Raw genomic sequence first — 56,498 nt, 5'->3', positions numbered from 1 at the left:
TGAAGGGTGATAGCGAAGCAATGAACCGTCGCTTCGCATATCTTGAACAGGCCGAACATGGGATGATTGGTGATCATACATATCGCCTTCAAGAGATTTTGGGCGACGTCATCATAGCAGGTGAAGGATGGAGCATTAGGGTGTCTGAGAACCCCGGTGCAATCCCAATTGTCGAGACGTACACTGACCCAGAGGCGGACTGCCCAGTCCTTGACCCAGAGTTCCGGCAGAAAGCACTCAAAGTCGCCAGAGATTGGGCCGTCCGGGTTCGTGCGGAGATCTCTACCGACTGGCCCCGCCGATCCACAAAACCTGATCTTAATGGTGTGGTGCGGCACCCGTTGGGCCGAGGCAAGTCGGCCGTGTGGTTCTGTCTACATTGCGACGGAAAGATCACAGGCGCCCAGATCGCCGAAAACCTTTGGCATTGCCCGGGGTGTGGGGCATCGCCTCTCGACATCTTTGACACGGCGTTCTGGTCCGATGATAGGGGCGAGTCTTTCCTCCCGGTAAAAGCGAACGAGGCAGTCGGTCAAGACCAGCCCGATTTCCAGATCGTCGATGGCAGACCCAAGCTCGACCTCACTGAAGAGAAGATCATTCTTCTCATCCGCACGGCTTTGCTTGATGACGCGTCCAACATTAGCGAGAAGCTAGGCGCTCTTCTGGCTGAGATCAGTACCGATGACGAAAATGGCGTCTGGATCGAACTTGAGGTGGATTTGTGGCCAGAAAAGAAGGATCCGGTTCAGGCTTTGGCTGTTTCGCAGCTATTGGGTCTCGAGGCTGAAATTATATCTAGCTCGTCCACGATACCTTTCGCTTGGCCAGGCCTGGGCGAGATAGCCACCAGCACGAGTGAGTATACGCAGATGATGCTGGACGCCTACGCTCAATATGGCGGTTTACCAAACAGGAAGGCGAAGGAATAGTAATCCGTCTGGGATCGACGCTTGCCCTGGTAGCGATGCTAGCGGGGCAGGCGCATTGGTCGATATGGCGAATATGCCGCCTTGCCTGAAGGCAGGTTACCCCCTCGGATATTCATCTTGAAGGCAACCATGACGCCCTACGCCGCCGCACCCTATCCCGCCCGCTCATCTTGTTGAAGTGTCGGGGACGTTCGCCCCCCACGGGGCGGACTGGCGGATATGACTGCCAATCCGGCACTCATCCACAGCCGCCCCGCTTCCACCGAACATTTACGACCATCACTTGTCTGTCGCGCTTATTTGCGTTAGCTTATGCAAGATTTAGTTGTATCCATTGGACTAGATCGAAAGGTTGATGGATGCTGAAGCGATACCTTCGGATGACGCCATGATCTGGAACCATCGCATCACGCGCATCACTGTCGGCCTGCTGCTGCTGGTGATCATCACGGTCGTCTCGTTGCCGACGATCACCGGCTATACGAGCCTTGACGGCACGGTCAATGCGCGTTTCGCCATCGTCAATGCACCGATCGACGGCACGATTGCCGAAGAGCCCCTCAAGGTGGGCAGCCCGGCCAAAGGCGGACAGCCTCTCGCAGAGATCAGAAATCCGCGTGTCAATCGCGCCATCCTCGCTTCGCTCGAAGCGGATCGCAACACGGCGCTCGATCGTGTCGCGGCGCTGAAAAAGGAACGGGACGAACTCTCTCAGCTTCGCGAGGAATTGTCCGCCCGATTGGAAGTCTACCGGCAGACCACCATTGCCAATCTCGAACGCGAAGTCGAAATCCTGCGGAAGAAAGTCGAGGTGTCGCAGGCGCAGGATCTGGTCGCCCAGGTCGACCTGAGCCGCCGGATGGCGCTCGAGTCGAAAGGCATTCTGACGCAGAAGCTGGTCGAGGCCGCGCGCGCCGCCGGGGCTGCGACCGGCGGCGAGGTCGAAATCAGCAATCTGACTGTCGATCAGTTGCAGCAAAGGCTCGATGCCGTCCGCAAAGGCATCTTTGTCTTCGGCGACGGACAGAACGATGTGCCCTATTCGCGACAGCGCGAGGACGAGGTCATCGTTCACATCAACGACCTGAACTCGCGCATCGCGGAAAACGAAACGCGCGCCAGCGAAGCGCAAAAGCAGCTCGCCGAAGAGAAAAACCGCGTCAGCAACCTTGAATCCGCGACCGCGATCGCACCGTTCGACGGCGTTGTCTGGAGCAGGAGCATCGTCAACGGTTCGAACGTCGTGCTCAACAACGAGCTGATGCGCCTGCTCGACTGCCGTGAGCTGTTTGTCGATATCCTTGTTCCCGAGGTCGATTATGACGAGATCTATCCGGGACTTGCCGCGCAGGTGCGCCTGTTCGGCCGCAACGATGTCTTCAAGGGCACGGTCGTTTCCGTAAAAGGCAGCTCGGCGGCTGTCGAGACCGATGCCTTTGCCGCCAGCCTGCCGCCATCGACACAGCGCAACGCCCGCATTCGGGTCCGCCTCGATCCTTCCTTCATGAACGACGACTTCGCCAACTTTTGCCAAGTGGGGCGCAGCGTGCAGGTACGGTTTTCCAAACACCGCATCGACATGTCAAACTGGGTCAAGAAACTGTGGTTCAGTATCTTCTAGCACTGGTCCCCACATTTTTCGTTCTGGCCTTCTTTTTCCTGGGGCCTTTCAACTGGTCGCGCCATCGCAGCTGGACGCGGACGGTGACCTGCGCCTTCGTGGCGGCAACCGTCTTGCGATACATGGTCTGGCGCCTGACGGAGACCGTGCTTCCCTATCCCAATGACGGGCTGAATTTCTATTGGGTCTGGATCCTCTTCGTGGTCGAGATTCTGGCCTGCGTCGAAGTGGTGCTTTTTCTGATTTTGATGAGCCGCTATGTCGATCGGAGTGCGGAAGCCGACAGGCTGGCCGGCGCTTTCTTCGGGCGCGACGAGCGCGAGCTGCCGACTGTCGATGTTTTCATTCCGACCTATAACGAGCCGCTCGATGTGCTCGAGCGAACCATCATCGGCGCGCGCGCGCTGGATTATCCTGCCGACAAACTGAACGTCTATGTGCTCGACGACCAGCGCCGGGACTGGCTCAAGGCCTATTGCGAGGAGAAGAACGCCATCCATGTCACGCGCGGCGACAACAGCCACGCCAAAGCCGGCAATATGAACAATGGGCTGAAGGTCAGTTCGGGCGAGTTTATCGCGGTCTTCGACGCGGACTTTGTTCCCTATCGACATTTCCTGCGCCGGACGCTGCCCTTCTTTTCCGACGAAAGCGTCGGCATCGTCCAGACACCGCAACATTTCTTCAATAGCGATCCGGTGCAATCGAACCTCGGCCTGGAGAATATCTGGCCGGACGAGCAGCGCCTGTTCTTCGACGAGATCGCGCCCAGCCGGGACAGCTGGGACGTCAGTTTCTGCTGTGGATCATGCTCGGTTGCGCGCCGCGAGGCGGTCGACGCCATCGGCGGGTTTCCGACGGAGTCGATCACCGAAGACCTGCTGACAACGCTTTCCATGCTCAACAAAGGCTACAAGACGCGCTATCTGAACGAGCGGCTGTCGATGGGATTGGCCGCCGAAAACCTGACCGGTTATTTTGTCCAGCGCGAACGGTGGTGCCAGGGCGGTATTCAAACCCTCTATCTGTACAATGGCCCGCTGCGCGGCCCCGGTTTGACGCTGTTTCAACGGATCATGTTTCTGCCGATCTCATGGCTGGTGCAATATCTGGTCCGCCTGACGATATTGCTCGTGCCGATCATCTATCTCTGGCTCGGCCTGCTGCCACTCCATTTCACCTCCATCGCCGATTACGTATCGCATCAGGTGCCGGTGCTGGCGGCGTATTTTCTGCTGATGCTGTGGATCACGCCGACGCGTTATCTGCCTGTCATCTCAAGCGCGGTCGGGACTTTTGCGGCCTTCCGCATGCTGCCGACCGTCATCTCCAGCCTGGTGAGACCCTTCGGCAAACCCTTCAGGGTGACGCCGAAGGGCAGCGGCAACGAGGCGAACCAGTTCGACCGCTACAGTTTTGCCTGGATCGCCGGCCTGATCACGGTCACCGTCCTTGGCCTTTTGGTCAATATCGTGCCGGAAACATCGCACACACAAGGTCAGTTTTCGCCGGTCGCCGCATTCTGGTCGGGGATCAATATCATCGTCCTGCTCATCGCGTCGCTGATCTGCTTTGAGAAACCCCGGCGCCTGTTTCATGCGTTCAAACTCGAAGAAGCCGCCACCGTCGACGATGTGCCCGGCAAGGTCGTCAGCCTGGCGCTCGACAAGGCGGTCGTCGCGGTCCCCAACATGGCCCGATTTCAATCCAAATCGGTCATGCTGAAACTCCCCGGCTTCGCCCCGTTCCAGGCAGAGCTCAGACACGTCACGCAGCGACGAAGGAGCATCAGTCGCGGCGGCGATAAACAAGCCTATTACCTGCACCTCTATTTCGAACTCAGCGGCGCTGCGCGCGACGGCATGATCGTCAAACTCTACACCGGTCAATATTCGCAGGATATTCGCGACATCGACAAAGTCGCCGTCTCTCTTAATCTTTTGCTGCGGTCGTTCGGGCGAACGCGCACCTTGTAGCCGGCATTTCGCGAAGCTCGGCCAGTGATGCCGCATATTCAGCGGCACGCTTGCGTCCGGACCTTTGTTCGTCGGTGAGGCAGGCGCAGCAATTCAGCCGCTTCTATCGCAGCCTGCCACAACAAAGCTTCAAATCGCGTTTCTCATCGACAGTGTCCGCCTACCGCAGGAATGAAACGACCGTGCGCATTCTCCTTGTCGAAGACGACAGCATTCTCGGCTCATCCCTGAAGAAGGCACTGGAAAAGCACGCCTATGGCGTCGACTGGATGCGTGACGGCCAGTCCGGGCTTGAAGCGACGGAGCATTCGGATTTCGCAGCCCTTGTCCTCGACATCAACCTGCCGCTTCTCAGCGGCATCGAGGTTCTGAAAGGGATAAGACGCAAGGGCAACACCGTCCCCATCCTGCTTTTGACGGCGCTCGACAATGTCCGGCGTAAGGTCGAGGGTCTCGACGAGGGAGCCGACGACTATCTGGTCAAACCCTTCGATCTCGACGAATTGCTGGCCCGCCTGCGGGCGCTGATCCGGCGACGCGACGGCCGGACGGAAAGCCTGCTTCGGTGCGGCGATGTCGAGGTGGATCCGTCGGCAATGGTCGCGCGTAAAGGCAATATACAGGTGCACACGACGGCAAAGGAATTCCATCTGCTCAAGCTCTTGATGGAGCGCAGCGGTCGCTACGTGACGAAGAACGATATCGAATACGCGCTTTACGATGCCTATAGCAGCGTCGAAAGCAATGCGATCGAGGTGACGATCTACAATCTGCGCAAGAAGCTCGGCACCGAATTCATCAAATCGATCCGCGGCATCGGCTACATGATCGAACGATGAGCCCATCAACCCTTACGCGCAAGCTCTACCTGCGGATCGCCCCTGTCGTGGTGGTGACGATCCTGGTGATCGGCGCCTTCGCCTTCAACAGCGCCACGCGCGAGATCAACAATATCTACGACGCGCAGCTCATCAACGATGCGAACGTCTTGTGGGGACTGCTGCACAACCGGTTGCGGCACGCGCCGGAGCACACGCCGCAACAGGTCGACGACATCGACTTCAACATGGACAATCAGCTCGCCTTCAACGAGGACGCAGACGACTATGCCGATGCGCATATGTTCCGCGCCTGGGTGGACGGCAAGATCATGTTCTACTCCAGCACCGCCTTTCTCTCCGACGTGCCCTACCAGAAGGCGGGCTTCACCGACCTCTCCTACCGCGGCGAGAACTGGCGGGTTTATTCGCTGCCGATCCCGGCTTCGGGAATTGTCATGGAAGTCGGCGAGAAGATCTCCCTGCGCCAGACGCTGGTTTCCAACATCCTTCTGAACCTGTTCTTTCCGCTGCTCGTGCTGGTGCCGATGATCGGCTTTCTGATCTGGCTCGGGATCCACAATGGCCTGCGGACCATCCACGGGCTCGTGCACCAGATCCGCACCCGTTCGCCGGACGATCTCTCGGCCATTGCGGTCGAGGATATCCCGAGGGACCTTCTGCCGCTCGGCCGGTCGATCAACCAGCTTCTCGATAAGCTCAGCCGGTCGCTGACCCTTGAACGGCGCTTTTCCGATCTGGCGGCCCACCAGCTGCGCACGCCGCAGGCAGGCGTCAAGCTGCTGCTGCAGATGCTGGCGAGCACCGATGACCAGCAGGAACAGAAGGCGATCATCTCGGATCTGGTGACCAGCAACAACAGAGCCACCCATCTCATCGAGCAGTTGCTGCGCCTTGCCAGGGTCAGCCACCATCCGCTCAATCCGATGCCGGTGGCCCTCTATCACATGATCGCCTCGACGCTCGCCGACTTCGGCAACATCATCAACAGCCGCAAGCTCGACGTCTCGCTGGAAGGGCCTGAAACGGCCGAGATCAGGACGGATGAATCGCTGCTGCAGATGATGATCAGCAACCTCCTGGACAATGCGATCAAATATACGCCGGTCGGCGGCATGATCGAGGTCATCCTCTCCCGCGGAGACGCGTTCTGGCTGATATCGATCAGCGATAGCGGACCGGGCATACCGCCCGAAGAGCGGGAGGCCGTGTTCAACCGCTTCTATCGCCTCGACACGCTGAATGCCGAAGGGGCGGGCCTCGGGCTTGCCATCGTTGCCGACACCGCGGAACGGCTTGCCGCTTCCGTGAAGCTTTCCACACCCTCCTGGGGCAGCGGCCTGCGGGTCGAGCTGCGACTGTCCGGGAACTGACGCGGCACCCGCGATCCCGATCCGCGACAACCGCTCCGTCGTTTTTCATCTTCGCATCATTTTCCTCTCAGGTCTGCCTCATCGGCTGTCGCTAAACACGACCGCAAGGCAGATCGAAGGGCTATTTGATGCAGGTATTTTCTGATTTCGACGGCACGATTTCCGTTCAGGACGTGACGGATGTCGTGCTGTCCTGTTTTGCCGAGCCCGAGTGGGAAGATATCGAGCAGCAATGGAAAGACGGCCTGATCGGATCGGCAGAGTGCATGCGCCGCCAGATCGCCCTCATCCGGGCAAGCCGCCGCGAACTCGATGCGATCCTCGGCACCGTGGCGATCGACCCCGGCTTCCGCGCCTTCCGCGATTACTGCCGCGCCAACGGTCTGCCCCTGACGATCGTCAGCGACGGCGTCGATTATTTCATCCGCCATGTGCTGAGGCAGAACGGCATCACCGATCTGCCCGTCGTCGCCAATCTGCTTCACTGCAGCGTCGTCAACGGCCTTGAGAGCTACACCCTGGCAGCCGCTCCAAACTCGGCCGGCTGTTCGTCCGGCTCGGGCGTGTGCAAATGCCGGGTCGTCTCCGGCATGGAGCCGCAGGTCTATATCGGCGACGGACGCAGCGATTTCTGCGTCGCCGGCAGAGCCGACCTCGTCTTCGCCAAGGACAAGCTCGCCGATTACTGCGGCGACAAGAACATCCCCTTCATCGCCTTCGATGATTTCGCCGACCTGCTTTCCAGAATGAAAGCCGTCATTCCGAGCATCCCGCGGCTGCACCGCGCGGAGCTGCAATCGAAAATCGCCTGAACCAGAACACCAAGAGGCCCTTATGAACATTGTGAACGCTGAAACCTTCAACGAAAAGACGCCGCTCTCCGACCTGTCGGAAGCCGAGTTGCGCTTGCTGGAGGAGACCTATTGCTCTCACGGCGATACGGTCCATTATTCGGCGGAGCCGAAATTCTTCGAGGAATGCGAAGGTTCCTACGTCTATGATGCCAAGGGAACGCCGTTTCTCGATCTGCAGATGTGGTATTCCGCCGTCAATTTCGGCTACCGCAACGAAAGGCTGAATGCCGCCGTCCATCGCCAGCTGGACCGGCTGCCGCAGGTCGCTTCGCAATATCTGCATCGCGAGAAGGTCGAACTGGCCGCCATGATCGCGCAGGACGCCGAACGCAAGTTCGGCCGCAAGGGACGCGTTCATTTCAATGTCGGCGGATCGCAGGCGATCGAGGATTCGCTGAAGCTGGTGCGCAACTATACCGGCGGCAAAAGCCTGATGTTCGCCTTCGAAGGCGGCTATCACGGCCGCACGCTCGGCGCCTCGGCGATCACCTCCAGCTATCGCTATCGCCGCCGCTTCGGCCATTTCGGCGAAAGGGCGCAATTCGTCGAATTTCCTTACCATTTCCGCGGCCCGAAGGGCATGACGAAGGAGGAATATGGCGAGCACTGCGTGCGCAAATTCGCCCGCCTCTTCGAAAGCGAATATAACGGCGTCTGGGATCCGAAGGTCGGCAGCGCGGAATATGCCGCCTTCTACATCGAACCGATCCAGGGCACCGGCGGCTACGTCATTCCGCCGATGAACTTCTTCACCGAACTGAAGAAGGTTCTCGACCAGCACGGCATCCTGCTCGTCGTCGACGAGATCCAGATGGGTGTCTACCGCACCGGCAAACTCTGGTCGATCGAACATTTCGGCGTCTCGCCTGATGTTCTCGTCTTCGGCAAGGCGATCACCAATGGGCTCAACCCGTTGTCGGGCGTCTGGGCCAGGGAAGAAATGATCAATCCGACCGTCTTCCCGCCCGGCTCCACCCATTCCACCTTCGCCAGCAACCCGATGGGCACGGCCGTCGCGCTGGAAACCATGAAGATGCTGGAAGAGGAGGATTTCGGCGCCGCGATCATGGCCAAGGGCGCGTATTTCCTCGATGGCCTGAAACAGCTCCAGAAACGCCATGCGATCGTCGGCGATGTCGACGGGCTCGGATTGGCGCTGAGATGCGAGATCTGCAAGGAAGACGGTTTCACGCCCGACAAGGCGACGATGGACTGGCTCTGCGACGAGGGCATGAAGGGCGATCTCACGGTCGGCAACAAGACCTATGGCCTCGTTCTCGACGTCGGCGGCTACCATAAAAACGTCATCACTCTGGCCCCGAACCTGCTGATTTCACGCGAGGAGATCGACCTGGCGCTGACGCTGCTCGACCACCTCTTCACGCGCGCGGTCCGGAGGTAGGATAGTGCAGCTTCTCCTCCTTCATCTCGACGATGCTTTGGAGTTGCAGCCGGACTTCGTGCGCGCCTGCACGCTTGCGGGCGCGTGCCACCATCACGACAAGGTGAGCGGCAAGGCGATCAGGCTGTGGGGCAGGCAGAAGATGCTTGCCGAACTCAGCCGCGACATCGCCAGATCGCTGCCGCCGCGCAGCCGAGGACCGCAGCTGGCCTTCATGGGCTCGGGCGATTTCCACCATGTGACCGCCCTGCTGCTCGACGCCGCGCTCGAACGCTGCCCGGTTTCGACCACGCTCGTTCATTTCGACAATCACCCCGACTGGGTGAATTTCGAAGGCGGCATGCATTGCGGCTCATGGGTCAACAGCGCACTTTCAAACCCCAATATCGAAAGGGTCGTCACCATCGGGGTCTGCAGCCACGACCTGCGCAATCCCGAGCGCAAGGGCGCCAATCTCAGCTGGCTGCAGCAAGGCAAGCTCGAACTTTATCCTTACGAGCATCCGCCGAGCCGCGTGAAGGCCGATTACGGCGACGGCCCGAGCTACCGCCAGGACAAGGGGGCCTTGCACTGGAATTCCATCTCCGAGATCGGCGAGGACAATTTCATCGACCGGATCCTCAGCCGCATAGGCACCAAAGCAGTCTATGTCACGGTCGACAAGGACGTGCTCGCCGCCGATGACGCCGTGACCAACTGGGATCAGGGGCGCATGCGGCTGCCCTATCTGATGGCGCTGATCAGCGAGATCGGCAGCCGCCATCGCATCATCGGCGCCGATGTTATCGGCGACTATTCGGTGCCGAGCTATGCCGGCGGCTTCACGACCCGCCTGCTGAAGCAGGCCGAAATCTTCATCGATCAACCGCGTCTGCGGCAGGCGGCCGATGCGGTGCGAAACATCAACAGCGCTGCAAATCACGCATTGCTGGAAGTCCTGGCGGAATCGATGGGATGACCGGCAGCCTCACATTGCCGATGCTCGGCCTGATCCTCTTCTGCGTGCTGGCGGAAACGGCGCGCGAAGTCTGCTTCAAGCAGGCTGCCAGCGACAGCCCCGTGCTGGCGACGCTCACCAAACTGCTGACCTGGCTCGGCATCGCCTTCTGGGCCATCGAACTGCTTGCCTGGACAGCCGTGCTTGCCAGTGTGCCGCTCACCATCGCCTTTCCGCTGATGGCGCTGAGCTATGTGGCGACCGTCGTCGCCGGCGCCGTCATCTTCAGGGAAAATATCAACCTTCGTCACGCGACGGGCGTGTTTCTCGTTACCGCCGGCGTGGCCTGTGTCGGAGCAACCGGACTATGAAAATCTTTGCCCATACCAGATGGGATGCCGCCCCCGTGCTTGCCGCCGTGGCGCATCTCGTTTTCGACGTCTACCTGATCGTCGGCTTCCAGAGCCGGCCGCTCTGGGCCTCGTTGATCCTCGGCTGCCTCTATGCCGTGTCGATATCCTGGAACATCAACAGCATCTCGCATAATTTCATCCACACTCCCTATTTCAAGCCGCATTGGATGAACTACGCCTTCAGCCTGCTGGAGTCGGTGGCGATCGGCTTTTCCCAGACCTACTACCATTGGGTGCATATGCGCCATCACTCCGGCAACAGTGACCGGCCGGACGACAAGGGCGAGACGATCGATCTTCTGTCGATCTATCGCCATGGCCGGAACGGCGAGCCGGAAAACGTCTGGTCCTATACGCTGAAGAGCTTCTTCCGCGACAGTCTCGGCGATATTCACCAGGCCATCGCCAAGCGGCGTCCCTTCGATGCCGCGTGGGGCCGTTTCGAGCTGCTGGCCTTTCTCGGCCTGGCGGCGATTGCGCTGATCTACGACTGGAAGGCCGTGCTGTTCTTCGTGCCCTTCTATTATGCCGGCAACTGCCTGTCGTCGCTCAACGGCTATTACGAGCATCTTCACGGCGATCCGGACGAACCGATTGCCTGGGGCGTGAGCAGCCACAAGCCTTTCTATAACTGGCTGTGGTTCGGCAATGGCTATCATGCCGAACATCATTACCGGCCGCGCACCCACTGGACGAAACTTGCGACGTTGCACGAGCAGATCAAGGACGAGCAGGAAAGAGCCGGCACGCATGTGATCAGCACCTGCCACGCGTTCGGCTTCATGGCCCCGGAAAACCGCGAGGCGGAGCTTCGGCATGAGGTCTGAGGAATTGAGTTTCTTCCTGGAAGGCACGAATGGCAAAGGCGTGCTGCTGATCCATGGCCTGACCGGGGCGCCGGCCGAGATGAAGCTTGTCGCCCGCCAGCTCAACCGTCGCGGCTACAGCGTCCATGCGCCGCTGCTGGCCGGCCATGGAGAGGATATCAGGACATTGCGCCGGACGCATTGGGAAGACTGGCTGAAAAGCGTGCTGCGGGCCTCGGAATTCCTGGCAGAGCGAACGCAGGAGATATTTGCGGCCGGCATCTGCGTCGGCGGCAAGCTGTCGCTGCTGGCAGCCGAGCAGCGGCCGGATCTGATCAAGGCGGTCGCCATCTATTCGCCCTGCTTCCACTATGACGGCTGGGATGTGCCCCGGCACTATACGCTGCTGTCGCCGCATATCGGATGGTTGTCGCGCATCCCTTTCCTCGATCGTCTCAATTTCAGGGAGAATGATTCCCTCGGCATCAAGGACGAGCGGATGCGACGCATGGTCGAAGGCATGGCAGGCGAAGGCATGCTCGAGAAATTCCCCGGCCGCGGCATCGTCGAAATGCACCGGCTGGGCAAGGCGCTTCGCGGAACCCTGCCGCAGATCCAGACACCGACGCTGATCCTGCATGCGGAAGAAGACGATCTGAGCAATCCAAGACATGCCCTCTACATATCGGAGCATATTGGCGGGCCGCATGAACTCAGATGGATCAAGGACAGCTACCACATGATCCATCTCGATCGCCAGCATCGGCAGGTCGCGGCTTTCACGGCGGATTTTTTCGAGGCAAGCCATGCTGCAATTCGCGCATAAACGTCCCTTTCCCCGCGCCGAGCCCGTCACCCAGGTCTACGACACGATCCGCGCCATCGGCCGCGAGGCGTGGAACGCCTGCTTCCGCGGTCATGTCGAAGATTACGATTGCCTGCTGGCGATAGAAGGCGCCGGCATCGGCGACTTCGAGTGGCGTTACCTGACCGTCGTGGAAGACGGCAAGATCAGCGCCGCCATGCCGGCCTTCCTGTGCCCCTATCCATTGGATACCACGCTGGAAGAGGGCATGCCGCGCCGGCTGATCCGTCGCGTGCGTCAGCATGCATCGGGTTTTCTCGTTCTGCGCCTTGCCTGCCTTGGCTCGCCCTGCACCGAAACCGGCGCGATAGGCTTTCATGCCGACGTGCCGCAGGAGCGCCGCGAGGCGCTGTTTGGACAATTGCTCACGGCCTTCGAGACGCTTGCGGCCGAAGAGTGCTGTGCGCTGACGGGGATCAAGGATATTCCGGCACCGGTTGCCGCCGAATTCGGCGCGCTGTTTTCAAAACGCTGTTATGCCGCCATCGGCGGCCTGCCGTCCGCCTGGCTCGATATCGATTTCGAAACCATCGACGACTATATGGCCCGGCTGTCGGCGGGCACTCGAAAGGACATGCGGCGCAAGCTGAAATCCTTTGAAACAGTCAGGGTCGAAATCAGAACCGATATCGGCGACCTGCTTCCCCGGGTGATGGCGCTCTATCACGACACGCGCAATCGCAGCGAATGGCAGTTCGAGGAACTGACGCCGGCCTATTTTGAAGGCATCCTCACCCACATGGCGGGCCGCTCGTTCTGCGCTCTCTATTTCGTCGGCGACGAGCTGCTCGCCGCCAACCTGATCGTTCACGACGAGCAGCTTGCGATCGACAAATTCTTCTGCATGGATGGCGAGCGAGGACGGCCCTACAACCTCTATTTCCTCAGCTGGTTCACCAATCTGCGCTATTGCCTCGATCATGGCCTTTCCCGCTACCAGAGCGGCCAGGCCTATTATGAAAACAAGGTGCGGCTCGGCAGCCAGCTTACGGCAAACACCATGTTCTTCCGCCACCGCAATCGGCTGCTGCAGGCGCTGTTGCGCCTGGTCTCCCCGCTCTTTTCGCAGGATGAGGCCAGGTGATGACGTCGATGCGCCTGACATGGCTTGCCGTGCCCGTCCTCAATACGCTGTTCCAGATCTTCACCAAGCTTGGCGCGACGCAGCTCGGCAATGCCGAGGGGACGGCCTGGCTTGAGGATGCGCTGACCTCGCACTGGATCCTGGCAGCCATCGTCGTCGAGATCGTCTGCTTCTTCATCTGGATGACGGTGCTTGCCGAACTCGACCTCAGCAAGGCCTTTCCGCTTTCCGGCATCAGCTACGTGCTGATCATTGCCACCGGCTGGTTTGCTTTCGGCGAACCGATCGTCAGCCTTCAGATCGTCGGCAGCGGTCTGATCCTCGCCGGCGTCTGGCTGATCGCCGGCGCATCGGAAAAAACGGGCTCCGTCAGCGACAATGATATCGGACCGATCCTGCCGCACGCCCATGTCAGCAAGGATCGATGATGCAGCCAACACAGAATTTCATCCTCCGTCATGCGAAGGGCGCTGCATCGGCGTTCAGCAATCGGGTTCTGGAGCGTGCGCTCGCGCGCATCGTCACCCGCGGCTGCCTCAACGTCACAACATCCAATGGGCAGCAGCTCTCCTTCGGCGACGGATCCGGAGAGCAGATACATGTGAGCTTTGCCGATCTTGCGGCGCAATGGGCATTCCTCGTCGATGCCGATCTGCGGCTCGGCGAACTCTATATGGATCGCCGCTTTCTCATCGAACAGGGCTCGCTCCACGACTTCCTGGCGATGATGCTGCGTGAGGCGCAGAACGCCAAGCATCCGCTCATCGCCAGGCTGATCGATCGTGCCCGCACCTGGCTGCGCATCTTCCGCCATCGCAATCTTCCGGCCCGCTCCAAAGCCAATGTCGCCCACCATTACGATCTCGACGGCCGGCTCTACGAACTCTTCCTCGACACGGACCGGCAATATTCCTGCGCCTATTTCGAGAGCCCCGACCAATCGCTCGATGCGGCGCAACACGCCAAGAAGCGGCATCTCGCCGCGAAATTGCAGCTTGGGCCCGGCAAGAGCGTGCTCGATATCGGTTGCGGCTGGGGTGGGCTCGCCCTGCACATGGCGAGGCATGTGCAGGGCGGGCATGTGCTCGGCATCACCTTGTCGCAGGAGCAGCATGACTACGCCCAGAAGCGGCTTGCCGAACACGAGCGGATGGAGGCGGGCATCCAGTTTGCCCTGCAGGATTATCGCAGCCTGAGCGGACGGTTCGACCGGATCGTGTCGGTCGGCATGTTCGAGCATGTCGGCCTCGCATCCTACCGCGCCTTCTTCGAGAAATGTGCGGACCTGCTGGAAGATGACGGCATCATGGTTCTGCACACGATCGGCTGTTCGGCGACACCCGGCTTCACCACGCCTTGGCTCGACAAATATATCTTTCCCGGCGGCTATATTCCCGCGCTGTCGGAAATCCTCCCTGAAATTGAAAAAGCCGGTCTTGCGGTTGCCGATATCGAGGTCCTGCGCCTGCACTATGCTTGGACGCTGGCACATTGGCGGAAGCGCTTCCTGGCGCGCTGGCAGGAGGCTGCCGCCCTTTACGACGAACGCTTCTGCCGCATGTGGGAATTCTACCTTGCCAGCGCCGAAGCCGCCTTCCGCTACGAGGATCTGGTGGTTTTCCAGATCCAGCTAAGCAAGCGCAACGACGCCATTCCCGTGACGCGGGACTATATCGCCCAGCATGAGAAAGCGGCGGCGCAAAGTTCAAAAGCCGATCTGGAAGGAGCGGCTGAGCACGATACCGATGACGTTCTGGTCGGCTGAGCCGAGTCTCGAGGTGATCGGGCTGTCGGCGGCATCGCCCACCACGTCCAAGTTCCACTGGACCGAATGCAAACCCTGCAGTTCGGAACCGTCGAATGTCGACCGCCCTGCTCTCAGGAGGCCTTCAGGCAGTTCGCACCATGACACTTGCGACAAGGCCCGGCCCGTCGTCGCGCATGGCGAGTGTGAGCCGCACACCTTGCCTTTCGGCTGCCGCCTTTGCGATCGCCAACCCCAAGCCGCTCCCCTCGCTATCCTCACGCCTTGCCCTGAAGAAGCGTTCAAAGACGCGTGGCATCTCTTCCTCCGCGATACCGGGGCCGGTGTCGCGGATTTCGATTCGTGTTTCTTGTCCAGCGACGACCACCGCAACGTCGACGGTTCCACCCGGTGGAGTGTACCGCACGGCGTTCTCGACGAGATTGTCAAGGATGATCTCCAAATCGGCCAGCGCACCGATCATGATAGCCTTGTCCCGGCGCGTGATGCCGAGGTCAATCTCCCGGCTCTCGGCGAGCGGGGTCAGCCGCGCAACGGTGTCGAGCGCAAGCTGGACGAGGTCGACCGGCTGCGGCGCGGGCGCGGTCTCGTGAGCCTCGTAGCGCGCAAGGCGCAAGAGCTTGCTCACGAGGCTGGTGGCTCTGCCGATTCCAGCTTCGAGCTCGGTCAAACGGTTGGAAAATCGGCCATCCCGGTCGTCGTGCCGAAGGTTGTCGATTTGAATTTGCAGCGCCGAGAGCGGTGTGCGCAATTCGTGGGCCGCGTCGGAAATAAACCGCCGCTGCCTCTCCAGCAATGCACGGAGACGGGCGAGCAACAGATTGATCGAATTTACGAAGGGAATGACTTCGGCGGGCACGTCGTCGGTCGGAACGGGGCTGTCCACCGTCGTGTCTCGCGAGGCGACCGCGACGGCCAGGCGATTGAGTCGAGCCATGATCCGATCGATGATCCAACTCAGTGTCAGCAATGACAACGGAATCAGAACGATGATTGGAAGTGCCGCCTGGAGCGCCGCATTGGCCGCCAGTTCCTGCCGGACGCTCATATCCTGGGAAACCTGAACAGTTCGATCCGGCGCGGCCAGCGTGTAGACGCGCCAATTGTCACTGCCGGTCGAAACGTCGGCAAAACCGGTCGCTGATTGGCGGGGGATACCGACGGCGGGATGCGATTGTCGCAACGTCCGACCGGCCGCATCCCAGACCTGGATGACGAAGTCGTCTTCGGGATCGTGCGGTGCGCCGTTATCTGCACCTGTTTCTGGCGATGAACGCGCATCCCCGATATAAACTGCGATCTGCCGCAGCTGATTGTCGAGGAAGTCCGATGCCTCGTTCTGAACGAGGAAGTATGATGTTGTCGCCGCAATGACGCCGATGGTTGCCATCAAGCCGGCGAGCCATAAGAAAGCCGTGCGTCGGATCGAAGTTGTACCTCTCACTTGGGGACCATCCAACCTGCCCCTCGGACGTTGCGTACAATATCCTTGTCGAACTTGCGTCGCACGTAGTGGATCAGCACGTCGATAGCGTTGCTTTCCACCTCCTCACCCCAGCCATAGAGCCTTTCCTCGAGTTGGGTGCGCGAAAGAATGGTTCCGGGGCGCTCCAGCAATGCCTGAAGCAGCGCAAATTCGCGCGCTGGCAATATTTCGCCACACCCCCGATATTTAACCTCATGGCTAGATAGATCGAGCTCGATTTCGCTCGTGTAGAGGATAGAAACCGCCTGACCTCCGTGCCGGCGCAAGACCGCACGCATGCGTGCGAGCAGTTCTTTGACCTCGAACGGCTTCACGAGATAGTCGTCTGCCCCGAGGTCGAGCCCCGTGACGCGATCGTCGAGTTCGTCGCGAGCGGTGATCACCAGGATTGGCCTCTTGTCGCCGGCTGCCCGCAGCGAGCTGAGAATCTCAAGGCCGGAACGGCCGGGCAAGCCGAGGTCGAGCAACACAAGACCATGCCCGCCAACCGCGATGGCTTCGTCCCCGAGGTGCCCGTCCCGCACCCAGTCTACCGACATGCCGGCATCGTCTAGGGCTTGTACGAGGGCCCGGCCAAGCATGACATCATCTTCGATCACAAGAACACGCATGCGTCAAAGTAGCCTAAACGCGTCCACCTGCACAGATTTTGGTGCAGGCCGACTGCACTACGGCTGATCATCTAAGACCCTCCTAATTCTGCTGGCGTCACATGCCTGCTCAAGTCCGCAGAGGAGCGTTAAATCATGACTATCCGCTATCGAATATCCGCCGCAATAGCCTTGCTGCTCATAGTGTCATCCGGCGCGTTTCCTCCCGCTGTGGCCCAGGAGAAACTCGTCGCGCCTGAGACGAACCCGCCGGGTGACATTCCGGATAATCAAGTCTTCGTCACCTACACCTCTCCAGACGGATTTGCTCTGAAGGTGCCAGAAGGATGGTCACGCACCGAGATCGACCATGGCGTTCGGTTCTCAGATAAATACGATGAACTAGTTGTTACCCTTGGCGCCGCGAGTGCTCCTCCAACAGCGTCCTCAGCCAAGGCCCACGAAATCCCGGACCTCAAAACGGCCGGACACGCCGTCAAAGTCACCGCAGTCAAGGATGTAAAGCTCGCAGCCGGGCCGGCCGTTCGCATCAGTTATGTGTCGAATTCCGCGCCAAATCCGGTGACGAACAAGCAGATCAGGCTCGAGCACGAGCGCTTCATTCTGTTCAAGGGTGGCAGGACGCTCACACTCGATCTTGCCGCACCGGCCGGTGCAGACAATGTCGACCAGTGGCAGTTGATCTCCAACTCTTTGCAGTGGAGATGACCACATGCGTGTTCTGGAGGCGACCGAGCTTTATCGCTTCTATCATGCAGGCGACGACGAAGTCGTGGCTTTACGCGGGGTTGCCATCGCGCTCGATGCTGGAGAATTCACCGCTTTGAGGGGCCCGTCGGGCAGCGGGAAATCGACGCTGGTTGCCTGCCTTGCCGGGCTCGATGAGCCGGACGGCGGCGTGGTGTCTGTCCTGGGCGAGCGGATGACCCGACGCCCCGAGCCGGAGCGGGCTCGGCTTAGGGCACGTCATTTTGGCATGCTCATGCAATCCGGCAATCTGTTCGAGCATCTGACGGTGCGAGCCAACATCCGTCTCCAGATGGAGATTTCCGGCCATGGGCGACCAGGCGAAATTGATGATCTTGTCGGCAGTCTGGGCCTTGATGGCCTCGCCGACGTATTACCTGCCCACCTTTCAGGGGGGGAGGCAGCACGCGCTGGCCTAGCCGTCGCGCTCGCCGCAAAACCACAGATCCTGCTCTGCGATGAACCCACTGCCGAAGTCGACGCAGCAACGGAACAGCTCGTCATCGATCGCCTCGTCGAAGTTTGTCGCAGCGGGACTGCCGTCCTGGTCGTCACGCACAGCCTTGCCCTCGCTGCACGAGCCGATCGCACGATTGACATCCGCGATGGAGGCATTGTGCATGGCTAGAACCTTAGCTGTGGCCGCCGATCTTTGGCGCAGCTTCCAGCGTGAGCGGGGCGTCGTGTCAGCCGTTCAAGGATGCTCCTTCAAGATTAACGCGGGGGAAACCATTGCAATCGTGGGACCGTCGGGTTGCGGAAAGACGACGCTCTTGAACCTGATCGCAGGGCTCGACATCCCAAGCTCAGGACGAATGGAATGGCCCGGACTTGGCTCCCCCGACACACTACGCCCCGAGCGGATCGGCGTCGTCTTTCAATCCGCGAACCTGATGCCTGCACTCACCACCCTTGAAAATGTCGAGCTACCGATCCTTCTCGGTAACGGCTCCGAAGCCGAGGCGCGCGCCCTGGCAGCGCTTGCCACTTTCGGCGTCGAAGCGCTGGCGGGAAAGCTGCCAGAGCAGCTCTCCGGCGGCCAGGCCGAGCGGATCGCCGTAGCCCGTGCCATTGTCACCAATCCGGAATTGATTGTCGCCGACGAGCCGACAGGCCAACTCGATCAGGCTGGCGCTGCGATACTGGTTGACCGGCTCCTTGCCTGGGGACAGCAGACTGGAGGCGCCATCATCATCGCCACGCATGATGAGCGCGTAGCGGCAAAGATGAACCGCGTCTGGCGGATGCGCCATGGCAAATTTGAAAGAATGGACGAGAGGCTCACATGTACAGGCACTGGCTGACAGGACTTGTGCGAACCCGTTCCGGCCGCCTCGTCGGCACCATCGGCGGTGTAGCGCTGACGGTCGCCTTCATCGCGTGCCTGGGCGCCTTTTTGCAATCCAGCGCGGCGGAGATGGCGGCACGGTCGGTCGCCCAAGTGCCCGTCGACTGGCAGGTCCAGGCTCTGCCGGGAGCGGATCATAGTGCAGTCGAGGCTGCGATCCGCTCAGCCGCGCCGGTTACCGGCTCGCAGCAGATCAACTATGCCGACGTACCTGGCTTTGAGGCGAGCACGGGAGGCACCGTGCAGACCACGGGTGGCGGAACGGCACTTGGCATCGGACCGGGCTATTTCGACCAATTCCCGGCAGAGGTTCGACGGCTGGTAGGATCGGCCGACGGCGTCCTGATTGCGCAGCAGACTGCCGCCAACCTGCATGTCACAGTGGGGGATCAGGTCATCATCCACCGCCGCCAAGCACCTGATGTCAGCGTGACGATCGCCGGCATCGTCGATTTGCCGAACGCCGATGCAATGTTTCAGGCGATCGGCGTCCCGGCTGGCGCCGCACCACAAGCCCCGCCCGACAACGTTCTGCTGTTGCCGATGTCGCAGTGGCAGCAGGTGTTCGAGCAGCAAGACGCCAGGCGGCCCGATACCATTCGGACCGAGTTTCACGTCAAGCTCGATCATCATGATCTTCCCTCCGACCCAGTCGCTGGGAGCACCTGGGCAGCTGAGCGCGGCCACAATTTCGAGGCTCGCGTCGCTGGAACCGCGCTGCTTGCAAACAACCTGGCGGCCCGATTGGAGGCGGTGCGCGAGGATGCCCTCTATGCGCGGCTGGTTTTCCTGTTCCTTGGCGCCCCCGGCGCTATCCTCGCCATACTGCTGACCCTTGCCGTAGCCGGAGCGGGACGGGACAAACGTCGCCGCGATCAGGCGTTGCTGCGCTTGCGGGGGGCAACGGTCGATACGGTTCTTCGCTTGGCTGCCGCTGAAGCGGCAGTTGCGGGTGTCGGCGGTGCGATCCTCGGTATTCTCCTTGCTGCTCCTGCTGCACATTTCATTCTCGGGGTGGCGCTCTTGCGGGGCGCAGCTGTTCCTTTGCTCAGCGCTGTGGCGGTGGCCGGGATCGCGCTTTCGCTCGCAGCAATCCTGATCCCCGCCTGGCGCGACGCCCGCGGCTCGACCGTTGCGGACGCGCGGCGGCCAATCGGCAATGACCGGGCACCGCTTTGGGCCCGCTTCTATCTTGACCTTGGGCTGCTGGCGCTCGCTGCGGCGCTCTACTGGCGTTCGGCAGCGAGCGGATACCAGGTCGTTCTTGCGCCGGAAGGCGTGGCAGCGGCGGCGGTCGACTACTCCGCCTTCCTCGCCCCTTTGTTGCTCTGGACTGGCATGGCGCTATCGGCGATGCGACTGGTCGGGGCCGGGTTGCGGCAAGGTCGGCCGGTGATCGCCAGAGGCTTGCGACCCGTCGCCGGTCGTCTCGCGAATGTGGTGGCCGCAACATTGGGACGGCAAAGTCCGCGACTGAGTGCGGGCATCGGCCTGGCTGCGCTGGCCTTCGCCTTCGCCGCATCCACCGCGATTTTCAACGCGACCTATCAGGCTCAGGCACGGGTCGACGCTGAACTCACCAACGGGGCCGACGTCACCGTCACGGGCACATCCGCCGTGCCTGCATCCCGGGCGCTCGAGCGCCTTTCCAAGCTGCCGGGTATAGCGGCTTCCGAGCCCATGCAACATCGATACGCTTACGTCGGAACCGACCTTCAGGATCTATACGGCATCGATCCGGTGCGCATCGGGATAGCCACGGCGATGTCCGATGCCTATTTCGCCAATGGCGACGCCAGGGCGACACTCACCGAGCTTACACAAACGCCCGACGGCGTGCTCGTATCGCAGGAAACCGTCAACGACTATCAGCTCAGTCGCGGCGACAGCATCAATCTTCGCCTGCAAAACGCGGCAGACCACCAATACCATGTCGTGCCCTTCCACATTGTGGGCGTGGTGCGCGAATTCCCGACTGCACCCAAGGATTCGTTTCTGGTTGCCAACGCCGCTTACGTTGCGCAGCAGACAGGTTCTGCCGAAAGCGAGATCGTACTCATCCGGTCGAACGGCGATCCGGCCCGCATCGCGCGGGCCGCCCAACGCGCGGCTGCAAGTCTTCCGGGGCTCAAAGTCAGTCAGATCGGTGATGCGGTCGCCTTGATCGGATCGAGCCTCACCGCAGTTGATCTCGCCGGTTTGACGCGGCTTGAGCTGATCTTCGCGCTGGTCATGCTGGCCGCCTCGGGCGGGCTGGTGCTTGGGCTGGGCTTTGCCGACCGCGAGCGCTCCTTCGCAGTTCTCGTCGCGCTCGGGGCCAGACCAAGACAACTCGGCGCGTTCGTTTGGAGCGAAGCCGCACTGGTCATCGGTAGCGGCATGGTCCTGGGTCTCCTGGCTGGCGCCTTGGTTGCCTATGTGCTCGTCAAGCTGCTGACTGGCGTGTTCGACCCGCCGCCCGATGTGCTTTCCGCGCCCTGGTTCTATATCGCTGCCCTCGTCATCACCGCCGCCGGCACCGCTTTGCTGGCCGCGACGGGTGAGACGATGCGTAGCCGTATACACGTCACAGAGAAGCTCAGAGGTGAATGAGAACGGGCGTTGTTTAGCAAGACCATGCTGCCGTTGTGAAAGTTTGCAGAGATGGGGCTGAAACCGTGAAAGGAGAACGAGAATGAAAACGCAAATGCTTATGGCCGCGATGCTGGTGCTGGCACCGATCAGTGCAGCATTCGCTGCCCAGACATCCGGCACGATCACCGCGATCAGCAAGAATGCCGATACGATCACGCTGTCGGACGGCAAGACTTACGTCCTGCCCGAAGGGATCGAAGACACCAAACTCCGCGTCGGTGAGAAGGTCCAGTTAACTTATGCGGACAAGGGCGGCAAGGCGGTTGTCTCCCATCTGGTTCCGCAGAAATAAAGGTTGCGGCGGCCGGTGCCACTACCGGCCGCCGCATTCGCGAGCCATTGGCACACGGTTGATTGCTATCGGTTGCTACGCCGACATCCGCTCTAATTCTCAGCTAATTAAACCCGCGTACTCAAAGCAGGCCAGCCGAACGCCGCTGGCAAAAGAGCGAACGTACCGCGCTGCCACAGCAGGCGCACCATTCAACCGGCGAGGGGCGACACTAACGTGACGCCTTCCTTGCAGTGCCAGTATTCAGGGAATCCACTGATGAGACAGATCTTTCTTGTCATCGCGCTCATTGCCGCTCCGGTGGCGGCCTTCACGAGTTTTGAACTCTACGCCAACAAAGCGCCCGCCAAAACGGTGGGCCTCGGCGATCTATCATCGTTCAAAACCATCGTCGCCGACGTTCAGAGCCTCGCCTCCAAGGGCGACCTCGGCGGCGCCGCAAAGCGTATCACCGACTATGAAACGGCCTGGGACCAGGCCGAGACCGCGATCCGTCCGCTAAACCCGAACGACTGGAACAACATTGATGCCGCCTCCGACGCGGCGCTGAAGGCGCTGCGTCAATCCGCTCCGTCCGCTGACAAAGTCAATAAAACGCTCGCCGCTCTCATGGCGGTTCTCAACAACCCGTCGCAGCTTGCTCAATAGGCGGGCGGCGAACCGCGTCACCCCATGCCAGAATTGCCCCGCGAGACTTTCAACGCTCGTTCAAGGAGACTCGTTATGTTTGCACCGACTGTCAAAGCTGTCGTTTATAATCGTGTTCCCCGCGTCACGACCGATTTCTGGCTCATCAAACTGATGGCCGTTACCATGGGTGAAACGGCCGCCGACTATCTCAACGTGCAAATGGGTTTGGGGCTGACGGCGACATCGCTGATTATGTCCGCTATTCTGGCCGTTGCATTGGTATGGCAGTTTGCGCAGAAGAAATATGATCCCGCCGCCTATTGGCTTTCCGTGGTGCTGATCAGCATCGTTGGCACGTTGATTACCGACAATCTGGTCGACAACTTCCGAGTGCCACTGATCGATACGACCATTGCATTTTCTATCGCCCTGGCGCTGACTTTCCTGCTGTGGTTCCAGACGGAGCGGACACTTTCAATCCACTCCATATTCACTGGGCGGCGCGAAGCTTTCTACTGGCTCGCTATCCTGTTCACCTTCGCGCTCGGCACAGCTGCAGGCGATCTGGTGGCTGAGAAATTCGCGCTGGGATATTTGGCCGCCGGTGTCCTGTTCGGCATGATTATCATCTCGCTCGCCATCGGCTACTTCTTCTTGGGTCTCGATCCGATAGTTGGTTTCTGGCTGGTCTACATTCTGACAAGGCCTCTGGGTGCTTCGTTCGGCGACCTGATGTCTCAGCCCGCACAATATGGCGGCCTCGGCCTCGGCACGATCGTAACGAGTGCGGTCTTCCTCGCCGCGATCGTTACGATCGTAGCGTTCATGAGCTTGCGACATGAAGGGGAGGAATTCATTGAGGTCGGGGAGGATGGCGAACTGGTTGCGGCCAACGAAAACTAAGGCTTGGCTGCCGCCAAAAGGGGCTGACGCGGCATTCACAAGATCGCCTCATTGCCAAGGTCGGCGGCACGCCCTCTGACCCAAACATCCAATGGCCCCTACGCTACGGCCTGAGCCGGCAAGTACGTCCATGGGAAGGGATGGTTTCTATAACGATCGCCGCTTTCTGGGTTGTCTTGTCTTTAGATTGAAAGCTCGCTGAAAGCTTGGGGCCGTTACGCTCGAATGTGGATCTCGTAGAGGACGCCGTGAGGAGCGCGGCGGGCGACATCCAGTTTCAGGAGGAGACTTCCATGCATCCATCACGCGTTTTCATCTATTCTGCGGGCCTGGCCCTAGCCATGACAGCCAGTTCGCTTGGTGCCACGGCAGCCCAAGCTGCCGAGAAGATCTCCATCATGGTGGGCGGCTACGAAAAACAGATTTACCTGCCGGCAAAACTTGCGGAAGCGCTCGGCTACTTCAAAGACGAAGATCTCGACGTTGAGCTTCTTAACGAGCCGGCCGGGGTGGACGCGGAAAACGAGATGCTCTCCGGCGCCGTTCAGGGCGTAGTCGGCTTCTACGATCATTGCATTGACCTGCAGGGTAAGGGCAAGTTCGTCGAATCCGTTGTGCAATTCAGCCAGGCGCCGGGCGAAGTCGAACTGGTGTCCAGCAAACATCAGGAAATCAAATCGCCCGCCGATTTCAAGGGTAAGAACCTTGGCGTCACCGGGCTTGGTTCGTCCACGAATTTCCTGACGCAGTATCTGGCGGTCAAGAATGGCTTGAAGCTCGGCGATTTCACCTCAGTTCCCGTCGGTGCCGGCCAAACTTTCATCGCCGCCATCCAGCAGGATGCCATTCAAGCCGGCATGACCACTGAGCCGACGATCTCCCGCATGCTCAAAACCGGCGAGGCAAAAGTTCTGATCGACATGCGGACGATGGCAGGAACCAAGGCCGTCCTTGGTGGCACCTATCCGGCCGCGTCTCTTTATATGGACGCCGCTTGGGTCGATGCACATAAGGAAGAAGTGCAGAAGCTTGCGAATGCTTTCGTTAAGACTCTGCATTTCATCAATACGCACTCCGCGTCCGAGATCGCGGACAAGATGCCGAGTGACTTTTACGTCGGCGACAAGGAGGGCTACGTGAAAGCCCTGGAAAATGGCAAAGCGATGTTTACGCCCGATGGTGTAATGCCGGAAGACGGACCGAAAACGGTTCTTGCCGTTCTCTCTGAATTTTCGAAAAACGTTCAGGGCAAGTCGATCGACTTGTCCAAGACCTACACGACTGAATTTGTCATGAATGCCAAGTAAGCCTGCATCGCGCCGCCTCCGGCACTCGGAGGCGGCCTGACGTTTTCTGGCAAGAGAGGCTGCCGTCCTTTACGACGAACGCTTCTGCCGCATGTGGGAATTCTACCTTGCCAGCGCCGAAGCCGCATTCCGCTACGAAGATCTGGTGGTTTTCCAGATCCAGCTCAGCAAGCGCAACGACGTCATTCCCGTGACGCGGGACTATATCGGCCAGCATGAGACAGCGGCGGCGCAAGGTTCAAAAGCCGACCTGGAAGGAGCGGTTGAGTGTGATACCGATGACATTCTGGTCGGCTGAGCCGAGCCTTGAGGTGATCGGGCTGTCGGCGGCATCGCCCACCAGGCGGTTATATCTGTCGTAGATCTGCACGCTCCAGGCCGGTGAGACCGTATAGGTGGCGGCCAGCGTGAAACCGATGGATTTGAGACCGCCATTCGCGTCGAACGCCTCGACGCGACCACTCTTGGCAGCATCCTCGGCGGAGACCGCGAAATTGTTGCGCATATAGTCGCCGTTTGCCAGAGATATACGCGGACCGGCAGACAGCAGCCAGCGATCGCCGACCGGCTGGAACCAATCGAGATAGAGATCGGCAAGCAGACCGTCGCCACCCCACAACGCCTGACGCGTTTCCGCCCGCACACGCAGGCGATCCTCTATCGGCCAATATTGCGCAAAGACACCGGCGTCCAGGTTCCACTGGACCGAATGCAGACCCTGCAGTTCGGAATCGTCGAATGCCGACCGCCCTCCTCTCAGGCCGACGACAGGGCCGATATCGACACCGCCGATATCGAACAGCCCGTAGTCGATATTATCGTCCGGCGCGCTGTATTCAGGCGCTTCGCCGAACCGACGAAAATCGAAGGACGGCATGCCACTGAAGGAAAGGTGCTTCGATCCTTCATAGGAAGGACCGTATTCGACGGATCCGCCAAGGGTTATGATCCACTGGTTATCGGAGGATTTCGCATCCTGGCTCAAGGCCGAATGGGACCCCAGGAATATCAGCGGCAACGATAGCGCCGCCGCCCGGAATAATGCCCTGTCCGATGAGACCATATGCGCCCTGCTCCGCGCCTCGAATGTCAGCAAATGATCCCCCTGTCCAAAGGCAATTTTCTCTTCTATGCCAATTGCCTTAGGGGCATGCGGGTTGATCCGGAGCGCCGCACTTCTTCTTTTTTGCGGCCGGCGGTCGCTTCGCCTGCTGCTCGACGATTGCCGGCTTGGGCTCGGGCTGAGTCTTGGGCTCAGCCTGAGGTTTGGGTTCGGCCTGTATCTTCGGTTCGACCTTTCGTTTGGGTTCGGCCGGTGGTTTCGGAACAGGTGCCTGCGCCGGCGCTGCAACATGCGGCTCCGTCGGCAAGGATGGCGGCGGGGCGGCCTCTCGAGACGGCGGCGGAACGACATGGCGCTGATTGCCGGGTTGCGGCTCGCCTTTATTGGGAACGCTGGGTTTTGCTGGCGTATTGTCCATAATTGCCGGCGCCGCAGGCTTTGTCGGCAAGCCGAGTGCGTCGGGTTTCGAGGCTGCGGCACCTCCTTTCGGCTTCGCATTCGGAGCTGCCGTTGGTGCTGGGGTCTTGGCGACCTGGCTTTGACCTTTGACGGCAGGCGCATTGGCCTCGGGCAACTGCGGCTGGCCCTTTGAACCGGGAAGCGCATGCGCGTCGGGAGCTGTGCCCTGAAGCGGCGGTTGCGCGACCGTCGTCGGCTTCTGCGCCGTGCTGGGCTCGGCTTTGAGCGGCTGCGTTTTTTCTGCCGGAGCCGCCGGCGGCTCATTTGCCAGCTTGCCGGCGGGCGGCAGCGGCTGGCCGTTGGCGCCGGGAAGCGCGTGAATAGCAGGCGGCTGTTGCGCCTGTAACTTTATCTGTGCCTGGGGCTGGATCGAAGGGACCGGCGCCGGCGCCAAACCGGGTGCAGGTGTCGGTTTCTCGGTTGCGGCCGGAACCTGCTTTTGCAAAACCACAGCCTTTTGCTGTACCGAGGGCGGCAAGGCGACATGGAGTGCTGCTGCGCCCGCCCCGGCGATAACGGCCGCGCCGGCGAGCTTTTCTCCCGTCGTCAATCCGGGCGCAGCCGGTGCGGCCTCGTTCTCGTTGACAACCGTATTGTTGACGACCGTATTGTGGATGTTGTTGAAAATGATGTTGTTTTCGGGCGGCGCGACATCACGCGGGGGTTCCACCCATTCGGGGACCGGAACGAAGACCGGCGCCGGCAGCACGTAGAGATCGACCGATCGTCTGGGCGGCGCAAGCGTTACGAAATCCGGCGGCGGCGGCGCCAGGAAGACGACCGGTGGCGGCGGCGCATAACCGAAGTCGGCATCATCGAAATACAGGACAGGCCGGTCGACATAGACGATTTCCGGTGGCGGCGGCGGCGGCACGTCATACTCGATCACCGAAAATGACGGGGGCGGCTCAAGCGCTGCCTCGAAATGTTCCAGACGACGGCGGGCATCCCAGACATGAGGACCACGCGGATAGCGTCTCAGATAGGACCAATAGGCCTCCGGCGTGTCCGCATTCCAGCTTTCGCGCCAGGTGATCGCTTCGCGGCGCGCTGCAATGATCGCACGCACCCGCCTTGCCATGGAATCGTTCGGATAGGCTGCCAGGAAATCCTCGTAACCGCGCATCGTGTCGCGATCGAGCGCCGCGAAATAGGCATCCCGCTCGTCGAAATCGCCGATCGGCTTCGTCCGGATCGCGGCATTGTCGTAGCTGGACACCTGGGCGGCAGGCGGATTGGGACCACGATCGAAAAACGTGAAGGCGTTCCTGAATTTGGAAGCATTCCAGGAAATCTGCGCACCCTTGCTCAGATCGCTGACCCGCAACCGCGTCCGGTCAAATACATCATCGAGCGGAAGCCCGCCGATGCGGATCATTTCCGCCAGGGCATGGGCATAGGAACCATAGGGGCCGGCCTCCTGCGGGGCGACAGTCCCCGGCGCCGCATTGAAAGCGATCAGCTGATTGGCGTCCGGGTCGACGAGCGCCAGACCGCCGGCCAGCGGCTGATTGGACTGCACGAATGGATTGGCTCTTGCCGCATCGAGCACGACGACGCTGCCGCGATTGTTGATGCCGGCCAGCGATCTCGTGAAATCGGTTATGCGCAGCGCTTCGACCGGCACATCCGTGGCATTGGCGATCTCGGCGTCGACCGGCACGAAATAGTTATCGCCCTGATATTGCACGCCATAGCCCGCCAGATAAACGAAGACGACGGTATTGGGTCCCGATGCATTCGCCTTCGTCAGAAAGTCCCGCATCGCATCGCGCAATCCGTTCTGGTCGAGGTCGCGCGCGCCGATCACATCGAAGCCGGCCGCCTGCAGCGTTTGCGCAATCAGCCCGGCATCGTTGGCCGGCGTCGGCAAGGCGCCAGCCTTATAGGCGGCATTGCCCACGACCAACGCTATTCTCTTTTCGGGGGAACCTTGCGCTTCGACCGGATTGACAGAAGCGATACCGGCCAGAACCAGCACAACGGCAAAGAATATCCAGATCGCCTTTCTGGACGACGGTCCTATTGTCCGCAGAGGAGAAGGCATACAGGTTTCTTCCAATCGACATGTGATGCAGTTCACTGTGAGCCCCGCAAAGTCGGAGCCAGCGGCATGAGCTTTCGCCAGAGATGGCTGGCGAGCTTTGCATTGCTTTTTAGCAATCGTTTATGAGCGCTGGATTAGGCGTAACTGAAGCGAAACTGAAGACGGCTCTTGCCCTCAGCAAAGTCGGCCGATTGTTATTGACCGGGCCGGCTCGGCCTTTTCATCGCGCCGATCGTATCCGCTTGATGATGCTGAAATGGAAGCAGATGCAAGCCGGAAGCACGGATAGAAAAAGCACGATCCCAAGCGGTGAGGAGGATAGCGGCAGGAACGACCAGTCGCCGCGCTGAAATTGAGGCAGCACAATGCCGGAAAAGCCGGCTTGCGCCACGGCTGCCCGCCCCATCGCCATGCCGGTTGCGATCAGCGCGATATGGGCATGGATGAACCCTGACCGGTGGTGTCTTTGCGGCTGTAAGGCCACGCGAACCCCGAAAACCGATGCAAGCATCAACAGCACCATGGCGCTCCAAATGCCAATGCCGGGGACCGCCAACAGCAGATAGATGGGCTCGCGCATGACCGGGAGTATCGTCATGTAAAGCCACCAGGCAAACGGACTCGCGGGGTGGCTTTCCAGGAGCGGCATGCTGAGGACGAAGATCGATGCGATCGCGTAGGCCAGTGATGGCCCAAGTCGCATCAGCATGAGAATCGCATTTCGCATCGAGCGTTCCATCCTTTGACCTGACGAGGAAGGTAGGCGACATCGATGAAATTTCCACTCGAGGAGTAACCCGGCACAGGATGCCTGCGATCACAACTTGGCGTTTATCACCCCGCAGATCCGGGCGAAGACCCCACCTGTCGCTTTTTTGCGACTATTGGTTCAAATTCTTGAGTTGTTAGCTTTTTTTTACGATGATCCCCGGTGAACGCATCCGAAATTCAGGTAAGAATGTCTGACGGGGAGATCAAATTGCCAATGCTACAGATCAAAGCTGGAACGACATGCATCGCGTTTTTGATAGCGACCGGGGCGATTTTGGCAGGTTGCCAGTCAGCCACTGATGGCCTGGCTGCCTATGGCGACAGTGCAAAAACCCTCGAGGATGACTCAGCCGTCGCCTTCTATAAGAACGACGAGTTGATAACCACGGGCAAACTGCAGTTCCAGGAAAAGAACTACGGAAAATCCTACGCCATATACAAGCGGGCGGTTGACGTTTTTCCGGAAGATCCGGCCGCCTGGCTGGGCTTTGCAGCCTCCGCCGACATGGTTGCCCGCTTCGACACATCCGACCGCGCCTACCAGCAGCTCTCGCGCATGATCGGCAACACCCCGGTTTACTATAACAATATTGGATATTCTCACCTTTTACGCGGTGATTTACGTAACGCCAGACGGTATTTCTTGAAAGCCTATGAGCTTGATCCAGGAAACGAAGTCACAGCCCGCAATCTCGAATTGATGAAGAATAGCGTAAATTACGCTCAGCGCTGATAAGCCTTTCAGCGATCTGCGTGAGGATGAGAGTGCCGTTGCCGGGTTACGAGCATCGGCGCGGCGCTCCCTTGGCAGCGTCCAGCGATTGCTTTCAAGCATGTGTCGCGCAAAATTGCGCAGCGGTTTTGCGGCAGGGATATCGTGTAAAAATAAAGACCCAAGGTCCGTCACATGAAGCACGTCTGATGCGACGTGCTTTGGGGGTGACGTCGTTGTTACCGTGCCTTCCGAAGGATGAGCTGGCCTTCCGGCGAGAGGGTTCGTTCGTAACGCGGCAGGTCGTTGACGGCAATGCCGCCGGCTGCGATCGACGCAAGACTGCTGTCCGGCATTTGAGTTTCCACCGACGCGGCACGGGGTGCGAAAAATTGTGCGGGTTCCTTGCCGGGCGCGCTCAGGACCAAAGCCGAACCCATCCGAAGATTGCTTGTGTCATCACGCCGTTCGTTCACCACAGCCTTTTGCAGCTCATCCATCTGCTGGCGAATCACTGCGACGTCGTCGGCCTTGGCATTGTCGTCGATCTTGCCCGACTGCTTTTCCATCTGTCCTCTCAGGCCGTCGATGGACCTTTTCAGTGCGGCGATGGTCTCGCGGCTCTCACGAACATCCGCCGAGTTTTTGGCGGTATAGATGAGAACGCCGGCATTCACAGGCAGGAGCATCAGGAGCAAACCGACGAGCAGCGGGCTTTTTGAGCCTTTCTGTTCTACGGTTCGCACATTGCCTGGTTTTGGGCGTTCTGCTTCGACCTCGATGCTCGGAATGCTGGTCATTCGTTTACTCCCCCGTAAGTCATTCAATCTGCCTTGGCCGTGATTGGCGCCAGGCCCGCAAATCATTCCGATGTAAACACACCTTCCCATGCCCGTTCGAGCATGTCGAGCGATGCGTTTTTAGCTATTCCGTTGAAATCGCAGTAAGAACCGACGAAATCCAAAAGATATTTCGGATGATAGCAAGAGGCCGGCATATCGCCGTTATACTTGCGATCGTAGAACAGGTTCAGGTCTGGATCGCAGACAACCAATCCGTTGCCGCTGGCATAGGATTTGAAGATCCTGATATATTCGTCGCGCGACGGCGTGTTCACGAAGATCTTGTATTTCAGACGCCGCAAGCCGGCCTCGTCGGAAAGGTCCTTCGGGGCGATATTCGTCGAAAATACCACCAACTCGTCAAAGGGAACCTTGAACTTCTTGCCGGTGTGCAGTGTCAGGAAGTCATATCCGCGCTCGAGCGGCACGATCCAGCGATTGATCAGCGCCTGCGGCGCCACTTGCTGGCGGCCGAAGTCGTCGATGATGAAAACGCCGCCGGATGCCTTCAAATGGATCGGCGCTTCATAGACATTCGGTCCGCCGTTGAAGGTGAGATCAAGCTGATCGAGGGTCAATTCCCCGCCCGTCTTGATCACCGGACGGCGGCATTCGATCCATCGCTGATCGGCCTTCGGATGGGATTCCGTACCAGCCTCCGATATGGGCTGATGCACAGCCTCGTCATAGAAACTGATGACATGGCCGCCGACCTCGATGGCGTAAGGCACCCAGATCGTTTGGCAAAACAGTTGCGACGTCCGCTCGGCGATGCTGGTCTTTCCGTTTCCGGGTGGGCCGTAAAGCAGGATGGAGCGGCCGGAATTGATGGCGGGGCCGAGCTTTTCGACCAGGGTATGCGAGAGCACCAGCCCGGCAAGGCTGTCGGTCAGCCGCTCCGGGGTCACGCGCTCGTCGTGGATGGACTGCAGACCGACTTGCCGGCAGAAAGCGTCCAGCGACACCGGCGCCGGCCCGACATATTGGCATTGACGCGACGCCGTATGGGCATATTCAAGCCCCTTCATGGAAAGCGCATATCGAATATCGGATCTCACATCCTCGCCAGCCAGGCCGCGCGCCTCGAGATATGCGAGCTTCACCAATTCCTTGATCAGGATATTGGCGATCACTTTCGGCAATTTCATGCGCTCAGCCAGATGAGAGGCCGTGGTCGTATCCTGCTCGGCCGCGCATTTGGCCGCCAGCCGAAGCAGGAAAGACGGATCCAGTCCGGCTTGTTCCATGCTTGCCGGCGCCATCGGCATGCGCGGATCGAGGGAAATGATGGCGTCGTTTCGGTTCTGTTCGAGCGGATACTGCATACGACCTCGCTTGGCTCAACCGCCGGGTTTCATGCTGATAAGAAGACTGACGACGCGCATAACGACGGGAACAAGAACGATGATAAGGCTGACCGGAAAAAGGAAAGCGCCGAGCGGCAGCAGCATTTTGACCGGCAGGGCGTTTGCCTTTTCCTCCGCGCGAACGATACGGATGTCGCGCATTTCCTTGCAGTAGACCCGCAGCGTCTGCGTTACGCTGGTCCCGAGCTCCTCCGATTGACGAAACAGAACGGAAAGGGCCCGGGCTTCGTCAATCCTCAGGCGGATAGCCAGGTTGGCGAGCGCCTCGCGCAATCGCCGGCCGCCGCGCACTTCCAGCATCATGATCGACAGATGCAGGCCGAAATCCTGCCGCTTGTCGACGAATTCCCGGGCAACACGGTTCGCCGCCGCCTCGATGCTCATGCCCGCATCGAGGCAGACGATCAGCATATCCATGAAATCGGGAAAGAGGCGGCGGTACTCCCTCTCCTTGGCAGCGCCGCGCCGGTCGATATAGATGTTGACCAGAATAAAGGTGGAGCCCGCGGCAAACATGGCAGCGATCAATGTCGCCACCCCTGACATATCAGGCACGACCCAATTGAGAGCCCAGACCACCGAGACCATCACGCCGATGCAGACCGCGGCGCGAACCACCTGGAAGGTGGTCACGGCGCCGGCGGCAAAATAGCCCGCCCGGATCAGCCGGTTCTGGGTGGAGTTCACATTGGTGTCACGTCGGGTAATCTCGAAATAGCGACGGATCAGGCGGTTTTCCGCCTCGCCGAGATCGGCGATCGTCGTATCGCCAAGGTGGAACTCCTCGCGGGCTGTCGCCGAGCTTTTCGACACCCGAACCGAGACCTCGCGCTGGCGAAAAAACAATTCCGAGGCGGCCGCAGTAAAGATCAGCACTGCGAAGAAGACGATGAGATAAATTCCATACTCACTCGACATGACCGCCTCAGTACTCGAAGTTGACCATCTTGTAGAGAATGACATTCCCGATCGCCATGACGGCCAGCAGGACGGTCACCACGGCGGCTCCGTGGCCGCTCTCCCAGACGGGATCGAAGTAGGTCGGCGACAACGCCTTGATCATCGCGTAGAGCAGAAACGGATACATCGACATGAAGATCGCCGTGATGCGTCCTTCCGAGGAAATCGCCTTGACCTTTGCCTTCAGCATCGACCGGTCTCGCAGCGTCTTCGAAAGGTTCTGCAGGATCTCCACGAGGTTTCCGCCGGTGCCCGCCTGGACGCTCAGCGATATCGCAAGCAGGTTCAGATCCTCGACGCCGACCCGGTCCGCCAGATTGACCAGCGCATCGTCCAGCGTCACGCCGTAGGTGAGTTCATCCGAGAGCAGACCGAACTCGGTGCCGATCGGATCGGGCATCTCGCGCGCCACCAGAGAAATCGCCGCCGGCAGCGGATGGCCGGCGGCCAGGCTGCGATTGGCGACATCGAGCGCTTCGGGAAGCTTCTGTTCGAATTTCCTCATGCGGCGTGCCCGGGCACGCCAGACGACGAGGGCAGGGACGAGGAGGCCGACGAGGAGAAAGACAGGGATCCTGAACAGCGTGCTCGGCACGAGGAACTGAACGACCAGCCACGTCAGAAGTGCGCCCGCGATCGCGAAGAGAGCAAATCGCCTGGCATCGAACTTGATCCCCGACTGGGCGTAGAACCGCAGCAGCCGCTGCATCACCGGGGTTTGCCGCCAACTGGTTGCAGCGCCGCGTTCCTTCAGCATATCGCTATAGGTCTTGCGATGATCATCGCTGACCTCGAGCAAGCTCAGCCGATGGTTCACGGCGCGATGGCGTTCGGATGTCTTGAAGTAGCCGCGCAGTATCGCTTCAACGGCAATCAGGGCGGCGGTGAAGACGGCCGCGTAAAGGAAAAGCAGGGTCATTGAACAGGTCCCGTCTGCAGCGGTTTGCCGGGATCGAAAATCGTCACGGGGATCTCGATCCCGAGTTCGGCAAATTCCTCGACGAAGCGCGGCCGGATGCCGGTGGCGCGGAATTCTCCATGGATCCGCCCGCCTTCATCGGTACCGATTTTCTTGAATTTCATAATCTCCTGCATCTGCACGACTTCACCTTCCATGCCGGTGATCTCGGAAATCGAGACAACTTTGCGGGTGCCGTCACTCAGGCGCTGGACCTGCACGATCATGGTGATGGCCGACGAGATCTGCGAGCGAATGCTGACCTGCGACATCGGCATCCCGGCCATGCCGACCATCTGCTCAAGCCGGCCGACGGCGTCGCGCGGCGTATTGGCGTGAATGGTCGTCATCGACCCCTCGTGACCGGTATTCATCGCCTGCAGCATGTCGAAGGCTTCGTCGCCGCGGACTTCGCCGACGATGATGCGGTCGGGACGCATGCGCAGGGCGTTTTTCAAAAGTTCGCGTTGCCGGATCTCGTTGCGTCCGTCGAGCGTCGGCGGCCGGGTCTCCAAACGCCCGACATGCGGCTGCTGCAGTTGAAGCTCGGCCGCATCCTCGATGGTGATCAGGCGCTCCTTCGGAGAAATCTGCGACGAAAGCGCGTTGAGAAGCGTGGTCTTGCCGGAACCGGTGCCGCCCGAAATGACCATCGACACCTTGCCCTTGACCGCGGCGCTGAGAAGGATGCGCATCGCATCGGCCATGGCGCCATATTGCACGAGGCGCTCCATCGTCAGCGGCTTGCGCGTGAATTTGCGGATGGAAACGAGTGGTCCATCGACCGAGATCGGCCGGATGGCGACGTTGACACGCGAGCCATCCTTGAGGCGGGCGTCGACCATCGGCGTCGACTCGTCGACCCGGCGGCCGACCGCCGAGACGATCTTGTTGATCACCCGAAGCAGATGGTCCTCGTCCTTGAAGCGCACGGCGGTGCTCTCGAGCTTGCCGCTCCGCTCGACATAGACGCTGTTGTAGCCGTTGATGAGAATATCCGCGATCGTATCGTCGGCCAGCAGCGGCTCGATCGGTCCGAGCCCCAGCATCTCGTCGGTGATATCGCGGATCAGATCATTGATTTCCTTGGCATTCAGCGGAAAATTGTTGGTCCGGATATAATCCTTGACCAATGGCCGGATCTCGGTGGCGATCTCCTCGTTGTCGAGTGTGTCGAGGATCCCGAGATTGATGCGATCGAGCAGGTAACGGTGCAGATTGACCCGCTCGGAAACCATGTCCGGCCCGAGCGAAACCTCTTCCTCACTCGCCGTGGCCCCCTCAGAGGCCGGCTGGGCGGGCATGGCCTGAGCCGCGCCGATCAAAGACAGTTCGGCCGCCTCCGGATGTTCCCGCTTTTCCGGCTCCTGCCTGTAGAAACGCCCCATGATACCGCTCGCCATGCGTCCCACCCCTGAACTATTTTACAATGACCGTGGAACCGACCTTCACCCTCTCATAGAGATCGATGACGTCGGCATTGCTCATGCGAAAACAGCCCGATGAGGCGAAACCGCCGACCGTCGACTGCTCGTTCGTTCCATGAATGCGGTAGAGCGTGTCGGCCCCGCCCTTGTAGAGATAGATCCCGCGAGCACCCAAAGGATTGAGCGGCCCGGCGGGCACCAGATCCGGAAGTCCGGCCGCGCGCGCCTTCATCTCGGCAGGCGGGCGCCAGTCGGGCCACTCTGCTTTGCGCCCGACCTTGACGGTGCCGCTCCAGCGAAACCCGTCTCGTCCGACGCCGATTTTGTACCGAATAGCGCGTCCTTCGGAGATGACGAGATCCAGCGTGCGGTTGCTACTGACGATGACGATTGTCCCGGCCGGGTAGCTTTTTTCGATCGTCACCACCGCACTTGTCGTCGGCCCGAGGCTGCGTGGCACAAGCCCGGCTGCCGCGGCATTTCCGGCAGCGGCCAGAATTGCCAGAACGGCAAGGCCGGCACCGGCGGCGCGGGATCTTATACGCCCACTGTCGATCGCCCTCATCGCACCAGCGCTCCGAGTTTGCCGACCGCGCCGCAGAAGCGCGCCCGGGAATTCACCTGAAATGGCAGCACGCCGCGATTGACCGCCTCGCTCAACGTCTCCCAGTCATCCCCAATGACATGCGTCGGGATCTCCTTGAATATCTTTTCCGTTTGTTGCCGGCGCAGGCCGAGGCCGAAAAGCTTGGAGCGGTATTTGTTGATGACGATGACTATCTGATCCGCACTGCCCCGCAGCCGCACCAGATTGGCAAACAGATCCTTGGCTTGAGAAAGCGCGGGCACCGTCATCTCGGTGACGATGCAGACGCTGTTGACCGACGTGAGCACCTCGTATTTCCACGGCGTGTCATAATAGGGAACGTCGATGATCGTGTGGTCGCTCTCGAAGGCGGCGACGTCGAGCATGCGCAGCACGAGTTCACGGCCCTTCGGCGCCAGAAGGACGGATGGCTGCTTGAAGGACAGCAGCGAAAAGCCGCCCGAATGCCGCTTTCTGACCAGATCGATGAATTCCAGATCGACCCGGGACGGATTGGCGATGACCGGTTTCAAGTCGTAGTCGTTGACGAGGTTGAGGTAATAGCCAAGCGTTCCGGAGCAGAAATCCGTGTCGAACAAGTCGATACGCGGCGTGTAATTCTTGGTCGGCTGGGCCAGCACATGCGCAAGCGATGAGGCGATCACGCTGGCGCCCGCACCGCCGACGGCCGAGACCACGGCATGCACCCGACTGTCGCTCGCCCCGGTGCCTGGTGCATGGGTCGAGATCATGTCGATCAGTGCGCGGCGCTCGAGCGGCTTCTTCAGCCAGTCTTTGCCGTTCAGGCGAAAGAGCAGCCGCATCATATCATCAGGCAGGTCTTCGGAAACGACGACCAGCGGAATGTCCCGATAGCTGGTGCGAAACGTGAAAAGCTCCGGCTGCTGCAGCAATTTCCCATTGTCGACGTCGAGCACGATCAGGTCGAACTGCGCCGGATCGAACCGGCCCTTTTCGGCGAGCGCCTTCAGCGCGAGATGGCGGACATCGTAACGCGACAGCGACCCGAACGTATCGAGCATGAAGCTCGCTGCAGCCGCGTCGTCGGAAAGGACCAGGATCTTGGTAGATGCGGCAATGTTCATGTGCGCTGTCATTTTCGCTTTCCTACGCGTAAATTAAGGAGTCAGCAGGTGGAGCACGTCTTCAGATCTTCCGTCGTAATCGTCACAGGATGAGCCGGGATGGTGACGTCGTTCAGTCCCAACAGACCGCCAAGGACCGGCAGATCGAAGGTGATGTTGCGCACCTCCAGCCGCATGGTCAGCACAGGCCCGTCCGGCCGCCCCCAATAGCCGAGCCCCGATCGCTGATAGGTGACCATCAGCTTATCCGGGGTGATGCGCCAGTTGAGGTCGCAAATGCCGGGGTGAGGATCGGTTCCCGCGTTGCAGACGCCGTCGCTTCCGAGCACAATCCGGTTCAATGCCGCCGTGCAGTTCGCGCGAGCCGGTCCGCAGGTCGAGGATATCGTGGCATCGTTCGGCGCCGCTTTGCCGTTGTTGAGCGGATCGGCAGCGTCGGTTGGGAAAACGGCATTGAAATTCGTCGTCAACGGATCGGATACCGCCGCCAGGCGAGCACCATATTGCAGCGCCTTGACCGTCTGGTTCCACTGCGACATGGCATAGCCGAACTCGATGAAGGCGGCGAACACCAGCATGACGATCGGAAAGGTCAGCAATGCTTCGACGAGGCTGACACCGCTGCTATCCTGCCAGAATGCCTTGATTGCCCTTGATATCACCATCCGATGTACCTCTCTTCATGGAAGGAACTGATGGTGATGGCGCTGATTCCGAGAAAGCCGAACACCGGCGAGCTCCGGTAGAGATGGGCGGTGGAAATGGTGATATTCCCATCCGCATCGGGTGCGGTGATGGTGATGTCGGCAGGGTTGGTCCAGCCGGGGACGCGGGGTGTGGCGCCTGCCGCAGGCGTTTGCGTGCCGTAAAAGGCGATCGTCTTCGCAGTCGCCTGATTACAGGTCGGCACATAGGTTCCCGACAGCGGCCGGCATCGCGAGAGGTAACGCCCCGCATCGCGCAAGCCTGCGTCGATCTGCATACGCTCCCAGAAGATACTGCCGAACTCCAGGATTCCAGCCGCAAAGAGCGTCACGAAGGGGATCGCGAGCAGCGCCTCGGCAAGCACCGCGCCTTCCTCCCGCTGCCGGAAGCCTGGGGAAAGCCGATGCCGGATAAAGTTGCGCAGCGCCATCATCTGACCAGCTCCGCCTCTTCCCGGAGGAATTCGTCCAGCGTCCCGCGACCGCCCTTGCCTGATATGTCGATCATCTCCAGGGAAAGGTATCGTTCGCCCGAATCCTTTATCGCCGGTTTGGTCAGGAACATGCGCGCGAAGGCTACGGCGCGCGTGGCCTTGTGACCGTTCAGATGGCCGACCGAGGCTTCGTAGCCGCAATTGACAATGGCTGAAAAGATCTCGCGGCGATCCCCATATTCGGCCGCCGTATAGTTCGAAAGATCCGGGCCGGTATAACATTGGCCGCCGGTTGCCGGTGTTCCGGTTTCACCATTGGCCGAGGCATGGCTGATGCGAGCCGCGCTTGCAAGCTCGTAACGATAAACATCGTAAGCGGAGGGCTGGTTCGGCGCTCCAGTCGCCTGCGCGGGATAGCTGGAATAGTTGCTGAGAACAGTGCTCGTCGAGGGTGCGGCCGTTCCCTGCGCGACATTCCAATAGGTCGTATACTGCCAATTGTTGCCGCTGCTGATCTTGCCGCCGGAAAGCGAGGTCATGGACGCTCCGTAGCCGAGCGGCAAGGCCTTGGTGGCATCGCCGACAACGGCCCCGACCATGACCGGATTGTAGGTATCGCAGCCCTTCTTTCCCTTGCCGGTGATTGTCTGGGCGGAGCGTATGTTTTGCGCCGGTCGGTAACGATAATTGCCGTTCACCTTGTTGAATGACGAGGAGTAAAAGCCGAAGCGCGTATTCACGCCGTCCTCGACCGGTCCCGCCTTTGCGCCGGTCTCCGTATCGAGGTTGTCCTGGGTGTAGCAGGTGCCGGGATTGCCGGTGGCAAGAGCCTCGGCCAGCACGGATGCACCGTTGCCAAGGGGGGTCCGGAGGAACCCGAAATTGCCGGGACCGGGATTGGACGCCGAGGTGCTGTGAAGCTCGATCTGTCGCCCATAGAGATTGCCGGCGGCAAAATTGGTGTGCAGGGCCGCAGCCGCGACGTCGCCGGCGCTTTCGCTGGTGTTCCCTGCCGGCTCGAACGGATTGCAGATAAAGATCGGCGTCACGTCGCAGGCGCTGGCGTGGTATACCGCCACGGCATCGGCAGCGATGTTGATCGTGCTGCGAGTGAAGCCGACCGGGACCGGAAAGATCGTCTGCATCGCCTGCGGCTTGGCGATGACCCAGGCGTAGGACGCTTCGCTGGCCACCGTCGTTTTCATCGAAGCCGGGATCGACGTATCGTCGTTGGCCGGGATGTTCTTCAGAAAAAATACGGTGACCGTGCTGGCGGCGTCGTTTCCGGCCTTATAGGTGACGCTGATGTGCGAGCCGAGCGACATGCCGGCCCCGCCCCCGGAAAAAGCCGCGCTGTTGGCGATTTTCTCGATCGCGGTCTGCGCCCTCGTAATGGCATCGTCGCGGCCATCGAGTTCGCGGGCTCCGGCCAGCGCCATCGCATCGACCGCGTTCTGGAGATCGGTATGCAGGTTGCTGCTGCGGCCGACATCGATGACCAGCAGCGAAAAGCCGAGAAGCATGGGCATGGCGATGAGCGTCAAGGCGATGACATAACCACGATGATCATTCCAGAATCGTCTGACAACCCTGCTCAGCATTAGCCTACCCCCATCACGGCTTTCGCCGTGACGACCCCGTTTCGTGCATTTTCCCTTCCGGCGCGCTGCCGCCGTTCATGCCTTGCAAATAGCTACTGGCTGACGGTCGCCCCGTTGGTCGCCCCATTAGCCCCCATGACCGGCGACGGCTCGATGACCCCCACCCCGCCGTTCTGGTACTCAGTCATCACCCTGCGGACCACCTTGCCGTCGCTTGCGATATGGGTTCGCTGGGCTTCCGGCGGGAACGGATCCTCGGTATGGATGGCCTTGTTTGCTTCCATGGCGTTCCCGGCCCCGAAGGTGATCGTGTCGCGATGGTTCATGTAGTCGGCGCAGCCGGAAACCAGGCCGGCGGCTGCAAGGACGAGAAGGACGCGCTTAGCGTTTTGTAGCAACAACCTGGCCTCCCTGGTTCAGGTCGAGACGATGGCCATAAGGCCCGGTCACACCTTCGCCGTTGCGAAAGCGCCGGAGCATGTCCTTGTCGACTTCCAGGACGCCGAGCGCAAAAAGCTCGACATCGTTGGACGACCGCGTCTGATCGAGCGGACTGTAGAGGTCCTCCCCCGGGCGGGCCGGACGCACGATGTGCGGGGTGACGACGATCACCAGGTCGGATTCCTTCTTCTGGAAACTCGTCGAACGGAACAGTGCGCCGAGGATCGGTATCTTCCCGAGACCCGGCAATTGCTGGATGTCCTTGGCATTGATCGACTGCAGCAGGCCGGCCAAGGCAAAGCTCTGGCCGTCGCGAAGTGCGACCGTGGTACTGGCCGCGCGCGAGATGAAACCCGGATTGCCGTTGACATTGATCGACGGATCAAGCTCGGAAACCTCAGGCTCGATCTCCAGATTGATGAGCCCATCATCGAGAACCACCGGCTTGAAGGTCAGCCGCACACCGAAGGGGCGATAGTCCGTCTCGGTGGCGACTGTCGTGCCGTTGTTCGTCGTCTTCAGGATCGGCACTTCGCCGCCGGCATGGAAGCTGGCGGTCGAGCCGCTCATGGCAATGAGGTTCGGCTGCGCCAGGCGACGCACCAATCCCTTCTGCTCGAGCGCGTTGATGACCACGTCGATGTGGCCGCCCGAGATTTCCAGAACCTTTGCGATCAACTGACCGAAGGGCAGCGCCCCCGTTGCCGCACCCTTGGGGTCGACGAGGGTACGGACCAGGTTGCCGCTATCGTCCACGGTGATACCCTGGCTGGTCGTTGCCTTGCCGATGCGGTTGTTATTGCCGTACCCGGACCAACCGATCCCCAGGTCACGACCCGTCTGGCGCGAGGCTTCGATGACACGGACCTCCAGCATCACCTGTTGACTGTCGCTGACGCGCAACTGATTCAGCACCGGCTGGTCGGAATAGGACTGGGCGATGTCCATCACCCGCTGCAATTCGACGCCGTCACGGACTATGCCTGTCAGGCGAATGCGGTCGCTGGAATTGGCCACGATAACCCGGGCCGAGGGCGCAGCAGAACGAATGGCGGCGGCGACTTCGCTGAAATCACTGGCAACGCGGACATCGATGACGCCGAGAAGCGACTTGTCGTCGCCATAGACCGAGATATTGGTGGCGCCGATCTTCTTGCCGCGGATGAACAGCGACTTGTCGGAAAGCGGCACCACGTCGATCATATCGGCGCTGCCGATGACGAGATCGCCGAAGGCCTGGCCGGTATTGAGCGTCAGCGTCGCATTCGGAGGCAAGGTCACGCGCTGGACCGATTTGCCTAAGGTGACCGATTTTTCCTGTGCGTTGGCGCAGCCTGCAAATCCAGGCCCTAAACACACACAGGCCGAAAATACTGCCGCCAGTGCCGCAAGGCTTTTCGTCCTTGCGATTCTTCTCTTGCCATTCGCCATGCCTGCTTTAGCCCCCTCGTTCGGCTGGCCGCATCTGCGGCATGCCGGCTAAACAACATCACTGGACCAGGCCGACTCGGTGCTCCTCGCGCTTCGTCGTGTTCCAGACCCCCACCGTCACCCATTTCGGCTCAACCGGCAACACCGGTTCGACCTTTTGTTCTACAATCTGCACTTGTTTTTCAGGTTCTGGCAACTTATTCTTTTCCAAATCGTTGCCGAGCTCCGTCGCCATCGCCCCGCCACCGAGGTCGGCGACGGTGATCGGCCGGGTCTGCTCGACGGAGGCCGAGGCAATATTGCGAAGCGCCAGCGAGAGCGTGCCGATGCTGGAGCCGAGGGTAAGGCGCTGGGCCTCATCGGTCGTGACCTCGAAGGTCACGGTTTTGACGACGGATGGTTCGTCCTTGCGCTCGTCTGCCGTCTGGTCCACCGCCAGCACCTTGACGCCTTGCAGCAGCACGTCGACGAAGGTCTGATCGTTGCCGGCCGGCCCGCGCACGACCCGCGTCAGAAGCACATCGACACGGTCGGAAGGCCTGACGAAGCCGGCAACGCCGAGCACGTCGTTGACACGGATGGAAACGGCCTTCATGCCCTGGTCGAGGGCCGCCGACAGCGTGGCACGTTCGCCGGCGCCGGTGATTTTCGAGGAGAGTACCGGCTCGCCCGGATCGATCGCCGCCATCGCATAACGCGGCTGGGCATCGCTGCCGACCACTGTCTCGATGCTGACGAATGAGCCTGCGGGTGTTTCATTGGAGGGCCATGGGATGGCCTTGAGATTTTCGGGCCGGATCCGGTCGCCGAAGCGCATCGGTTTGGCGGCGACAACAAGTGTCCGCTCCTCGGCCTTCACACCGCTCATCGCCAGGAGCCGGGCCTTCTGATCGGAGAGATACTCGCGCATGCCGAAAACTGCTGCTGCTGCGAGGACAAACGCAATAACGAGACTTAAAATCGTTGAAGAACGCATCGCAGTTACTCGCTACACTGGACGGAACGCATCCATTCATTGCTTCTAATTTAGAAGAGAGGGGTTAACAAACCCCTCGCTTCTTCGTACACCGATATCAGCCTGCTGCGGCTGGGGCCGTCAGGTTGGTCGTAAACCAGGTTGCCCAGCCGTTCCAAACGGTGGCCAGATTGGTGCCGGCCAATGTCACCGCCCCGATCACGCCGCCGACCAGCAAGGCAAGCAGAATGAGGTATTCGGTAAGTGCGACGCCGTCTTCTTCCCGCGCGAAAGCGCGTACGCAGTTTACAAATGCTTTCATCGAGAATTACCTCCCAGGTAAGTTGTGCGCCGTATTTCCCCCGGCCGCGCTGTCGTCGAGACCGCCCCTTCGACTGGTTGTATTAATAATCTGTTAAGTCTAAATTAGTCAAATGTTTTATACATGGACGATATACATCTATACTTTTATGGTTAAGACCAAAGTCCGAAGAGTTCGCAGTAAATACCAGCAATCGTCGTAGATAATGAATGAAACTAAACGTAAAGTAGGTTAAATAGCCAAAAGAGGTTGCACTCTATGCTGAAAATGGTCTTCGTTATTAATTCACTTTCAGTATTACTTTTTCTCTACGCCGCCTGGACAGATTTCCGCACATGGAAGATCCCCAACACGGTCGTTCTTGCTCTCGTAACACTCTACGTATTGCGCGCCGTGGCTGTGATTCTCAGCTCCGAAGATGTCGGCGCTGCGCTGTTTGCTTCGAGCGGAATTGGCGGCGACGTCGGGGCCGGCCTGCTGATGTTCATGCTTGGAGTGGTGCTCTGGGCACTCCGGCTGTTCGGCGCAGGAGACGCCAAGCTTTTCCTGCCGATCGGCCTTTTTGTCGGATGGCACGGAATGCTGCCGTTTTCGTTTTTCCTCCTCGTCCTCGGCATCGTGACGCTGCTCGCCCTGCGGCTGCCGGTGCCGTTGCCCGTCGCACATCTCGCTTTTTTCATGCGCATCGCGGAAATCCGGGCGAGCCGGAAAGTGCCTTATGGCGTCGTCATGGTTTTCGCCGTGCTCCTCACCCTGGCTTTGCCCATGATCCGACAGCAGCTGCGGTGACCGGCATCGACAATCGTCGTCAGCGACAACGCGCTGCATCGGATCGGTCGTCAAAGTTTGAGTTGACCGTTTTCGATGGCGAGGCGACACTCGCCTGCAGCGAGGCAGGAGGAAAGACGATGGACGACCAAGACCGCTGGCGCCAGATGGCAAGCGCTCCGAAAGACGGCAGCCGGATCCTGGTGACGATCCGCGCGTCCGAACAGGGGCCGGCGGAAGTCGACCTCGCCTATTGGTCGCATGGCGATCAGTTCGGCGCAGAAGGCTGGCGCGCCTCCGATTCCTCGCCCGGTCACATCATCGAATATGCCGAGCCGGAGCTGAAGTGCTGGATGCCGATGCCCTCCGCCAATCGCACCTCGATGCCCTCCCCCTGGGAAGGCGACGACGCCCAGCAGCTCGATGGGTCGGGGATTTAGGAAGCCGCGCCCTGGCAGCCTTGGTATCCAAATCAACACAGCACCACAGCCAATGGCCGTCGCCTTTGAGGAATAGAGGGAGGGGTTCCGTCCTATTGATCGATGTGCTACTGAGTAGCAAATTCGCCCGATGGAGATAGGCCGATGAGTGTCAAATCGTCGATCTCACTGACCGATCAGCAGGACGCGTTTGCCCGTTCGCTGGTGGAGAGCGGGCGCTATTCCAGCATGAGTTCCGTTCTTCAGCAGGGCTTGGAACTCCTCCGCCAAAAGACGGAAACCGAGGCCGTCGAAACGGCAGCACTTCGAGAATTGGTCCAGCGGCGTTTGAAGGACACGATGATTTCCACGACGGAAATGGAAAGCCGCGTCGAGACGATGATCGAGCGGAAACGGCGAGCTGTTCGTGTGGACCCTTGAATATTCCGAGGATGTCGAACGGGATTTCGAGTTGATTTTCGATCATCTCTTCGACTCCTATGTCGAACTCGGAGACTCGCCCGACGAGACTTTGGAGCGTACAGCTGAACGAATCCGTAAATTGCACGTCGAAGTTGATCGTCTTGTCGATACGCCTTACATCGGGACATTGCGAGCCGACATTTGCCCTGGAATCCGGTTTCTGCGGCGGGATAGGACGGCGATCTGGTTCCTGCCGGTAGAAAGCAGTCGCAGGATCATTATTGCTGCCATTTTTTACGGTGCGCAGGACCATATCAGACATATGCTTGCACGTATGCTGTCCGAATAAGGTCGCTTTATGCGTCCGCGCGGCGGCTTACGTCCGTGATAAGTTCTTCTCGCAAAAACCCCGCGGTCGTTGCCACACCGCGGGGCTCTTGCAGGTCCGCTTGTCGTCCAGATCTTCGGTGCCTTGCTCGCCGACCATCGAAACCGCCTTCTTCACGCAACCATCCCTGCCAATTTTTCAGGAGCGCCCTCAAAAGCGAATGGATTGAGAAACTGCCGGCGCCACATGAGATTTCTATCGACCGTGCTCAACCCAGCTTCATCGCATGTCGCCGCCCACCGCGCCTGAAGTATATCAATCTGTCGCTCGATGATGGCGACGGCCTCTTGTTCATCAAGATGGAACTGTCTTGCGGCGGCAATGCACACGGCAAGTCGGCTCTGACGGTTTTCGCTGGTGATGAGCATCGCCTGCCCTGCTTCATTTCCCGCCCTGCCTTGCGGGCAGATATCGTAGGCAGGCGTCAACGAAAGAGTGGTTCCATTCCAGAAAGCCGAATGATTTCTGGCGTGGTCATCGGTGTTGCCAGAAAGAATGTTGAAGACAAGACGGCCGAACAGCTCATGCAACGTCGCCCGCGGCGCCTCGAAGCGATACCGGATGATCTCAGCCAGTTCCTGATAGCTCGCATAGCGAGCCATCAACTCATCGAGACCGAACAGTGTGAGCGCGGAAACCACCGCCCGACGCCGCCAGCCTTGCTTCACCCGTTCGCGGTCGAACCGCTCGATGAGGAGGACATCTTTTCCGGCCGCACCGACAAGATGGACAGGAGCGACATGAAGCCCCACCGCAGCAGCCAGCCGCATGGCGACAAACTCTCCCTTGACGACGTTGAAGACGTCGGTGCGCGAGGAGAACTTGGCGATATATTTGACATCCGCCTCTTCTATCATCGCTTTCGGCCGAGCCCCTCCGAGCGAGCTGCCGTGAAAGAGCGCTTGGTCGAGTTCGGGCGTGATCGGGAGGCCAGCTTCAACCCGCTCAGCAGCGGTCATAAGCTCATCAAGAGAGGCTGCTCGACCTTGGCGCGGCTCATAAACCGCCGCCGATCGCTGGAAATCCAAAGCGCCGACGCGATCCGAGCCAGATTCGATCAAATAGGTCAGTTCGTCGAGCTGGCCGAGATCGATCTCGCTGCCCTTGTACCCGAATTTGCGGTTGATGATGACCCGCCGACCCCAAGCGTCGGGTCCCGCGTCGCGGAGGCTGCTGGGCATAGAAAGGCCCGTCGGCAGCGGCAGTATCCCGGCCTTAAGAGGGAGTTCCGGCTCGTAGACGGCAATGGCGTTGTCACGATCGAGGTAGCTGCGGCCGTAGTTGAACACAAATGTCTTGCCGGCGCGTGAAAGCAAGCCTGCGACGACCGGCCGTGTCTCGCCTGGAAGCCAGATCCAGACATAGACCTCCTCCAGGGTCTTTTCAGAAGTCATCTTTCACCGCCTTTGCTGGATTGCGCACCGACTGCGGCAGCAAGGTCAGTATTTGATCATTCGACGTGATTTTTGCCGTCATGGTGGATTGATCTGCGTCGAACAACCGGATGCCGACGATGGCCGCAGCCTCGAACGCTGCTCCGATCGCGCAGCCCATGTCGCCGCGCTCGATCCGTTGGACAAGACCACGCGAAAGGCCGGCGCGCTCTGCCAGTTCGTCAATTGTCAGCCTCCGCTCGATACGGGCGAGGCGGATTGACTGGCCCAGGAGCCTGGCAGCGTCTCGGCTGTAACGTGAATAACTCCGTGTCTGCGGTTTGACCATTCAAAACGAGCCCCATTAATGGCGCTTATAAGTACATCATGCCTCATTAATAATACAGAATTTAGTGAGTTGTCCTCAATGTGAAAATCATAAACAGAGCGTTACGACCACTTATGATCTATTAATGGATCACATGTCCTAGTCCTCCCTTGCGCCCACCGAACCTACTGGCCAAACATTCGTCCTCAGGCCGCACACCCACGCAAAAACCCCGCGGTCGTTGCCACACCGCGGGGCTCTTTTACGCCTCACCCGGGAGAGGGGGTCAGGCGGCCTTGATTTTGCTGGATGGACGCGCCCATTCGGGCAGCCAGTCGCCGTGGGCGGCGAGCAGGTCGTCGACCAGCGACCAGATCTGGTCGAGATCGAGTTCGGCGGCCGTATGCGGGTCCATCATCGCGGCGTGGTAGATGTGCTCACGATTTTCAGTCATCAGCGCCTGCACCGTCAGTTCCTGCACACTGATGTTGGCGCGCATCAGCGCGGTCAGTCGCGGCGGCAAGCCGCCTAGACGAAGCTGTGGCAATACATAGTGGAAGAATTTGTATAGTCGATTGACAAATATCTCGCTCGCCTTCACCTGTAGTTGTATCGTTTTGGGTGCCGGTGAGGTTGGGGCTGGACAATTTGGCGCTTGCGGTATCGCTGGCATGGCCTGCGTTTAGGTAGGCAATAGAATTCAAAAACTGCGCTTTCGCACAGGTTGAGGCGCCGCTTTCCTCCAGCTTGAATATGGCGACCGCCAAGCTCGCGATGATCGCATGACCGATCCGTCGACCAATAACCACGGGCTGCGCTTGGCGGGGCGAACAGGACAGGCAGTTGCAGCAACAACAGAAATTCTTGGACATGTCGATGTTGTAGGACATGGGTCTTTAAGGGGATGACATTCAAATGACAGATTTTGTAAAGTTCATGTTCGTCAGATGCATCAGCATCTTTACCATTGTGTTGTTGACGGTGATCTCATGCAATCTCCCAGCCAACGCCCGCTTCATCTCACCGGGTACTTGGGATCCCACTAAGCCAGGTGTGGGCACTAACAGATATGCCTATTCTGAAAACGACCCAGTTAATAAAAGCGACCCAAATGGGCATGATTCATTTGGGTCGGGCAATCCTTATCAAGGATATGATATCGATCGTGACGGTTACAGCCAGTTTGTGGGAGGATGGAACTACTCAACGCGCTCAGGCATAGGCGTACGAGACTCTCACAACGACCCATTGGGATATGGAGGGAGTCCGGGGTTCAATGCGACATTTCCAAATGGGATGTCCGTTCCCGATAAGATGGCTGGTGTTGCAGATGTATTCAGCAGGGGGAACCATCCGGAATTTGGTGTCCACGGAACATTTGGATACAGCTGCGGGGAAATGGGGGGATCCGTCTTATAAATGTAACGCGTTCGTTGCCACTGTCATTGACTTATCAGGAGCCAAAGTTCCGAACGTCGCAAGTGTAGGTAGTTTAACGGTTTCTGTTCCCAATTGGGGTGGGCTAGGAGTTGTGGACACTTACCTGAGCCATAGGATTGTCGCGGCCAGAGCGATCATGGCTTTGTAATTTCGAACGGTTTTCTCATATCGCGTGGCGATTCGTCGAAACTGCTTGAGCTTCGAGAAGCAGCATTCGACGAGATAGCGCTGAGCATAGAGTTGCTTGTCGAGCGGATACTTCTTGGCACGCGAGGGGTTGTTCGGGATGACCGCTTGCGCGCCCTTGTCGGCAATGAGTTTGCGTAGCCGGTCGCTGTCATAGGCCGTATCGGCCATGACGACCTCGGCTGGCAGGTCTTCGATCAGGAGATCGGCTTGCGGTGCATCGCCTTTCTGACCGGCAGTAAGGATAAAGCGGACAGGGCATCCGAGGCCACGCACGGCCATATGGATTTTGGTGCTCAAGCCGCCGCGCGAACGGCCAAGGGCCTGATCTTCAGCCCCTTTTTTGCGCCGGAGGCGTGCTGGTGGGCGCGAATAATAGTGCTGTCGACGATCAGGTATTCGAAGTCGGTATCCTCCGACATCGCTTCGAAGACACGCCACCAGACACCCTTCTGGCTCCAGCGGCTGAAGCGGCGAAACACGCTGTTCCAATCCCCGAACACCTCCGGCAGATCGCGCCAGGGCGAACCCGTCCGCACGATCCACAAGACCGCTTCCACAAACATGCGATTGTCACGTCCAGACGAACCGCGCGTGCGGTCATCGCCAATGATATGACGAGACATCCGCTCCCACTGGTCATCCCGAAGAATGAGACGATCTAAAACACCCATGACTGCCTCCAAAAGACAGTCTTGAATCTGATTTGCTCACCTTTGGGAATCCCAAGAGTCCACGGTTCCTAGGGCATGCGCCGACAGCCGGAGATTGGGCCACGGGCAATTTTTCTGGATTCAATCACGTGGACCCGGGCAATTACCGGCCCGGCGATATCGTTGCAGCTCAAGGCCATTTTTCCGACGCATCTGGACACTCCGCGATTGTTACAGAAGTGGACGCCGGTGGCAATATAACAAGATCCGTATACGCAAGCGATCATGGCATTAAGACATCAAACTGGGGCTCGATTGATTACAAGATGTCTGATCCATCCAGAAACCACTATTACAATTGGGGCGGATCGAGGATCGAACAATGAACGCAAAGATGCCTCAGGTAATACCTGCATTATTAGTTGGATCAATTATAGGATATTTTGTTAGAGATAGTATTATTCAGGGGAGCAAAGCATATCCAAAATGCATTACCGCCAACAATGGAACTATTACTTCAGCAACCGGCGGTCCAGTAATCGAAGCTGGAGAAATTCCCGACTCCATTATGATCGGGTACATCTTCGACAAAACCTGCGGCGCAGATCCCACGATAGATCGAGGATTAGCTCTCGCTTACCTTAGACAAGGCGGAAGAGTTTCCTTGAAAGAGGCGTCTATAATATTTTCGGAATCGAAAGCCCGCGGGGACGTCGCGTTGCAAGCTCTAATCGAAGGTATCGAAAAATAAGCGGACGCCGGTTCTGTCGAGGCTCCAAATCCGAAGAGATATACCCGATTTCACCGAGGTTTCTCTAAGTAGGACATCCTCGCGCAAGACGCGTTAAACGCTGCGGAGATGGACGCACACCACGCAAAAACCCCGCGGTCGTTGCCACACCGCGGGGCTCTTTGACGCCTCACCCGGGAGAGGGGGTCAGGCGGCCTTGATTTTGCTGGAAGGACGCGCCCATTCGGGCAGCCAGTCGCCGTGGGCGGCGAGCAGGTCGTCGACCAGCGACCAGATCTGGTCGAGGTCGAGTTCGGCTGCCGTATGCGGGTCCATCATCGCGGCGTGGTAGATGTGCTCGCGATTTTCAGTCATCAGCGCCTGCACCGTCAGTTCCTGGACGTTGATGTTGGTGCGCATCAGCGCGGTCAGCTGCGGCGGCAGGGCGCCGATGAAGGTCGGCTGGATGCCGGACGCGTCGACGAGGCAGGGCACTTCGGCGGCGCAATTTTCCGGCAGCGAGGTGATACAGCCATTGTTGCGGAGATTGCCGTAGATCACCGAGGGTTCGCCGGTCCAGACCGAATTGATGATCGAGGATGCATATTCCTTCGACGGCGAGACCTCGATCTTGTCGGCCGAACGGTAGGCTTCGGCCTGGCCCTTCCAGCGCTCGATCTGCTCGATGCAGCGCTTCGGATATTCATCGAGCGGAATGCCGAATTTCTCGATCAGGTCGTCGCGGCCCTCCTTGATGAAATAGGGGGTGTATTCGGCGAAGTGCTCAGAGCTTTCGGTGACGAAATAGCCGAGCCGCGTCAGCATCTCATAGCGCACCTTGTTCGGGCAGCGCGGGTTCCAGCCGGGCTTCGGCGCCCTGCCCTCGCGGTAGCCGCGCAGGAGATCGGGATAAAGGTTGCGGTAGGAACCGTCGGCCTGGCGATGCTCGAATTTGAGATAGAAGGCCATGTGGTTGATGCCGGCGGCACGATAGCGGATTTCCTCGTAGGGAATGTCGAGGTCATGGGCGAGTTCCATCGCCGTGCCCTGCACCGAGTGGCAGAGGCCGACCTGGCGGATGGTCGGATATTTCTCCGATATCGCCCAGGTGTTGATCGCCATCGGGTTGACATATTGCAGCATGATCGCCTCGGGGCAGACGGCGAGCATGTCCTCGCAGACCTTCCAGAGATGCGGCACGGTGCGAAGCCCGCGCATGATGCCGCCGACGCCGAGCGTATCGGCGATCGTCTGGCGCAGACCGTATTTCTTCGGCACCTCGAAATCGGTGACCGTGCAGGGCTCGTAGCCGCCGATCTGGAAGGCGACGACGACGAAATCGGCGCCCGAAAGCGCCTTGCGCTGGTCGGAATAGGTCTCGGCCTTTGCCTTGACGCCGAGCGTCGAGATCAGCTTGTTGACGACGATGGCGCTTTCTTCCAGCCGCTGCGGATTGAGATCCATCAGGGCGATGGTCGCGCCCGACAAGGCCGGGCGCTGAAGCACGTCGCCGATGATGTTCTTCATGAAGACGGTGGAGCCTGCTCCGATGAAGGTGATTTTGGGATTTCCTGCCATTATAGCCTCCGGCATTCGATAATCATGCTACCTCGAAAGCGGCCTTGACGAGCCGTTCGGTGTAGGCGGTCTTGGGATGGGTGAGAACTTCGTTGACGGGCCCCTCTTCGACGATCTTGCCATGCTGCATGACGATGACGCGATGGCAAAGCGCCCGGACGACCTTGAGATCGTGGGAGATGAAGAGGTAGCTCAAACCCCGCTCGTCCTGCAGCTTGCGCAGGAGTTCGATGATCTGCGCCTGGACGGACAAGTCGAGTGCGGATGTCGGCTCGTCGAGCAGGATGAATTCCGGCTCCAGCGCGATGGCGCGGGCAATGGCGATGCGCTGGCGCTGGCCGCCGGAAAATTCATGCGGGAAACGCGACAGGATGTTGCCCGGCATGCCGGCGGCAACAAGCGCCTCGCTCACCCGGTCCTGGCGCTCGGCCCTCGTGGCGCCGAGCCTGTTGACGACGAGGCCCTCCTCGATGATCTGGCCGACCGTCATGCGAGGGTTGAGCGATGAGAAGGGGTCCTGGAACACCACCTGCATGCGGGCGCGCAAGGGCCGCATCTCGGCCCTGGAAAGCCCGTGGATCGGCTGATGGTCGAAATGGATCTCGCCGGCTTGGGGGCTGTTCAGCCGCAGGATCGCCTGGCCGAAGGTGGTCTTGCCGGAGCCGGATTCGCCGACAATGCCGAGCGTCTCGTGACGGCGCAGCGTCAGGTCGAGGCTGTCGACGGCGACGAGCTCACGCATCGCCGGCTTCAGAATGGTGCCGTGGCGCAGCATGAAGGCGACGCGCACGCCCTTGGCATCGAGAATGACGTCCGATCCCTCCGGCAGCGGATTGGCTTGCCCACGCGGCTCGGAGCCGAGCAGATGCCTTGTATAGGCGTGCTGTGGATTGGCGAAGAGCGCTTCGGTGGTGTTGTGCTCGCGCACCTCGCCGTGCTGCATGACATAGACGTAGTCGGAGAACTGCCGCACCACCGTCAGATCGTGGGTGATGAGGATGACCGCCATCCCCAGCTCTTTCTGCAGGTTGCGGATCAGGTTGAGGATCTGCGCCTGCACGGTGACGTCGAGCGCCGTCGTCGGCTCGTCGGCGATCAGCACGTCGGGATCGTTGGCGAGCGCCATGGCGATCATCACCCGCTGGCGCTGGCCGCCGGAAAGCTGATGCGGATATTGCTTGAGCCGCGCGGCCGGATCGGGAATCTGCACATGTTCGAGCAGTTCGAGCGCCCGTTTTTCGGCATCCCTCCGGCTGACCCGGCGGTGGACGCGGATCGCCTCGACGATCTGGCTGCCGATCGTATAGATCGGGTTCAGCGAGCTCATCGGCTCCTGGAAGATCATCGAGATGCGGTCGCCGCGCAGCTTGCGGCGCGCCCGCTCGGAGAATTTCAGGATGTTGCTGCCGTCATAGGAAACGGTCGATTTGTCGGAGACGACGGCGCGTTTCGACAGGAGCCCCATCACCGTTCGCGCCGTCACCGATTTGCCGGAGCCGGATTCGCCGACGATGGCGATCGTCTCGCCGCGATAAAGCTGGAAGGAGACGTCCTTGACGGCTTCGACCATGCCGTTCTCGACCTTGAAATTCACCGCGACATTGCGGGCGTCGATCACGGGCGTGTCCGAGCGGCCGTCATGGTCGTGGCGGACGGGCGGGGCGAAGGAATTGACCAGTGCAAGAGCCATATCAATCACCTCAATAAGGATCGACTGCATCGCGCAGTCCGTCGCCGAGCGCATTGAAGGCGAAGACGGTGACGAGCACGAAGCCGACGGGGGAAAGAATCCAGGGATAGGAGCCGATGACCGAATAGGTCGCCGTATCCTGCAGCATCAGGCCCCAGGAAATCAGCGGCGGCTTGACGGCAAAGCCGAGGAAACCGAGGAAGGATTCCAACAGCACCACGCTCGGTATGGCGAGCGTCACCGCGACGATGACGTGGCTCATCACATTCGGGAAGATATGCTGCAGGATGATGCGGGTATCGGTGGCGCCGACCGCCATCGCCGCCCGGACATAATCGATGCGGGCGAGCGCCAAGGTCTTGCCGCGCACCTCGCGCGACATCTGCGCCCAGCCGAGCGCCGACATCACGCCGATGACGAAGGCGAGGAAGACATTGGTCGGCGCCGTCACCGGGATCAGCGAGGTCAGCGCCAGATAGAGCGGCAGCTGCGGGAAGGCGAGCACCAGTTCGACGAAGCGCTGCAGCCAGACATCGAAGCTGCCGCCGAAATAACCCGAGACCATGCCGACCGTCGTGCCGATGACGGTGACGATGGTGACCACGGTCAGCGCGATCATCAGCGAGATGCGCGAGCCGATGATGGCGCGCGACAGCACGTCACGGCCGAACTTGTCGGTGCCGAGGAAATGCACCGGCTGGCCGTCGGTCGAGCCGAAGAAATGCCGGTCGGCCGGAATGAGGCCGAACAGATTGTACTCCGCCCCCTTGACGAAGAAGCCGAGCAGCCGCGGATTGTCGTAATCGACGCCGACGATCGGCTGGAAGGTGACGGGGTCGAGCTCCTCGGAATCCGACAGCGCATAGACGCGCGGCTGGAAGACGAAATTGCCGTCCTTGTCGTGGAAGCTCATCACCTGCGGCGGAGCGAAGCCGACATCGGTCGCCTTCGGATCCATCGGCGCGAAGAAATCGGCAAAGACCGCCATGAAGAGCAGCAGCCCGACCAGCACCAGCCCGGCCATGCCGGTCCAGGAGCGCCGCAGCCGGCGCCAGACGAGCGCCAGATAGCTCTCGCCGCCGTGCGAAGGCTTCTTGACCGCGGGTTCGGTTGTCGGCGGGGTGTCGGAAGAATCGAAAGCAAGCATGTCAGGCTCCTCCGAACTGGCGGACGCGCGGATCGAGCAGAGCCAGCAGCATGTCGGCGATGATATTGCCGACGATCAGCGTTGCCGACAGCACCATCATGAAGGTGGCGGTGACATAGACGTCGCCGACCGCCATCGAGCCGACGATCGCCGGGCCGACGGTCGGCAGGGCGAAGATGATCGCCGTTTCGATCTCGCCGGTCAGCATGTAGGGCAGCACGACGCCCTGATACATCACAAGCGGATGCAGCGCGTTCGGCACCGCATGGCGCATCACCACCGCGCCGCCGGACAGGCCCTTGGCCTTGGCCGTCTCGACATATTGGGCATTCAGCGTATCGAGCAGATTGCCGCGCATTACGCGCATATTGTAGGCGAGCCCGCCGAAGGTGGCGATCGCCACCACAGGCCAGACATGGTGGACGAGATCGACGAATTTCGCCCAGGACCAGGGCGCCCCGCCATATTGCGGCGAGAAGAAGCTGCCGATCTCGGACACGTTGAACTGGAAGACCAGGAAGTAGACGATGATCAGCGCCATCAGGAAGCGCGGCACCGTCATGCCGAGGAAGGAAATTCCCGAAAGCAGGCTGTCGATCCAGCTGTATTGGCGCGTCGCCGCCCAGATGCCGAAGCCGATGCCGAGCACCGAGGCGAAGATGTGGCAGACGAGCGCCAGCAGCAGCGTGCGCGGCAGCCGCTCGGCGACCACATCGGCCACCGGCTTGTTGTAGAACATGCTGTAGCCGAAATCGCCGCGCGTCACGATGCCGCCGATCCAGTTGACGTATTGGACGACCAGCGGCTTGTCGAGGCCGTGTTCGGCCCGGTAGGCCTGCGCCTGGGCTTCGGCCTGCGCATAGGAAGCGCCACCCTGGTTGATCAGCTGGGATCTTATATAATCGGCATAGTCGCCGGGCGGCGCCTGGATGATCGCGAAAGTCACCACGCTCAGGATGAAGAGAACGGGGATCGCGGAGGCTATGCGCACGAGCAGGAATCGCAACATCGAACGGTTCGCTTCGCTTTGCCGCCAGTCGCTCCTTGTCGGCGCGGCCGGCTCGTTGGTCATATCAGGCCGCGCGCCACGCGCGGCCTGAAACTCACTTCAGCTGGGAGGGAACTCTCCGGCGCCGCATCACCTGCGGCGCGCTTTAGCTCTTTGTCTGCTCAGTTGATCGGCCCCTTGTCGCCGGGCTTGCCGGGCAGCTGTTCGGGGAACAGCTCATACTTGCCCTGCTTGTCGGCGGCCACCCACAGGCGTTCGCGGATGATCGAGTCTTCAGCCCAGTTGAACATGAAGATCGGCGTCCCCTGCGGCACGTTGGAGAAGCGCTTGTTGATGATCAGCGCGCCCGGATATTCCGTCAGGCCGACGGTGTTGACGTTCTCGGTCGAGATCTTCTGATATTGCTTCATCAGATCGACGCGCTCGTCGTTGCTCTGGCTGGTGGTGAACTTGTTGACGACGTCGACAAGCTGCTGTTCGAACGGCATCAGATCGAGCTTGTCGTCCTTGCCGGCACGATGGTTCCAGCTGGTACGCGGACCGACCGGGGCGAGCTGCTCGGTATTCTGCACCACCGACGACAGTTCCGTGGTGTTGCGCTGGATCAGCCAGTCGAAGCGGCCGGAATAATGGGCTTCGTCACGCTTCGCCCCGTCGAGCCCATTGATGATGACCTTCAGCCCGAGCTTTTCCATCTGGCCGACGACACCTTCGCCGAGGCTCTTGTCGGTCGTATAGTCGTTGTTGACGAGCAGAACGATTTCGACATTCTTGCCGCCGGCCGTGCCGGCCGGGAAGTTCACGATGCCGTCGCCATCCGTATCCTTGAGGCCGGCCTTGGCAAGCTCCGCCTTGGCGCCCTTGAGATCGAAGGGATAATAGACGGTCGAGTTGCGGTCGTAGAAGCTGGTGCCGGAGGAAAGTCCGCCCGGATAGATCGCGGTGAACGGTCCCTTGACCAGCGAGTCGCCGATCGCCTTGCGGTCGAGCGCCATGGTGACGGCCTTGCGGAAGTCCTCGTTGCGGTTCAGATCGCGGATCGCCTGGCCGCGTTCGTCAGGGTTGCCCCAGCCGTTGGCGGAGAAGTTCATCCGCAGATTATAGCCGATCAGCCGCGGGCCGAAGGCAAGACGGGCGGGCGCAGTCTTTTCGGCCGCACGCTTCAGCGAGGCGACGAAGTTTTCCGGCTGCTCGAGGTTGGAGATGTCGGCGGAGCCTGCCACCGCCTGAACGTCGCGGTCGGCCCAGGTCGACAGCTTGTAATGCAGCTCGTTCAGATAAGGCAGTTGATTGCCCTTCTCGTCGACCTTCCAGTAATAGGGGTTGCGGCGCAGGACGATGATGTCGTCGGAGCG

56 protein-coding genes and 2 pseudogenes (2 of these 58 cut by a window edge) are annotated in these 56,498 nt (G+C 59.9%); 30 read left to right on the top strand and 28 right to left on the bottom strand.

What is annotated here, in order from left to right; all coding sequences use genetic code 11:
- The 14 genes from GGD57_RS17685 to GGD57_RS17620 all read left to right on the top strand — a co-directional run.
- Positions 1–932, top strand: the 3' portion of a protein-coding gene (locus tag GGD57_RS17685) for a hypothetical protein (RefSeq protein WP_184471615.1). 226 nt of this gene lie to the left of the window's left edge; the window shows 932 of its 1,158 coding nt (coding positions 227–1,158); its start codon lies off the left edge, out of view; it ends in the stop codon at positions 930–932.
- 388 nt (positions 933–1,320) lie between these two features.
- The gene (locus GGD57_RS17680) at positions 1,321–2,553 is read left to right on the top strand and encodes an HlyD family secretion protein (RefSeq protein WP_184471614.1); all 1,233 of its coding nucleotides are present in this window, start codon (positions 1,321–1,323) and stop codon (positions 2,551–2,553) included.
- Complete coding sequence (locus GGD57_RS17675; protein WP_184471613.1) at positions 2,535–4,529, top strand: glycosyltransferase; 1,995 nt, start codon at positions 2,535–2,537, stop codon at positions 4,527–4,529. The genes GGD57_RS17680 and GGD57_RS17675 overlap by 19 nt, the downstream gene beginning before the upstream one ends.
- A 182-nt stretch (positions 4,530–4,711) precedes the next feature.
- Entirely contained in the window at positions 4,712–5,368 is a 657-nt protein-coding gene (locus tag GGD57_RS17670; protein ID WP_085739837.1) for a response regulator transcription factor, read from the top strand.
- On the top strand, positions 5,365–6,741 hold the full coding sequence (locus GGD57_RS17665) for a sensor histidine kinase (protein WP_184471612.1): 1,377 nt from the start codon (positions 5,365–5,367) through the stop codon (positions 6,739–6,741). Before GGD57_RS17670 ends, GGD57_RS17665 begins: the two co-directional genes overlap by 4 nt.
- Positions 6,742–6,869: 128 nt before the next feature.
- Positions 6,870–7,553, top strand: coding sequence for an MtnX-like HAD-IB family phosphatase (locus GGD57_RS17660; RefSeq protein WP_184471611.1), 684 nt, complete (start codon positions 6,870–6,872; stop codon positions 7,551–7,553).
- A 22-nt stretch (positions 7,554–7,575) separates the two neighbouring features.
- Positions 7,576–8,997: an aspartate aminotransferase family protein gene (locus GGD57_RS17655; RefSeq protein WP_184471610.1), complete on the top strand. Its 1,422-nt coding sequence runs from the start codon at positions 7,576–7,578 to the stop codon at positions 8,995–8,997.
- Positions 8,998–9,001: 4 nt separating this feature from the next.
- Positions 9,002–9,955, top strand: a complete 954-nt coding sequence (locus GGD57_RS17650; RefSeq protein WP_184471609.1) for an arginase — start codon at positions 9,002–9,004, stop codon at positions 9,953–9,955.
- Positions 9,952–10,305: a permease gene (locus GGD57_RS17645; RefSeq protein ID WP_184471608.1), complete on the top strand. Its 354-nt coding sequence runs from the start codon at positions 9,952–9,954 to the stop codon at positions 10,303–10,305. Before GGD57_RS17650 ends, GGD57_RS17645 begins: the two co-directional genes overlap by 4 nt.
- Positions 10,302–11,174 carry a fatty acid desaturase family protein gene (locus GGD57_RS17640; protein WP_184471607.1) on the top strand — a complete coding sequence of 291 codons (873 nt, stop codon included), beginning with the start codon at positions 10,302–10,304 and terminating at the stop codon, positions 11,172–11,174. The genes GGD57_RS17645 and GGD57_RS17640 overlap by 4 nt, the downstream gene beginning before the upstream one ends.
- Positions 11,164–11,979, top strand: a complete 816-nt coding sequence (locus GGD57_RS17635) for an alpha/beta hydrolase (RefSeq protein WP_016735238.1) — start codon at positions 11,164–11,166, stop codon at positions 11,977–11,979. Before GGD57_RS17640 ends, GGD57_RS17635 begins: the two co-directional genes overlap by 11 nt.
- On the top strand, positions 11,960–13,102 hold the full coding sequence (locus GGD57_RS17630; protein ID WP_184471606.1) for a GNAT family N-acetyltransferase: 1,143 nt from the start codon (positions 11,960–11,962) through the stop codon (positions 13,100–13,102). The genes GGD57_RS17635 and GGD57_RS17630 overlap by 20 nt, the downstream gene beginning before the upstream one ends.
- Positions 13,102–13,530 carry an EamA family transporter gene (locus tag GGD57_RS17625; RefSeq protein WP_184471605.1) on the top strand — a complete coding sequence of 143 codons (429 nt, stop codon included), beginning with the start codon at positions 13,102–13,104 and terminating at the stop codon, positions 13,528–13,530. The genes GGD57_RS17630 and GGD57_RS17625 overlap by 1 nt, the downstream gene beginning before the upstream one ends.
- A complete protein-coding gene (locus GGD57_RS17620) occupies positions 13,530–14,867 on the top strand; it encodes an SAM-dependent methyltransferase (protein ID WP_184471653.1) in 1,338 nt (445 codons plus the stop codon). Before GGD57_RS17625 ends, GGD57_RS17620 begins: the two co-directional genes overlap by 1 nt.
- A gap of 124 nt (positions 14,868–14,991) precedes the next feature.
- Here GGD57_RS17620 and GGD57_RS17615 read toward each other — a convergent pair whose 3' ends face one another.
- Positions 14,992–16,257 carry an ATP-binding protein gene (locus GGD57_RS17615; protein ID WP_210303911.1) on the bottom strand — a complete coding sequence of 422 codons (1,266 nt, stop codon included), beginning with the start codon at positions 16,255–16,257 and terminating at the stop codon, positions 14,992–14,994.
- 50 nt (positions 16,258–16,307) lie between these two features.
- Positions 16,308–16,964 (bottom strand): response regulator, encoded by a 657-nt coding sequence (locus GGD57_RS17610; protein WP_184471603.1) that lies wholly within the window; start codon positions 16,962–16,964, stop codon positions 16,308–16,310.
- Between the two features lie 135 nt (positions 16,965–17,099).
- Here GGD57_RS17610 and GGD57_RS17605 point away from each other — a divergent pair, with 135 nt between their 5' ends.
- The 9 genes and pseudogenes from GGD57_RS17605 to GGD57_RS17565 all read left to right on the top strand — a co-directional run.
- Positions 17,100–17,672 (top strand): hypothetical protein, encoded by a 573-nt coding sequence (locus GGD57_RS17605; protein ID WP_184471602.1) that lies wholly within the window; start codon positions 17,100–17,102, stop codon positions 17,670–17,672.
- A gap of 4 nt (positions 17,673–17,676) precedes the next feature.
- On the top strand, positions 17,677–18,339 hold the full coding sequence (locus GGD57_RS17600; protein WP_184471601.1) for an ABC transporter ATP-binding protein: 663 nt from the start codon (positions 17,677–17,679) through the stop codon (positions 18,337–18,339).
- Complete coding sequence (locus GGD57_RS17595; RefSeq protein ID WP_246713669.1) at positions 18,332–19,015, top strand: ABC transporter ATP-binding protein; 684 nt, start codon at positions 18,332–18,334, stop codon at positions 19,013–19,015. The genes GGD57_RS17600 and GGD57_RS17595 overlap by 8 nt, the downstream gene beginning before the upstream one ends.
- Positions 18,997–21,651 carry an ABC transporter permease gene (locus GGD57_RS17590; protein ID WP_184471600.1) on the top strand — a complete coding sequence of 885 codons (2,655 nt, stop codon included), beginning with the start codon at positions 18,997–18,999 and terminating at the stop codon, positions 21,649–21,651. Before GGD57_RS17595 ends, GGD57_RS17590 begins: the two co-directional genes overlap by 19 nt.
- 82 nt (positions 21,652–21,733) lie before the next feature.
- A complete protein-coding gene (locus GGD57_RS17585) occupies positions 21,734–21,985 on the top strand; it encodes a DUF1344 domain-containing protein (RefSeq protein WP_184471599.1) in 252 nt (83 codons plus the stop codon).
- Between the two features lie 216 nt (positions 21,986–22,201).
- Positions 22,202–22,633, top strand: a complete 432-nt coding sequence (locus tag GGD57_RS17580; protein WP_348645985.1) for a hypothetical protein — start codon at positions 22,202–22,204, stop codon at positions 22,631–22,633.
- Between the two features lie 75 nt (positions 22,634–22,708).
- Complete coding sequence (locus tag GGD57_RS17575; RefSeq protein ID WP_184471598.1) at positions 22,709–23,518, top strand: COG4705 family protein; 810 nt, start codon at positions 22,709–22,711, stop codon at positions 23,516–23,518.
- A 293-nt stretch (positions 23,519–23,811) separates the two neighbouring features.
- Positions 23,812–24,825, top strand: a complete 1,014-nt coding sequence (locus GGD57_RS17570; RefSeq protein ID WP_085739817.1) for an ABC transporter substrate-binding protein — start codon at positions 23,812–23,814, stop codon at positions 24,823–24,825.
- A 40-nt stretch (positions 24,826–24,865) separates the two neighbouring features.
- A pseudogene (locus GGD57_RS17565) lies at positions 24,866–25,123 on the top strand (SAM-dependent methyltransferase); the annotation flags it as partial.
- Here GGD57_RS17565 and GGD57_RS17560 read toward each other — a convergent pair.
- From GGD57_RS17560 to GGD57_RS17550, 3 genes are all read right to left on the bottom strand, one after another.
- Positions 25,064–25,888: a MipA/OmpV family protein gene (locus GGD57_RS17560; protein ID WP_184471650.1), complete on the bottom strand. Its 825-nt coding sequence runs from the start codon at positions 25,886–25,888 to the stop codon at positions 25,064–25,066. The pseudogene GGD57_RS17565 and the gene GGD57_RS17560 sit on opposite strands and share 60 nt — an antisense overlap.
- A gap of 79 nt (positions 25,889–25,967) precedes the next feature.
- The gene (locus tag GGD57_RS17555) at positions 25,968–28,394 is read right to left on the bottom strand and encodes a caspase family protein (RefSeq protein ID WP_184471597.1); all 2,427 of its coding nucleotides are present in this window, start codon (positions 28,392–28,394) and stop codon (positions 25,968–25,970) included.
- A gap of 220 nt (positions 28,395–28,614) precedes the next feature.
- Entirely contained in the window at positions 28,615–29,121 is a 507-nt protein-coding gene (locus tag GGD57_RS17550; RefSeq protein WP_184471596.1) for a hypothetical protein, read from the bottom strand.
- Positions 29,122–29,379: 258 nt separating this feature from the next.
- On the opposite strand from GGD57_RS17550, the gene GGD57_RS17545 reads away from it, so the two are divergent.
- Positions 29,380–29,898 carry a tetratricopeptide repeat protein gene (locus GGD57_RS17545; RefSeq protein WP_064841559.1) on the top strand — a complete coding sequence of 173 codons (519 nt, stop codon included), beginning with the start codon at positions 29,380–29,382 and terminating at the stop codon, positions 29,896–29,898.
- 218 nt (positions 29,899–30,116) lie between these two features.
- On the opposite strand, the gene GGD57_RS17540 is transcribed toward GGD57_RS17545, so the two are convergent.
- From GGD57_RS17540 to GGD57_RS17475, 14 genes are all read right to left on the bottom strand, one after another.
- Positions 30,117–30,677, bottom strand: a complete 561-nt coding sequence (locus GGD57_RS17540) for a hypothetical protein (RefSeq protein WP_184471595.1) — start codon at positions 30,675–30,677, stop codon at positions 30,117–30,119.
- 62 nt (positions 30,678–30,739) lie between these two features.
- Complete coding sequence (locus tag GGD57_RS17535; protein WP_184471594.1) at positions 30,740–32,044, bottom strand: AAA family ATPase; 1,305 nt, start codon at positions 32,042–32,044, stop codon at positions 30,740–30,742.
- Between the two features lie 15 nt (positions 32,045–32,059).
- Positions 32,060–33,004, bottom strand: a complete 945-nt coding sequence (locus tag GGD57_RS17530) for a type II secretion system F family protein (RefSeq protein ID WP_064841562.1) — start codon at positions 33,002–33,004, stop codon at positions 32,060–32,062.
- 7 nt (positions 33,005–33,011) lie between these two features.
- The gene (locus tag GGD57_RS17525; protein WP_184471593.1) at positions 33,012–33,965 is read right to left on the bottom strand and encodes a type II secretion system F family protein; all 954 of its coding nucleotides are present in this window, start codon (positions 33,963–33,965) and stop codon (positions 33,012–33,014) included.
- Positions 33,962–35,407: a CpaF family protein gene (locus GGD57_RS17520; RefSeq protein WP_184471592.1), complete on the bottom strand. Its 1,446-nt coding sequence runs from the start codon at positions 35,405–35,407 to the stop codon at positions 33,962–33,964. The genes GGD57_RS17525 and GGD57_RS17520 overlap by 4 nt, the downstream gene beginning before the upstream one ends.
- Before the next feature lie 16 nt (positions 35,408–35,423).
- The gene (locus tag GGD57_RS17515; protein WP_184471591.1) at positions 35,424–35,996 is read right to left on the bottom strand and encodes a L,D-transpeptidase; all 573 of its coding nucleotides are present in this window, start codon (positions 35,994–35,996) and stop codon (positions 35,424–35,426) included.
- Positions 35,993–37,135 carry a pilus assembly protein gene (locus GGD57_RS17510; RefSeq protein ID WP_184471590.1) on the bottom strand — a complete coding sequence of 381 codons (1,143 nt, stop codon included), beginning with the start codon at positions 37,133–37,135 and terminating at the stop codon, positions 35,993–35,995. The genes GGD57_RS17515 and GGD57_RS17510 overlap by 4 nt, the downstream gene beginning before the upstream one ends.
- A gap of 29 nt (positions 37,136–37,164) precedes the next feature.
- Positions 37,165–37,788 (bottom strand): TadE/TadG family type IV pilus assembly protein, encoded by a 624-nt coding sequence (locus GGD57_RS17505; RefSeq protein WP_184471589.1) that lies wholly within the window; start codon positions 37,786–37,788, stop codon positions 37,165–37,167.
- A complete protein-coding gene (locus tag GGD57_RS17500) occupies positions 37,782–38,261 on the bottom strand; it encodes a TadE/TadG family type IV pilus assembly protein (protein ID WP_184471588.1) in 480 nt (159 codons plus the stop codon). Before GGD57_RS17500 ends, GGD57_RS17505 begins: the two co-directional genes overlap by 7 nt.
- Positions 38,258–39,862, bottom strand: coding sequence for a TadE/TadG family type IV pilus assembly protein (locus GGD57_RS17495; protein WP_184471587.1), 1,605 nt, complete (start codon positions 39,860–39,862; stop codon positions 38,258–38,260). Before GGD57_RS17495 ends, GGD57_RS17500 begins: the two co-directional genes overlap by 4 nt.
- A 92-nt stretch (positions 39,863–39,954) precedes the next feature.
- A complete protein-coding gene (locus GGD57_RS17490; RefSeq protein ID WP_071092733.1) occupies positions 39,955–40,260 on the bottom strand; it encodes a hypothetical protein in 306 nt (101 codons plus the stop codon).
- Complete coding sequence (locus GGD57_RS17485; protein ID WP_184471586.1) at positions 40,244–41,734, bottom strand: type II and III secretion system protein family protein; 1,491 nt, start codon at positions 41,732–41,734, stop codon at positions 40,244–40,246. The genes GGD57_RS17490 and GGD57_RS17485 overlap by 17 nt, the downstream gene beginning before the upstream one ends.
- Positions 41,735–41,792: 58 nt before the next feature.
- On the bottom strand, positions 41,793–42,710 hold the full coding sequence (gene cpaB / locus GGD57_RS17480; RefSeq protein WP_184471585.1) for a Flp pilus assembly protein CpaB: 918 nt from the start codon (positions 42,708–42,710) through the stop codon (positions 41,793–41,795).
- Between the two features lie 97 nt (positions 42,711–42,807).
- Complete coding sequence (locus GGD57_RS17475; protein ID WP_184471584.1) at positions 42,808–43,011, bottom strand: Flp family type IVb pilin; 204 nt, start codon at positions 43,009–43,011, stop codon at positions 42,808–42,810.
- Between the two features lie 258 nt (positions 43,012–43,269).
- On the opposite strand from GGD57_RS17475, the gene GGD57_RS17470 reads away from it, so the two are divergent.
- The 4 genes from GGD57_RS17470 to GGD57_RS17455 all read left to right on the top strand — a co-directional run bounded on the left by GGD57_RS17470 (position 43,270) and on the right by GGD57_RS17455 (position 44,970).
- Positions 43,270–43,800: a prepilin peptidase gene (locus tag GGD57_RS17470; protein WP_184471583.1), complete on the top strand. Its 531-nt coding sequence runs from the start codon at positions 43,270–43,272 to the stop codon at positions 43,798–43,800.
- A gap of 119 nt (positions 43,801–43,919) precedes the next feature.
- Positions 43,920–44,219, top strand: a complete 300-nt coding sequence (locus GGD57_RS17465) for a hypothetical protein (protein ID WP_010068825.1) — start codon at positions 43,920–43,922, stop codon at positions 44,217–44,219.
- Positions 44,220–44,363: 144 nt separating this feature from the next.
- Positions 44,364–44,639, top strand: coding sequence for a type II toxin-antitoxin system ParD family antitoxin (locus tag GGD57_RS17460; RefSeq protein WP_184471582.1), 276 nt, complete (start codon positions 44,364–44,366; stop codon positions 44,637–44,639).
- On the top strand, positions 44,620–44,970 hold the full coding sequence (locus GGD57_RS17455) for a type II toxin-antitoxin system RelE/ParE family toxin (protein WP_184471649.1): 351 nt from the start codon (positions 44,620–44,622) through the stop codon (positions 44,968–44,970). The genes GGD57_RS17460 and GGD57_RS17455 overlap by 20 nt, the downstream gene beginning before the upstream one ends.
- A 152-nt stretch (positions 44,971–45,122) precedes the next feature.
- On the opposite strand, the gene GGD57_RS17450 is transcribed toward GGD57_RS17455, so the two are convergent.
- From GGD57_RS17450 to GGD57_RS17440, 3 genes and pseudogenes are all read right to left on the bottom strand, one after another.
- A complete protein-coding gene (locus tag GGD57_RS17450) occupies positions 45,123–46,403 on the bottom strand; it encodes a type II toxin-antitoxin system HipA family toxin (protein WP_184471581.1) in 1,281 nt (426 codons plus the stop codon).
- Positions 46,393–46,731, bottom strand: coding sequence for a helix-turn-helix domain-containing protein (locus GGD57_RS17445; protein WP_184471580.1), 339 nt, complete (start codon positions 46,729–46,731; stop codon positions 46,393–46,395). The genes GGD57_RS17450 and GGD57_RS17445 overlap by 11 nt, the downstream gene beginning before the upstream one ends.
- A 265-nt stretch (positions 46,732–46,996) precedes the next feature.
- Positions 46,997–47,242 (bottom strand): annotated as a pseudogene (locus GGD57_RS17440) (alpha-glucosidase/alpha-galactosidase); the annotation flags it as partial.
- 383 nt (positions 47,243–47,625) lie between these two features.
- Between GGD57_RS17440 and GGD57_RS17435 the strand changes: the two are divergent.
- Positions 47,626–48,129, top strand: coding sequence for a hypothetical protein (locus tag GGD57_RS17435; RefSeq protein ID WP_184471579.1), 504 nt, complete (start codon positions 47,626–47,628; stop codon positions 48,127–48,129).
- 120 nt (positions 48,130–48,249) lie between these two features.
- On the opposite strand, the gene GGD57_RS17430 is transcribed toward GGD57_RS17435, so the two are convergent.
- Positions 48,250–49,010, bottom strand: a protein-coding gene (locus GGD57_RS17430; RefSeq protein WP_088930309.1) for an IS5 family transposase whose coding sequence is annotated in 2 segments (ribosomal slippage) — positions 48,250–48,683 and positions 48,683–49,010 — 762 coding nt in all. Because the reading frame shifts where the segments join, the coding sequence is not laid out codon by codon here.
- A gap of 361 nt (positions 49,011–49,371) precedes the next feature.
- Between GGD57_RS17430 and GGD57_RS17425 the strand changes: the two genes are divergently transcribed.
- Positions 49,372–49,740, top strand: a complete 369-nt coding sequence (locus GGD57_RS17425) for a hypothetical protein (RefSeq protein ID WP_184471578.1) — start codon at positions 49,372–49,374, stop codon at positions 49,738–49,740.
- 186 nt (positions 49,741–49,926) lie between these two features.
- On the opposite strand, the gene GGD57_RS17420 is transcribed toward GGD57_RS17425, so the two are convergent.
- The 5 genes from GGD57_RS17420 to GGD57_RS17400 form a co-directional block, all read right to left on the bottom strand.
- Positions 49,927–51,297, bottom strand: a complete 1,371-nt coding sequence (locus GGD57_RS17420; protein WP_184471577.1) for an alpha-glucosidase/alpha-galactosidase — start codon at positions 51,295–51,297, stop codon at positions 49,927–49,929.
- Positions 51,298–51,319: 22 nt separating this feature from the next.
- The gene (locus GGD57_RS17415; RefSeq protein ID WP_184471576.1) at positions 51,320–52,987 is read right to left on the bottom strand and encodes an ABC transporter ATP-binding protein; all 1,668 of its coding nucleotides are present in this window, start codon (positions 52,985–52,987) and stop codon (positions 51,320–51,322) included.
- 10 nt (positions 52,988–52,997) lie between these two features.
- Positions 52,998–54,134, bottom strand: coding sequence for an ABC transporter permease (locus tag GGD57_RS17410; protein ID WP_184471575.1), 1,137 nt, complete (start codon positions 54,132–54,134; stop codon positions 52,998–53,000).
- A gap of 1 nt (position 54,135) precedes the next feature.
- Entirely contained in the window at positions 54,136–55,143 is a 1,008-nt protein-coding gene (locus tag GGD57_RS17405) for an ABC transporter permease (RefSeq protein WP_184471648.1), read from the bottom strand.
- Between the two features lie 161 nt (positions 55,144–55,304).
- Positions 55,305–56,498: the 3' portion of an ABC transporter substrate-binding protein gene (locus tag GGD57_RS17400; protein ID WP_184471574.1), read on the bottom strand. Its footprint extends 894 nt past the window's final position; 1,194 of the gene's 2,088 nt are visible here — the last part of the coding sequence; the start codon falls outside the window, past its right edge — the gene reads right to left on this strand; it ends in the stop codon at positions 55,305–55,307.

Source organism: Rhizobium esperanzae, from assembly GCF_014197615.1.
GTDB lineage: Bacteria > Pseudomonadota > Alphaproteobacteria > Rhizobiales > Rhizobiaceae > Rhizobium > Rhizobium esperanzae_A.
Note: the sequence above shows the minus strand (reverse complement) of the source record. Positions and strands in the feature narration are given on the sequence as shown.

Excerpts from the sequence above, each read along its gene's own strand:
- GGD57_RS17680 (WP_184471614.1), top strand. The coding sequence starts at position 1,321 with ATGATCTGGAACCATCGCATCACGCGCATCACTGTCGGCCTGCTGCTG.
- GGD57_RS17665 (WP_184471612.1), top strand. The coding sequence starts at position 5,365 with ATGAGCCCATCAACCCTTACGCGCAAGCTCTACCTGCGGATCGCCCCT.
- GGD57_RS17660 (WP_184471611.1), top strand. The coding sequence starts at position 6,870 with ATGCAGGTATTTTCTGATTTCGACGGCACGATTTCCGTTCAGGACGTG.
- GGD57_RS17655 (WP_184471610.1), top strand. The coding sequence starts at position 7,576 with ATGAACATTGTGAACGCTGAAACCTTCAACGAAAAGACGCCGCTCTCC.
- GGD57_RS17645 (WP_184471608.1), top strand. The coding sequence starts at position 9,952 with ATGACCGGCAGCCTCACATTGCCGATGCTCGGCCTGATCCTCTTCTGC.
- GGD57_RS17640 (WP_184471607.1), top strand. The coding sequence starts at position 10,302 with ATGAAAATCTTTGCCCATACCAGATGGGATGCCGCCCCCGTGCTTGCC.
- GGD57_RS17635 (WP_016735238.1), top strand. The coding sequence starts at position 11,164 with ATGAGGTCTGAGGAATTGAGTTTCTTCCTGGAAGGCACGAATGGCAAA.
- GGD57_RS17630 (WP_184471606.1), top strand. The coding sequence starts at position 11,960 with ATGCTGCAATTCGCGCATAAACGTCCCTTTCCCCGCGCCGAGCCCGTC.
- GGD57_RS17625 (WP_184471605.1), top strand. The coding sequence starts at position 13,102 with ATGACGTCGATGCGCCTGACATGGCTTGCCGTGCCCGTCCTCAATACG.
- GGD57_RS17620 (WP_184471653.1), top strand. The coding sequence starts at position 13,530 with ATGCAGCCAACACAGAATTTCATCCTCCGTCATGCGAAGGGCGCTGCA.
- GGD57_RS17615 (WP_210303911.1), bottom strand. The coding sequence starts at position 16,257 with ATGGCAACCATCGGCGTCATTGCGGCGACAACATCATACTTCCTCGTT.
- GGD57_RS17610 (WP_184471603.1), bottom strand. The coding sequence starts at position 16,964 with ATGCGTGTTCTTGTGATCGAAGATGATGTCATGCTTGGCCGGGCCCTC.
- GGD57_RS17605 (WP_184471602.1), top strand. The coding sequence starts at position 17,100 with ATGACTATCCGCTATCGAATATCCGCCGCAATAGCCTTGCTGCTCATA.
- GGD57_RS17600 (WP_184471601.1), top strand. The coding sequence starts at position 17,677 with ATGCGTGTTCTGGAGGCGACCGAGCTTTATCGCTTCTATCATGCAGGC.
- GGD57_RS17595 (WP_246713669.1), top strand. The coding sequence starts at position 18,332 with ATGGCTAGAACCTTAGCTGTGGCCGCCGATCTTTGGCGCAGCTTCCAG.
- GGD57_RS17590 (WP_184471600.1), top strand. The coding sequence starts at position 18,997 with ATGTACAGGCACTGGCTGACAGGACTTGTGCGAACCCGTTCCGGCCGC.
- GGD57_RS17585 (WP_184471599.1), top strand. The coding sequence starts at position 21,734 with ATGAAAACGCAAATGCTTATGGCCGCGATGCTGGTGCTGGCACCGATC.
- GGD57_RS17575 (WP_184471598.1), top strand. The coding sequence starts at position 22,709 with ATGTTTGCACCGACTGTCAAAGCTGTCGTTTATAATCGTGTTCCCCGC.
- GGD57_RS17570 (WP_085739817.1), top strand. The coding sequence starts at position 23,812 with ATGCATCCATCACGCGTTTTCATCTATTCTGCGGGCCTGGCCCTAGCC.
- GGD57_RS17560 (WP_184471650.1), bottom strand. The coding sequence starts at position 25,888 with ATGGTCTCATCGGACAGGGCATTATTCCGGGCGGCGGCGCTATCGTTG.
- GGD57_RS17555 (WP_184471597.1), bottom strand. The coding sequence starts at position 28,394 with ATGCCTTCTCCTCTGCGGACAATAGGACCGTCGTCCAGAAAGGCGATC.
- GGD57_RS17550 (WP_184471596.1), bottom strand. The coding sequence starts at position 29,121 with ATGCGAAATGCGATTCTCATGCTGATGCGACTTGGGCCATCACTGGCC.
- GGD57_RS17545 (WP_064841559.1), top strand. The coding sequence starts at position 29,380 with ATGCTACAGATCAAAGCTGGAACGACATGCATCGCGTTTTTGATAGCG.
- GGD57_RS17540 (WP_184471595.1), bottom strand. The coding sequence starts at position 30,677 with ATGACCAGCATTCCGAGCATCGAGGTCGAAGCAGAACGCCCAAAACCA.
- GGD57_RS17535 (WP_184471594.1), bottom strand. The coding sequence starts at position 32,044 with ATGCAGTATCCGCTCGAACAGAACCGAAACGACGCCATCATTTCCCTC.
- GGD57_RS17530 (WP_064841562.1), bottom strand. The coding sequence starts at position 33,004 with ATGTCGAGTGAGTATGGAATTTATCTCATCGTCTTCTTCGCAGTGCTG.
- GGD57_RS17525 (WP_184471593.1), bottom strand. The coding sequence starts at position 33,965 with ATGACCCTGCTTTTCCTTTACGCGGCCGTCTTCACCGCCGCCCTGATT.
- GGD57_RS17520 (WP_184471592.1), bottom strand. The coding sequence starts at position 35,407 with ATGGCGAGCGGTATCATGGGGCGTTTCTACAGGCAGGAGCCGGAAAAG.
- GGD57_RS17515 (WP_184471591.1), bottom strand. The coding sequence starts at position 35,996 with ATGAGGGCGATCGACAGTGGGCGTATAAGATCCCGCGCCGCCGGTGCC.
- GGD57_RS17510 (WP_184471590.1), bottom strand. The coding sequence starts at position 37,135 with ATGACAGCGCACATGAACATTGCCGCATCTACCAAGATCCTGGTCCTT.
- GGD57_RS17505 (WP_184471589.1), bottom strand. The coding sequence starts at position 37,788 with ATGGTGATATCAAGGGCAATCAAGGCATTCTGGCAGGATAGCAGCGGT.
- GGD57_RS17500 (WP_184471588.1), bottom strand. The coding sequence starts at position 38,261 with ATGATGGCGCTGCGCAACTTTATCCGGCATCGGCTTTCCCCAGGCTTC.
- GGD57_RS17495 (WP_184471587.1), bottom strand. The coding sequence starts at position 39,862 with ATGCTGAGCAGGGTTGTCAGACGATTCTGGAATGATCATCGTGGTTAT.
- GGD57_RS17485 (WP_184471586.1), bottom strand. The coding sequence starts at position 41,734 with ATGGCGAATGGCAAGAGAAGAATCGCAAGGACGAAAAGCCTTGCGGCA.
- cpaB (WP_184471585.1), bottom strand. The coding sequence starts at position 42,710 with ATGCGTTCTTCAACGATTTTAAGTCTCGTTATTGCGTTTGTCCTCGCA.
- GGD57_RS17475 (WP_184471584.1), bottom strand. The coding sequence starts at position 43,011 with ATGAAAGCATTTGTAAACTGCGTACGCGCTTTCGCGCGGGAAGAAGAC.
- GGD57_RS17470 (WP_184471583.1), top strand. The coding sequence starts at position 43,270 with ATGCTGAAAATGGTCTTCGTTATTAATTCACTTTCAGTATTACTTTTT.
- GGD57_RS17465 (WP_010068825.1), top strand. The coding sequence starts at position 43,920 with ATGGACGACCAAGACCGCTGGCGCCAGATGGCAAGCGCTCCGAAAGAC.
- GGD57_RS17460 (WP_184471582.1), top strand. The coding sequence starts at position 44,364 with ATGAGTGTCAAATCGTCGATCTCACTGACCGATCAGCAGGACGCGTTT.
- GGD57_RS17450 (WP_184471581.1), bottom strand. The coding sequence starts at position 46,403 with ATGACTTCTGAAAAGACCCTGGAGGAGGTCTATGTCTGGATCTGGCTT.
- GGD57_RS17445 (WP_184471580.1), bottom strand. The coding sequence starts at position 46,731 with ATGGTCAAACCGCAGACACGGAGTTATTCACGTTACAGCCGAGACGCT.
- GGD57_RS17435 (WP_184471579.1), top strand. The coding sequence starts at position 47,626 with ATGACAGATTTTGTAAAGTTCATGTTCGTCAGATGCATCAGCATCTTT.
- GGD57_RS17425 (WP_184471578.1), top strand. The coding sequence starts at position 49,372 with ATGAACGCAAAGATGCCTCAGGTAATACCTGCATTATTAGTTGGATCA.
- GGD57_RS17420 (WP_184471577.1), bottom strand. The coding sequence starts at position 51,297 with ATGGCAGGAAATCCCAAAATCACCTTCATCGGAGCAGGCTCCACCGTC.
- GGD57_RS17415 (WP_184471576.1), bottom strand. The coding sequence starts at position 52,987 with ATGGCTCTTGCACTGGTCAATTCCTTCGCCCCGCCCGTCCGCCACGAC.
- GGD57_RS17410 (WP_184471575.1), bottom strand. The coding sequence starts at position 54,134 with ATGCTTGCTTTCGATTCTTCCGACACCCCGCCGACAACCGAACCCGCG.
- GGD57_RS17405 (WP_184471648.1), bottom strand. The coding sequence starts at position 55,143 with ATGTTGCGATTCCTGCTCGTGCGCATAGCCTCCGCGATCCCCGTTCTC.